The 57,671-nt window shown below is 56.8% G+C and carries 49 protein-coding genes and 6 pseudogenes (1 of these 55 running past the window's edge); 16 read left to right on the top strand and 39 right to left on the bottom strand.

Annotated features, from left to right (window positions below):
- Window positions 1-186 carry the 5' portion of a transcription initiation factor IIB gene (locus tag C454_RS20035; RefSeq protein WP_004977744.1) on the bottom strand. It extends 741 nt beyond the left edge of the window, so the window shows 186 of its 927 coding nt (coding positions 1-186); it begins with the start codon at window positions 184-186; the stop codon falls past the left edge of the window.
- 382 nt (window positions 187-568) lie between these two features.
- Here C454_RS20035 and C454_RS17850 point away from each other — a divergent pair, with 382 nt between their 5' ends.
- Complete coding sequence (locus tag C454_RS17850; protein WP_004977741.1) at window positions 569-754, top strand: hypothetical protein; 186 nt, start codon at window positions 569-571, stop codon at window positions 752-754.
- A 33-nt stretch (window positions 755-787) separates the two neighbouring features.
- Here the strand turns inward: C454_RS17850 and C454_RS20030 are convergent.
- The 3 genes and pseudogenes from C454_RS20030 to C454_RS17840 all read right to left on the bottom strand — a co-directional run bounded on the left by C454_RS20030 (window position 788) and on the right by C454_RS17840 (window position 2,496).
- Window positions 788-1,265, bottom strand: a pseudogene (locus C454_RS20030) (SWIM zinc finger family protein).
- Between the two features lie 308 nt (window positions 1,266-1,573).
- Complete coding sequence (locus C454_RS17845; protein WP_049905266.1) at window positions 1,574-2,005, bottom strand: low molecular weight phosphatase family protein; 432 nt, start codon at window positions 2,003-2,005, stop codon at window positions 1,574-1,576.
- A gap of 98 nt (window positions 2,006-2,103) precedes the next feature.
- Window positions 2,104-2,496, bottom strand: a complete 393-nt coding sequence (locus C454_RS17840) for an ArsR/SmtB family transcription factor (protein ID WP_004062153.1) — start codon at window positions 2,494-2,496, stop codon at window positions 2,104-2,106.
- A 314-nt stretch (window positions 2,497-2,810) separates the two neighbouring features.
- Between C454_RS17840 and arsD the strand changes: the two genes are divergently transcribed.
- From arsD to C454_RS17810, 6 genes and pseudogenes are all read left to right on the top strand, one after another.
- Entirely contained in the window at window positions 2,811-3,140 is a 330-nt protein-coding gene (gene arsD / locus C454_RS17835) for an arsenite efflux transporter metallochaperone ArsD (RefSeq protein WP_049905265.1), read from the top strand.
- Between the two features lie 3 nt (window positions 3,141-3,143).
- Window positions 3,144-5,063, top strand: a pseudogene (gene arsA, locus C454_RS17830) (arsenical pump-driving ATPase); the annotation flags it as partial.
- 107 nt (window positions 5,064-5,170) lie between these two features.
- On the top strand, window positions 5,171-5,539 hold the full coding sequence (gene hcsL, locus C454_RS17825; protein WP_049905264.1) for a halo-CC-star protein HcsL: 369 nt from the start codon (window positions 5,171-5,173) through the stop codon (window positions 5,537-5,539).
- Complete coding sequence (gene hcsS / locus C454_RS17820; protein ID WP_004977722.1) at window positions 5,530-5,718, top strand: halo-CC-star protein HcsS; 189 nt, start codon at window positions 5,530-5,532, stop codon at window positions 5,716-5,718. The genes hcsL and hcsS overlap by 10 nt, the downstream gene beginning before the upstream one ends.
- A gap of 184 nt (window positions 5,719-5,902) precedes the next feature.
- A complete protein-coding gene (locus C454_RS17815) occupies window positions 5,903-6,262 on the top strand; it encodes an ArsR/SmtB family transcription factor (RefSeq protein ID WP_004977720.1) in 360 nt (119 codons plus the stop codon).
- On the top strand, window positions 6,255-7,103 hold the full coding sequence (locus C454_RS17810) for an arsenite methyltransferase (RefSeq protein ID WP_004977717.1): 849 nt from the start codon (window positions 6,255-6,257) through the stop codon (window positions 7,101-7,103). The genes C454_RS17815 and C454_RS17810 overlap by 8 nt, the downstream gene beginning before the upstream one ends.
- 468 nt (window positions 7,104-7,571) lie before the next feature.
- On the opposite strand, the gene C454_RS17800 is transcribed toward C454_RS17810, so the two are convergent.
- From C454_RS17800 to C454_RS21070, 3 genes are all read right to left on the bottom strand, one after another.
- Window positions 7,572-8,180 (bottom strand): HD domain-containing protein, encoded by a 609-nt coding sequence (locus C454_RS17800; RefSeq protein WP_004977714.1) that lies wholly within the window; start codon window positions 8,178-8,180, stop codon window positions 7,572-7,574.
- A gap of 223 nt (window positions 8,181-8,403) precedes the next feature.
- The gene (locus C454_RS17795; protein ID WP_004977713.1) at window positions 8,404-9,423 is read right to left on the bottom strand and encodes a M78 family metallopeptidase domain-containing protein; all 1,020 of its coding nucleotides are present in this window, start codon (window positions 9,421-9,423) and stop codon (window positions 8,404-8,406) included.
- Between the two features lie 73 nt (window positions 9,424-9,496).
- Complete coding sequence (locus C454_RS21070) at window positions 9,497-9,835, bottom strand: hypothetical protein (RefSeq protein WP_004977710.1); 339 nt, start codon at window positions 9,833-9,835, stop codon at window positions 9,497-9,499.
- A 497-nt stretch (window positions 9,836-10,332) separates the two neighbouring features.
- Between C454_RS21070 and C454_RS17785 the strand changes: the two genes are divergently transcribed.
- Entirely contained in the window at window positions 10,333-11,523 is a 1,191-nt protein-coding gene (locus C454_RS17785) for an orc1/cdc6 family replication initiation protein (RefSeq protein ID WP_004977707.1), read from the top strand.
- A 238-nt stretch (window positions 11,524-11,761) separates the two neighbouring features.
- On the opposite strand, the gene C454_RS17780 is transcribed toward C454_RS17785, so the two are convergent.
- Window positions 11,762-12,253, bottom strand: a complete 492-nt coding sequence (locus C454_RS17780; RefSeq protein ID WP_049905263.1) for a hypothetical protein — start codon at window positions 12,251-12,253, stop codon at window positions 11,762-11,764.
- 409 nt (window positions 12,254-12,662) lie between these two features.
- On the opposite strand from C454_RS17780, the gene C454_RS17775 reads away from it, so the two are divergent.
- Window positions 12,663-14,057, top strand: a complete 1,395-nt coding sequence (locus C454_RS17775; protein WP_204365855.1) for an SLC13 family permease — start codon at window positions 12,663-12,665, stop codon at window positions 14,055-14,057.
- Here the strand turns inward: C454_RS17775 and C454_RS20025 are convergent.
- The 6 genes from C454_RS20025 to C454_RS20015 all read right to left on the bottom strand — a co-directional run bounded on the left by C454_RS20025 (window position 14,030) and on the right by C454_RS20015 (window position 20,522).
- Window positions 14,030-15,163: a 2-methylaconitate cis-trans isomerase PrpF family protein gene (locus C454_RS20025; RefSeq protein WP_004977699.1), complete on the bottom strand. Its 1,134-nt coding sequence runs from the start codon at window positions 15,161-15,163 to the stop codon at window positions 14,030-14,032. The genes C454_RS17775 and C454_RS20025 overlap by 28 nt on opposite strands.
- Window positions 15,164-16,672, bottom strand: coding sequence for a tripartite tricarboxylate transporter permease (locus C454_RS17760; RefSeq protein WP_004977695.1), 1,509 nt, complete (start codon window positions 16,670-16,672; stop codon window positions 15,164-15,166).
- On the bottom strand, window positions 16,673-17,203 hold the full coding sequence (locus C454_RS17755; RefSeq protein WP_004977694.1) for a tripartite tricarboxylate transporter TctB family protein: 531 nt from the start codon (window positions 17,201-17,203) through the stop codon (window positions 16,673-16,675).
- A complete protein-coding gene (gene tcuA, locus C454_RS20020; protein ID WP_004977692.1) occupies window positions 17,200-18,624 on the bottom strand; it encodes an FAD-dependent tricarballylate dehydrogenase TcuA in 1,425 nt (474 codons plus the stop codon). The genes C454_RS17755 and tcuA overlap by 4 nt, the downstream gene beginning before the upstream one ends.
- Before the next feature lie 28 nt (window positions 18,625-18,652).
- On the bottom strand, window positions 18,653-19,672 hold the full coding sequence (locus C454_RS17745; protein WP_239639952.1) for a Bug family tripartite tricarboxylate transporter substrate binding protein: 1,020 nt from the start codon (window positions 19,670-19,672) through the stop codon (window positions 18,653-18,655).
- 85 nt (window positions 19,673-19,757) lie between these two features.
- Window positions 19,758-20,522, bottom strand: coding sequence for an IclR family transcriptional regulator (locus C454_RS20015; protein WP_081605253.1), 765 nt, complete (start codon window positions 20,520-20,522; stop codon window positions 19,758-19,760).
- A 1,548-nt stretch (window positions 20,523-22,070) separates the two neighbouring features.
- Here C454_RS20015 and C454_RS17740 point away from each other — a divergent pair.
- Window positions 22,071-22,445 carry a PadR family transcriptional regulator gene (locus C454_RS17740; protein WP_004977687.1) on the top strand — a complete coding sequence of 125 codons (375 nt, stop codon included), beginning with the start codon at window positions 22,071-22,073 and terminating at the stop codon, window positions 22,443-22,445.
- 240 nt (window positions 22,446-22,685) lie between these two features.
- On the opposite strand, the gene C454_RS17735 is transcribed toward C454_RS17740, so the two are convergent.
- Together C454_RS17735 and C454_RS20575 are read right to left on the bottom strand one after the other, a co-directional pair.
- The gene (locus tag C454_RS17735) at window positions 22,686-23,582 is read right to left on the bottom strand and encodes a hypothetical protein (RefSeq protein ID WP_004977686.1); all 897 of its coding nucleotides are present in this window, start codon (window positions 23,580-23,582) and stop codon (window positions 22,686-22,688) included.
- A 672-nt stretch (window positions 23,583-24,254) separates the two neighbouring features.
- Complete coding sequence (locus tag C454_RS20575; protein WP_160163089.1) at window positions 24,255-24,410, bottom strand: hypothetical protein; 156 nt, start codon at window positions 24,408-24,410, stop codon at window positions 24,255-24,257.
- A gap of 278 nt (window positions 24,411-24,688) precedes the next feature.
- Here C454_RS20575 and C454_RS17730 point away from each other — a divergent pair, with 278 nt between their 5' ends.
- The 3 genes from C454_RS17730 (at window position 24,689) to C454_RS17720 (ending at window position 27,785) form a co-directional block, all read left to right on the top strand.
- Window positions 24,689-25,663, top strand: coding sequence for a hypothetical protein (locus C454_RS17730; RefSeq protein ID WP_204365854.1), 975 nt, complete (start codon window positions 24,689-24,691; stop codon window positions 25,661-25,663).
- Window positions 25,664-26,052: 389 nt separating this feature from the next.
- A complete protein-coding gene (locus tag C454_RS17725; protein ID WP_004977684.1) occupies window positions 26,053-26,976 on the top strand; it encodes a helix-turn-helix domain-containing protein in 924 nt (307 codons plus the stop codon).
- On the top strand, window positions 26,973-27,785 hold the full coding sequence (locus tag C454_RS17720) for a DUF6036 family nucleotidyltransferase (RefSeq protein WP_049905259.1): 813 nt from the start codon (window positions 26,973-26,975) through the stop codon (window positions 27,783-27,785). The genes C454_RS17725 and C454_RS17720 overlap by 4 nt, the downstream gene beginning before the upstream one ends.
- Before the next feature lie 117 nt (window positions 27,786-27,902).
- On the opposite strand, the pseudogene C454_RS17715 reads toward C454_RS17720, so the two are convergent.
- A pseudogene (locus C454_RS17715) lies at window positions 27,903-28,432 on the bottom strand (GNAT family N-acetyltransferase).
- Between the two features lie 485 nt (window positions 28,433-28,917).
- On the opposite strand from C454_RS17715, the gene C454_RS20445 reads away from it, so the two are divergent.
- Window positions 28,918-29,883 (top strand): hypothetical protein, encoded by a 966-nt coding sequence (locus C454_RS20445; protein ID WP_152421554.1) that lies wholly within the window; start codon window positions 28,918-28,920, stop codon window positions 29,881-29,883.
- Window positions 29,884-29,944: 61 nt separating this feature from the next.
- Here the strand turns inward: C454_RS20445 and C454_RS20440 are convergent, their stop codons facing one another.
- Window positions 29,945-30,736 (bottom strand): hypothetical protein, encoded by a 792-nt coding sequence (locus C454_RS20440; protein ID WP_152421553.1) that lies wholly within the window; start codon window positions 30,734-30,736, stop codon window positions 29,945-29,947.
- A gap of 145 nt (window positions 30,737-30,881) precedes the next feature.
- On the opposite strand from C454_RS20440, the gene C454_RS20435 reads away from it, so the two are divergent.
- Window positions 30,882-31,661, top strand: coding sequence for a transcriptional regulator FilR1 domain-containing protein (locus C454_RS20435; protein ID WP_455428729.1), 780 nt, complete (start codon window positions 30,882-30,884; stop codon window positions 31,659-31,661).
- Between the two features lie 7 nt (window positions 31,662-31,668).
- Here C454_RS20435 and C454_RS20000 read toward each other — a convergent pair whose 3' ends face one another.
- The 6 genes from C454_RS20000 to C454_RS17680 form a co-directional block, all read right to left on the bottom strand.
- Entirely contained in the window at window positions 31,669-32,241 is a 573-nt protein-coding gene (locus tag C454_RS20000) for a hypothetical protein (RefSeq protein WP_004977678.1), read from the bottom strand.
- Window positions 32,242-32,387: 146 nt separating this feature from the next.
- Window positions 32,388-32,810: an ArsR/SmtB family transcription factor gene (locus C454_RS17700; protein WP_152421551.1), complete on the bottom strand. Its 423-nt coding sequence runs from the start codon at window positions 32,808-32,810 to the stop codon at window positions 32,388-32,390.
- 193 nt (window positions 32,811-33,003) lie between these two features.
- Window positions 33,004-34,680, bottom strand: a complete 1,677-nt coding sequence (locus C454_RS17695; protein WP_049905258.1) for a transposase — start codon at window positions 34,678-34,680, stop codon at window positions 33,004-33,006.
- A gap of 79 nt (window positions 34,681-34,759) precedes the next feature.
- Window positions 34,760-36,400 carry a YegP family protein gene (locus tag C454_RS17690; protein WP_239639950.1) on the bottom strand — a complete coding sequence of 547 codons (1,641 nt, stop codon included), beginning with the start codon at window positions 36,398-36,400 and terminating at the stop codon, window positions 34,760-34,762.
- Window positions 36,397-37,563 carry a poly-gamma-glutamate biosynthesis protein PgsC/CapC gene (locus C454_RS17685; protein WP_004977674.1) on the bottom strand — a complete coding sequence of 389 codons (1,167 nt, stop codon included), beginning with the start codon at window positions 37,561-37,563 and terminating at the stop codon, window positions 36,397-36,399. The genes C454_RS17690 and C454_RS17685 overlap by 4 nt, the downstream gene beginning before the upstream one ends.
- A 53-nt stretch (window positions 37,564-37,616) precedes the next feature.
- Complete coding sequence (locus C454_RS17680) at window positions 37,617-38,030, bottom strand: response regulator transcription factor (RefSeq protein ID WP_004977673.1); 414 nt, start codon at window positions 38,028-38,030, stop codon at window positions 37,617-37,619.
- A gap of 109 nt (window positions 38,031-38,139) precedes the next feature.
- Between C454_RS17680 and C454_RS17675 the strand changes: the two genes are divergently transcribed.
- The gene (locus C454_RS17675) at window positions 38,140-39,762 is read left to right on the top strand and encodes a PAS domain-containing protein (protein ID WP_004977672.1); all 1,623 of its coding nucleotides are present in this window, start codon (window positions 38,140-38,142) and stop codon (window positions 39,760-39,762) included.
- 34 nt (window positions 39,763-39,796) lie between these two features.
- On the opposite strand, the gene C454_RS20570 is transcribed toward C454_RS17675, so the two are convergent.
- The 15 genes and pseudogenes from C454_RS20570 to C454_RS17615 all read right to left on the bottom strand — a co-directional run bounded on the left by C454_RS20570 (window position 39,797) and on the right by C454_RS17615 (window position 57,594).
- On the bottom strand, window positions 39,797-39,970 hold the full coding sequence (locus tag C454_RS20570) for a hypothetical protein (RefSeq protein ID WP_160163088.1): 174 nt from the start codon (window positions 39,968-39,970) through the stop codon (window positions 39,797-39,799).
- A 460-nt stretch (window positions 39,971-40,430) separates the two neighbouring features.
- Window positions 40,431-40,940 (bottom strand): hypothetical protein, encoded by a 510-nt coding sequence (locus C454_RS17670; protein ID WP_004977670.1) that lies wholly within the window; start codon window positions 40,938-40,940, stop codon window positions 40,431-40,433.
- Window positions 40,937-41,533 (bottom strand): DUF7437 domain-containing protein, encoded by a 597-nt coding sequence (locus C454_RS17665; RefSeq protein WP_004977669.1) that lies wholly within the window; start codon window positions 41,531-41,533, stop codon window positions 40,937-40,939. The genes C454_RS17670 and C454_RS17665 overlap by 4 nt, the downstream gene beginning before the upstream one ends.
- 49 nt (window positions 41,534-41,582) lie before the next feature.
- Entirely contained in the window at window positions 41,583-41,918 is a 336-nt protein-coding gene (locus tag C454_RS17660) for a DUF7558 family protein (protein WP_004977668.1), read from the bottom strand.
- A complete protein-coding gene (locus tag C454_RS20935) occupies window positions 41,918-42,208 on the bottom strand; it encodes a hypothetical protein (RefSeq protein WP_193363467.1) in 291 nt (96 codons plus the stop codon). The genes C454_RS17660 and C454_RS20935 overlap by 1 nt, the downstream gene beginning before the upstream one ends.
- A 217-nt stretch (window positions 42,209-42,425) precedes the next feature.
- Window positions 42,426-42,848: a hypothetical protein gene (locus C454_RS19995; protein WP_081605262.1), complete on the bottom strand. Its 423-nt coding sequence runs from the start codon at window positions 42,846-42,848 to the stop codon at window positions 42,426-42,428.
- Window positions 42,849-43,394: 546 nt separating this feature from the next.
- Window positions 43,395-44,906, bottom strand: a complete 1,512-nt coding sequence (locus tag C454_RS17650) for a primase-associated protein (protein WP_004977666.1) — start codon at window positions 44,904-44,906, stop codon at window positions 43,395-43,397.
- Window positions 44,903-45,787: a bifunctional DNA primase/polymerase gene (locus C454_RS17645; RefSeq protein WP_004977665.1), complete on the bottom strand. Its 885-nt coding sequence runs from the start codon at window positions 45,785-45,787 to the stop codon at window positions 44,903-44,905. The genes C454_RS17650 and C454_RS17645 overlap by 4 nt, the downstream gene beginning before the upstream one ends.
- Window positions 45,784-49,768: pseudogene (locus tag C454_RS17640) on the bottom strand (ATP-binding protein). Before C454_RS17640 ends, C454_RS17645 begins: the two are co-directional and overlap by 4 nt.
- Window positions 49,761-52,195, bottom strand: a pseudogene (locus tag C454_RS17635) (VirB4 family type IV secretion system protein). The pseudogenes C454_RS17640 and C454_RS17635 overlap by 8 nt, the downstream one beginning before the upstream one ends.
- Window positions 52,188-53,311: pseudogene (locus C454_RS17630) on the bottom strand (hypothetical protein). The pseudogenes C454_RS17635 and C454_RS17630 overlap by 8 nt, the downstream one beginning before the upstream one ends.
- 2 nt (window positions 53,312-53,313) lie before the next feature.
- On the bottom strand, window positions 53,314-54,375 hold the full coding sequence (locus C454_RS17625; RefSeq protein ID WP_004977664.1) for a hypothetical protein: 1,062 nt from the start codon (window positions 54,373-54,375) through the stop codon (window positions 53,314-53,316).
- A gap of 2 nt (window positions 54,376-54,377) precedes the next feature.
- On the bottom strand, window positions 54,378-55,244 hold the full coding sequence (locus tag C454_RS19990) for a hypothetical protein (RefSeq protein ID WP_081605252.1): 867 nt from the start codon (window positions 55,242-55,244) through the stop codon (window positions 54,378-54,380).
- Entirely contained in the window at window positions 55,241-57,151 is a 1,911-nt protein-coding gene (locus C454_RS17620) for a hypothetical protein (protein WP_004977663.1), read from the bottom strand. The genes C454_RS19990 and C454_RS17620 overlap by 4 nt, the downstream gene beginning before the upstream one ends.
- A 29-nt stretch (window positions 57,152-57,180) precedes the next feature.
- Window positions 57,181-57,594 carry a hypothetical protein gene (locus tag C454_RS17615; RefSeq protein ID WP_004977662.1) on the bottom strand — a complete coding sequence of 138 codons (414 nt, stop codon included), beginning with the start codon at window positions 57,592-57,594 and terminating at the stop codon, window positions 57,181-57,183.
- Window positions 57,595-57,671 lie beyond the last annotated feature (77 nt).

The raw sequence follows: 57,671 nt of genomic DNA, 5'->3' as shown, positions 1-57,671 counted from the left end.
TTCGAACGACCGCCACTCCGGGCCGTGGTCGATGCCGTGGTCGTCGATGATGAGCCCACAGGACTCACACCGTCGCTCGCCAGCGTCCGTAATGACTTGACCGCCACACTCCGGACAGGAGGCGTTTCCACAGGATCTCCCGCACGATTCGTCGAACTGTCGCTCGTAGACATCTCGTGTTGCCATCTCGAACACCGTGGGACGCATCTCGCTGCGCCCCGCCCCCTTCAAGGGCCCAAAAACATCGTCGCCGTCTCGAATAGGCTGGCTTCGGCTGGAGGGGCGATTAATGACTGAATCACAACACCAAACATGCTCACAGGTGGATTGCCGTTGCAGGCTCGTCGTGTCACACAAGACGCGCCCTGTTCTGCAACGGGTGCGGAATCGCGTACCAAGCCATCTGCATCCACCCCTTGATAACTCCCTCGTGGGCCTCGTACCCACCGAGTTTCGTACACCCGACAGTCGTATCAGTAGATCTCTGCAGGCCACAGTCCGTGGGTTGTGTTAGCAGGAATTTCTCACCAAGCGAACAGTTTACCTGACCAACAAATAATTGTCTTGTATGAGTAGCTCACCGTGGACTGCGAACTTTGCGACTGAAAAAAGCAAATGTGCAGCCGACATCCAACGCCTCCTTGAGAAGTACCCGCAGCCGGTCGTCTACGAAGTCATGAGTGAACTGCTCCGACGAGAGATGCGCGAGCAGTTTGCTGGTGCGTACGCTGCGTCCCAGCAGTCCGACGACTGATGGGTGATTGGTGACGTACGAAACCCCACACGACTACTCAGACAGCTTACGCCGCCCAGCGTCGACACAGTTCCAACAGGGAAGAGCTTCAGACAGCTGTTCACACTCGCAAGGCAGGTCTGGTGTGTCGTCATCGCCGCGTGATGTTGACCCACCATCTGCGACGACACGCATCTGGACGGCGAGTTCGAGTATTCGTGGGCGAATCGCGACTGCAACCCGATGTTTACACGGACCGTTACTACTTGCGTCAGCCGGACATGAACACGAGTCGGGCACACCATCCCGAATTCGAACGCGGTACTCGTGCGCGGTTGGGTCAGCATAGCTCTCGTTGCGTACACGGACATCGCCATCAAGGAGTTCGAACGCNCTCGTGCGCGGTTGGGTCAGCATAGCTCTCGTTGCGTACACGGACATCGCCATCAAGGAGTTCGAACGCGAACGCCTCGTACTGCGCTCGCTTGAGGACACGCGTAGGTGGATCGAACTTTGGTAGTACAGGAATCATGGTAGCCAGCGCGCAATGCGCGCACCCCTTCGGGCGCATGAAAAACTACACTGCCGAACGGAGTGACAGGTGACACAGAATCAGGTCGGATTCTTTTTGCTGCCCTGTCTTGATTGTCCTGCAGTCAATACAGGTGAGCTACTTGCTGTGAGGCATCGAAATGTCTCTGATATCTGTCACAACCTGCGTGGCCGATACAGAGAGTGAATGCAGCAATAGCCGCTCAGTTGTTCATCCGCAATCGTACAGCAGCTGATCGGGCCGATCAGCCCAAGATGCCGATACACTCGGCCGACTCGGTCAGTCTGTCAGTACTCGGTATCGTCGACGAACTCGTCAAACAAGTCTTGGACTCGTGTCTCGACCTCATCGCGAATCTCCCGGACACGTTCGATGTCTTGGCCGTGGGGGTCATCGAGGTTCCAATCACGAATCTCGACTCGTTCTGCGTCGAGTTCGAGCGTCGAACACCCCATCGTCGCAACGACGTCGCACGACTCCAGGGTTTCCGTCGATACCTCTCGTGGCGTCCGGTTGGACACGTCGATGCCGACCTCATCCATGACGGCAACGACTTCGTCGTGGACGCTGTCGGCGGGATGCGTACCCCCGGTAACGACCGCAACGTGATCGCCGAGAGTTCGTTCGTCGCGTTCGCGCTCGGCGAACGCTGCGGACATCTGACTCCGCCCCGCGTTCTGTACGCACACGAACCCGAGCTTTCTCGTGGGTTCTTCCATACCACTCTGACTTTCCATGGCTTACTTGACCGTTTGTATGTCGGCTTCCATAGACAATAGTCCACTCAATAGCTGATCGAGGCTCGACAGTGAGCGGTTCACAGTTGTCGGGAACCGTCGAGTGCGACGAGTGCCGCAGTGGCACGAGGAGTTGGACGATATTTCCGCCACTTGCCGTCCTTCCGTCGAGTGACGAGCCCGGCGTCGGTGAGCTTAGAGAGTGCGTGGCTGATGGCGCTGTCGCTGACGTCGAGGAGTGGGCTGAACTCGCAGACACAGAGTTCGTCATCGGCGACGTGGAGGATGCGGACGATTTTGTATCGGGTTTCGTTTGCGAGCGCTCCGAGCAGGTTGAGATCGTCGTCGAGCTCCGGGCCACCTGCGGCGACGTGCAGTTCCTCGAGTTCCGCGAGGCGTTCGTTGACCGCTTCGTCGCCACACCCGCCGCGTTCGTCGGCGAGATATCGCTGGAGCCGATCGGTGGAAGACATCGATTTGAATTGAGTGGATACTTGATTAAGACTTCTGGGTGCGCTGTGGATGAATACCGATTCAACTGTGTCGAAATACTTGAGCAATATCAAATACGTACTAACGCCACAATCATTCGAAATATGCTCGTGCATCTCGTATAGAACCGTGTATTGTGGCGATTTCGCTCACTCGTATGACTTGGCTGAAAGCCGAAGCTTTATCCAAATGTTTGAGTAACGGTTCAGATGAACAGGGCGGTTGTGATGCTGGTGAGCGCCACTCACCGGGCAGCCGTTCCAGACGACAATTGAAACACAACTCAATCCAACTCATGACTGAACTCACACTGTACGAAGAAGCGATGTGTTGCTCCACGGGCGTCTGTGGCCCGGACCCCGACGACGAACTCGTCGAAGTCAGCGCGGCCCTCGACCAGCTCGAGACCGAGATTGACGACCTCGATATCTCCCGAGCGAATATGCAACACGACATCGACCAGTTCCTCGAGACGCAGCGTATCTACGACCTCGTCGAAGAACACGGCCCGTCGATTCTCCCGATCACGATCGTCGACGACGAGATCGTCGCCAAATCCGAGTACCTCCCCTACAACGCCCTCAAAGCCGCGGTTACCGACCGTGAGTCCGCGCCGGAGGCCTGACTGATGAGCCAAAGCGATACTGCCGCACGTGCCGTCGTCGAGCCGACGAGCGAAGAGACCGAGTTCGTCTTCTTCAGCGGGAAAGGCGGCGTCGGCAAGAGCACTGTCAGCTGCGCGACCGCGACGTGGCTCGCCGACAACGACTACGAGACACTGCTCGTGACGACCGACCCTGCGCCGAACCTCTCCGACATCTTCAATCAGGACATCGGCCACGAGGTCACCGGCATCGACGATGTCCCGAACCTCTCGGCCATCGAAATCGACCCCGACGTCGCTGCCGAAGAGTACCGTCAGGAGACCATCGAACCGATGCGGGCACTCCTCGACGACGAGGAGATCGAGACTGTCGAAGAGCAGCTCAACAGTCCGTGCGTCGAGGAGATCGCGGCGTTCGACAACTTCGTCGACTTCATGGACAGCCCCGAGTACGACGTCGTCGTCTTCGATACCGCACCCACCGGACACACCATTCGGTTGATGGAACTGCCGTCCGACTGGAACGCGGAACTCGAGAAGGGCGGTTCGACGTGCATTGGACCCGCCGCGTCGATGGACGACAAGAAAGCGGACTACGAGCGGGCCATCGACACGCTCTCTGATGAGTCCCGGACGTCGTTCGCGTTCGTCGGGAAACCTGAGTCGTCGTCGATCGACGAGATAGAGCGGAGTGCGAGCGACCTCGCTGAACTCGGCATCGAATCGCAACTCCTCGTCGTCAACGGCTACCTGCCGGAGTCGGTGTGCGACGACCCGTTCTTCGAGGGAAAGCGCGCGGACGAACAGGCCGTCATCGACCGCGTGGAGTCGACATTCGAGCACCAGGCGCTCGCGACGTACCCACTCCAGCCCGGAGAAATCGCGGGTCTCGAACTGCTCTCGGACGTCGGTGGCGTCCTCTACGACGGTGACGAGGCGACCGTCGATGTCGACGCGGCGACGCGACGCGCGAGTGACGACGAAGCTGTCGACTTCGACTCGCTCACCGCCCCGGACGCGGTCGCCGAGGAACTCGCTCCCGTCGAAGACACACGGTACCTGTTCTTTACTGGCAAAGGTGGTGTCGGGAAGAGCACGATTGCGTCAACGACCGCGGTCTCGCTCGCGGAAGCGGGCTACGAGACGCTCGTCGTAACCACGGACCCGGCCGCGCACCTCGCGGACATCTTCGAGCAACCTGTCAGCCACGAACCGACGTCCGTCGGGCAGGCGAACCTCGATGCGGCCCGCATCGACCAGGAGCGCGCGCTCGAGGAGTACCGGACGCAAGTCCTCGATCACGTTCGTGAGATGTACGCCGAGAAAGACGACACGCAGATCGACGTGGAGGCGGCCATCGCGAACGTCGAGGAGGAACTGGAATCGCCGTGTGCTGAGGAGATGGCAGCCCTCGAGAAGTTCGTGAGCTACTTCGAGGAGGACGGCTACGACGTCGTCGTGTTCGACACGGCCCCGACCGGGCACACGTTGCGGTTGCTGGAGTTACCGTCGGACTGGAAGGGGTTCATGGACCTCGGGTCGCTCACGAAGGGTGCTGCACCCGCCAACGGTGGGAAGTACGACGAGGTCATCGAGACGATGCAGGACCCCAGTCGGAGTTCCTTCGCGTTCGTGATGTACCCCGAGTTCACCCCGATGATGGAGGCGTACCGTGCCGCGATGGACCTCAAGGACCAGGTCGGGATCGAGACGTCGCTCGTGGTGGCGAACTACCTGCTCCCCGAGGACGACGGCGACAACGCGTTCTTCGAGAACCGACGCGCACAGCAAGCGGAGTACCTCACGGAGATTAAAGAGCGGTTCGACGTACCGATGATGCTCGCACCGTTGCGTCAGGAGGAACCCGTCGGCCTCGACGACCTCCGCGAGTTCGGTGCGGAGGTCACGGGATTGGCTGGCATGCTCGAGGATGACCGCGAGGAGGNGCGTCAGGAGGAACCCGTCGGCCTCGACGACCTCCGCGAGTTCGGTGCGGAGGTCACGGGATTGGCTGGCATGCTCGAGGATGACCGCGAGGAGGTGACGGTATCGTGAGCGACCCCTTGGTCGAGACGGCGGACGTCGAGACGGAACTCGAAGCGTTCGTCGACGAACTCCTCACGTGTGAACGTTATCAGGAGTTGGTCGAAGCACGGGAGGCACTCGAAGCTGACGCCGAGGCTCAGGAACTATTGGATGCGTACCGGGAGACCGAGCGCGAACTCCAAAACGGCGAGTTCGACACGTCGCTCATGAGCGAACTCCGGAGCATCCAGAAGGACCTCTCGGAACTCGAGTCTGTCAGGCGACACCGCGAGGCTCGCGAGGCGTTCGAGAGCTTACTCGCCGAGACGGACGAGATCGTAAGCGAACGCATCGGGCAGGCGTTCGCGCAGTCGATTGGAGGTGGGTGCTGTTGAGCGACGCTGACGACGTGCTGACCGCGGCGGAATCCCTCGGTGCGGCGCTCGCCGACGCGAAAACGGAATGCAGTCGAGAGGACTTCGAAGCCCTCCTCGACGACTGTACGGAAACAATCACTGCGGCGACCGGCGTCGACTACGGCGACGCCTGCGACGCGGGCAGCGACTGCTGTTAGAACACGCATTCGCAGTCCGAACTCGGGTTCTTCGCCGCGAGACGGGCCCCGGGTTCGGAACTCTTCGGTTCGCTGGAACCCGTTGGACAGTACTCAACGTTCTCTCGGAGCGTCTCTGCGTGGAGCAGACGAGGAACTCGCCAGAGAAACATATTAGTAGTTCCTTGTATAAGCTATTGCTAATATGGTTCAGGATACTGTCGCCGACGGGGCCACAGGCGACGCCGATGCCTGCTGTACTCCACTTGGGGACGTCGATGCGGACGCGATGGCGATTGACCTCCAAGTTCTCTCCGCTATGGGGAATGACACGCGCTACGAGCTCCTCCGACGCATCGCGAACGCCGACGACGGCGTCTGCGTCTGCGATCTCGAAGCGGCGGTTGGCGTCAGCCAGAGCGCTGTCAGCCAGGCGCTCTCCCGGCTGTACGCTGCCGGTCTGGTCACGCGCCGAAAAGAAGGCTCCTGGCGGTACTACGAGCCGACCGAGACCACCGTGGCGCTGCTCGAAACGCTCGACGACCTGCGAGGCACCCATGAGTGACGACACCCAGACTGGCACGACAGCCGACGACCGCGATCCAGAGGCGACTCGCCAGTTGGTACGGGAACGCTACGCCGGAATCGCATCGAGCGACCAAGGCTGTTGTAGCGACGTCGGCCTCGATGTCGCGGGCGATAGTGGTTGCTGTGACGACGACAGTCAGTCCGAGAGCGAACGTCTCGGGTACGACGCCGATGACATCGCGTCGGTCGCCGACGGTGCGGACCTCGGCCTCGGTTGTGGGAACCCGAAGGCGTTCGCCGCGATGACACCCGGCGAAACCGTCCTCGACCTCGGCTCCGGCGCGGGGTTCGACTGCTTCCTCGCCGCTCAGGAGGTCGGCGCGGACGGCCACGTCATCGGTGTCGACATGACTCCGGAGATGATCTCGAAGGCCCGCGAGAACGTCGCAAAGAACGACTCTCGGAACGTCGAGTTCCGTCTCGGTGAGATTACTCACCTCCCGGTCGCCGACGAGACCGTCGACGTCGTCATTTCGAACTGCGTCGTCAACCTCGAACCCGAGAAACAACGTGTCTTCGACGACGCGTATCGCGTCCTCAAGCCCGGCGGCCGCGTCGCCATCTCCGACGTTGTCCAGACCGCACCGTTCCCCGACGACGTTGCAATGGACCCCGACTCGCTTACGGGGTGTGTCGCCGGGGCCTCGACCATCGGAAAGCTCGAGAAGATGCTTGACCGCGCTGGCTTCGAGGCGGTCGAGATTGCACCCAAGGACGAGAGTACTGAGTTCATCAGCGACTGGGAGGCCGACCGCGACCTCGGCGAGTACCTCGTGTCGGCCACCATCGAAGCCCGGAAACCGACCTTCGACGACTGACCGGGGCGGCCGCACGTCACTAGTCGCCACATTGGAGCGAAGTGGCCTGTTGTTGCTGTTCGTGTGTGCAATCGCCGTCGGCTTCGTCGCGGGGTCGTATTGGCCGGTGGTCGATGGACATCCGCAAGAAGGCGAGCACGAACTGTACTGGGTCCGAAGGCGGTTCACGAGTTGCTCTTTGTCGGTCTAGCGTGTTACGGCGTGTTCTCGCTCATGTTCGTCGTAACGGTTACAGACCTTCTGCAGAAGATGGGCAGTATTGGTGTGGAGGATCTCGTGTGTACCGCTCTGTATGCGTACTCTGTGGACCGACGCGACGCGAGGTAAGCAAACCGGGTAAGCACAGCTGAAGCACGCGTCAAACCGGCAACACAGGGAATAGAACGATTAGGACTCCCTCTTCTGAACTTCCGAATCGCTCAATGTAGGTGCTACACCGACCAAGCGAGTTGCAACTGAAAGACGTATTCAGAGTTGGCAGGGTCGCCCGAGTTCTTGTTCGTACTGCGATTTAATTTGCTCGAACAGGTCTTGGCCGAGTTCTGTCCGGAAGCGAGGCGCGGCGGTCGCAAAGAACTCGTCCAAGTTCTCGAACTCGGCAAAGTGGTCGTTCGCCTCGGCTTCGTCGTACCGACCTTGGCGCTCGTACTTGAGCGCCTGGAGACAGTTATCGATCAGATCCATGTCTTTGACGAACTGTGCCGTCGGGGTGTCACGTGCTTCGTACTCCTCCCAGAGCGTCAGCAGTTCGGTGTCGAAGGGTCCGACGAGATCGGTTACTGCGCTCCGTTCAGCTGCTTCCTTTTCAGACGTGGGGATGGTCTGGCGTCCGTCTTCCGCGCGGGTTGCGATATCGCCCGTTCGAGCTTCGCCGAGGTCGTGAATGAGTGCCATCGTCACTGCTTTCTGAGGGTCAACGTCTTCCTGCTCGGCATAGAGCAGACAAAGCGACGCTGTCCCCCACGTGTGGGCCGCGACCGATTCAGGCGAGTCGATATTCCGAAGCACCCATCCCGTCCGAAGTTCGTCCTTCAACTCGAACCATTCGAGCAAGGAGTCGAGTTCGTTGGTCATCATATCGTGGAGAAGGGAAGTGGCCAGTTCAACTCATCGAGACTATTCCACCGGGGCGCCGACATTCAATCAGTAAATCCGCAGGAGCAGTGTGCCGAGTAATTCACCGCTGACCTGCGAAAACAACACCTGTGAAGTATCCTATGAGACTCTCTGTTACAGACAGAACTACGTCTGACAAAGAGGAATCAACAAAGGCCGACAACTGAACCACAGATAAGAGATCTCAGACCGCTTCGAGTGTTGAGAGAATCTCTTCAGCCGTCCCGCTCATCCGACCCAGTCGCTCTTGCAGCACGTCTGTCTCCTCGCCCTGCCACGCCGCGAGATAGAACGCCGACCCACTCGTGTCTAAGCCGAGGTATCGACCGACAACGTACGCGACGGCCTCAGCTTCGACCTCGCGTTTCGCCCGCTCGGTCGCGTCAGTAATGTCGAAATGCAGAATCGCGTGGGCGTACTCGTGGATGATCGTCGACGCNGCTTCGACCTCGCGTTTCGCCCGCTCGGTCGCGTCAGTAATGTCGAAATGCAGAATCGCGTGGGCGTACTCGTGGATGATCGTCGACGCGAGGTCGGCACGGTTCGGACGGTCCTTCACTTCCACGAGCGGGGTGAGATCTTGGACGCTCCGTGACTGGCAGACACCCTTCGCCTCACCATGTCGCCAGTCATCGGGATCGACGATGCGGATGGTCACGCCGAGGTCCGACGCGATGTTAGTGAGGTCATCGACGAGCGTGTCACACTCGCCGGTCGCCGCCGTATCCAGCTTTGGGAGTGGTTCGCCCTCGGTCTGCGAAATGTCGAAGACTGGTGCAGGCTTGAAGCCCACGAGTCCCTCCGACCATTCCTCGGGTGGCGTCTCGTCGTACTCACACTCGCTGGTCTCGTGGTAGCTCGGTGCGTTCCCACACTTGGGGCATTGGGTCGTGATGATCGGCGCCCAAATCCAAATCGCCGACTCGCCTTCCTCGACGTATCGGTCGAACTCTGCTTGCCACGTCCGGTAGCCAGCGACCTTCGTAGCCTCGGGGCATTGGAGGGTGATGAGGAGTGTGTTGCGGTGAGAGTAGTCGTGGAACCGGCTCTGGACGTCCAGCCATTCTTGGAACTGCTCGCTCGCCCGAGCGTCGTCGACGTCGGCAGCGAGGTCTGCAAGCCATTGTTCGATCGTGCGGTGCATCTCATCGTGTCGCGTGTCGGTCTCGTCGAACGACACCGACGGGGAACTCGTTGTTGCCATTGGTTTCAGTTCTGATGCGTCCCTCCAGGACGCGCCGCACCCCTCTGGGGCGCACAAAAAACAGGCGAGACACCTACTGGTCGGTATCCTCGCACTCGAGGCTACGAAGGTACTGTCGACACTCGCCGAACAGGCCGCTCGCAGTCGCTTCGCCGGTCGTGAGGTGTCGAACCCACTCAATCGCCCAGCAGTACACGGGATCGGACTCACCTGTGCCGTGGGTGTACCACCAGCGAGCGGCTTTGAGCACGACGAGTGGGTTTGTCGGCGGCCGTTCGCTCAGGAGAGACCACGTAATCGACTCGATTTCATCGGGAACGTCGGCTCGGGTGAACTCCGAACAATGCACGAGTTCGAGATCGACTGGAATCTCGTCGATCGAGACGTCAGACTCTGTTTGTTGGCGACTCATGGAAATCACGTCACACGGACTGTGTCTTCAGCCCGCACCCATCACGGGCGCAAAAAATCTCGATCAACATCTGTTACTGCGCCTCCGCCCCTTTGGGCGGCGCAAAAACAACGCCGTAGTGNCTTCAGCCCGCACCCATCACGGGCGCAAAAAATCTCGATCAACATCTGTTACTGCGCCTCCGCCCCTTTGGGCGGCGCAAAAACAACGCCGTAGTGTAGACCTGCTGAACGCGCAATAGAACTGAATGAGACACATCAGAGAGGTTGCGAGCTCGTGAATACAATCGTGGAAGTGGGAGGATGAGAGTACGTTTCGTCTGTCTGCCACACTACGCTGGAAGGTACAAGAGGACGATAGAGAGAGTACATTTCGTCTGTCTTCCTCTAGTGAATGAGGAATAGCACTCCGATTTTAGCCCGGTTCGATACTCTATGAGAAGACAGACGAGACAAACGAAACAAGGTTTTATTACGTAAACACTCACACAACATGTTATGTCGGGCCCATTTAGTGACCTTGAGGACACCATTTTCTCCGATAAGAGTGTCCTCACCGAAGATTATCAACCAGAAGAAATTCTCGAACGAGACGAAGAGATCGAAGAATACCGATACGCCTTGCAGGATGTCCTATTCGGGAGGGCTCCCGAGAACATCATGCTCTACGGGAAAGCCGGCCTCGGAAAAACGGCTGTTACGACGTACATGATGAACGCTCTCAAAGCGGAAGCAGAGGAGCGAAAACAAGCAGACGACCTCTACATTCACGAGTTAAACTGCAACGGCAAGACGTTGTTCGTAGTCGTTAGGCAGCTTGTGAATAGTTTGCTCCCAGAAAACGCGAGTGAGTTTCCAAAGCGTGGTCTCGGGACTAGCGACGCGTTCGAAGAACTCTACCGGCAACTTGACCGGGTAGGTGGGACACACTTCTTGGTGTTCGACGAGATTGACCACCTCGACGACGTCAACACGCTCCTCTATGAGCTTCCACGGGCCTCATCTAACGGACATATCACGAACTCCCAGGTTGGTGTTATCGGGATTAGCAACAACTACACGTTTAGACAGTCACTTTCGTCGAAGGTCAAAGACACGCTGATGGAAAACGAGATCTCGTTCAGCCCGTACAATGCGGACGAGTTGCAAACAATTCTCCGTGACCGTGCTGACCGAGCGTTCGTTGACGGCGCGTGTGATCGGTCGGCCATCGCCATGGCGGCTGCAATCTCTGCAAAGGATATGGGGAACGCACGGCAGGCGATTGACCTCCTCCGAGTCGGTGCAAAAGTCGCCGAAAAGAATGAAGACCGAAAAGTAGAAGACGACCACATCGAGAGTGCGAAAGAGCTCGTTCAACGCGGGCGGTTGAGTAACCGAGTCCGTGATCAGACGGACCATGCACAGTACATTCTTGAAACAATCGCACATCTCGAGCAGCAGAAAAAGACTCCCGCACGCTCAAAGGACATTAAAGCATACTACGAGAAAGTTACGACAGAGTGGGGTTCGGAACCACTCACGACGCTAAAGAGTATTCAGGACCACCTCTCTGATCTTCATATGCTTGGCTTCTTACAGCGGTCTGAACAAAACGATGGTGAGAGAGGTGGCCGCCGCTACGAGTACGAACTTGACCTCGATCCACAGATAATCATCGACGCCCGCAAAGAGGTTGAATCCGAATGAGACGTCGCGTGCGGTGAGACAGACGAAATGTACTCTCACTCTCCGTCGTACGCGCAGCAGCGTGATACATCGTAGCCAACGCCCCACCGAACACAGTCCACTCGTCGGTTACCACATCGCCGGATAGCGGCGTGTACTCAACGCAATAGCTATCAGCCAGTCGTCGACGACGTTCCGAACAGCAATACCACGATCAGAAAGCGGCTCTCTCAGGAGTACCATTGGGCACAGCGTCGACTTAGTAATGGACATCAGCGGGAACGATCCACAGATGGTCGTTCGACCCGACGAGCTGCTCAAGTCGCTCGCGGTGCCGAACCCCGTCAGCGAACTCGTCGTAGAGGTACACCGCCGGCCCACGGTACGCCCCGAGATTGTGGCACGCATGTCTGACGAGGTCCTCATCGCGCATAATCGCCGCGGCGTCAAGGTCGTCAACGCCCTCTCGAACACGCTCAAGATTCCGCTCGAACTCGCGTGTCGTCGCCTGCCACCCGCGCTCGAGGAGTTCCTGGCCGTCTTCTGAGTCAACGGGCACTGCAACCGGGAGGTCACCCCACCGGGCGCTGCCGGCGACCGTTGTTGAGTCGTCATCGAACGTCACATAGTAGTCGAACACCGCTTCGGCCTGCGGGGCGGCCCCCACCAGTTGGTCGAACACGTCGGCGGCCCGTGAGAGGGCTTCGTCTGTTGTCGATGCAGTCACGAGTGCGTAGATTACCTGGTGCATTCGTCGTCACCTCACCGGCTCAAGAGTCGAAGTCTGTCCGACCCCCTGCGCCGGCGCCCATCGCCGGCGCACACAAACACAACTCACTGCGACACACCAGAGATCACGAGTACGGGTGCTCTCGAGACGGTGAAAGATACCTCACGCTGGTACTGTTGAACTCACCGACTGAAACCGGTCATTCTTCTCGAAGCCAAGTGTGGACGGACCATGATGGAACTCGTTGTTTGCCATCCACGCAGCAAACCCTCCTTAATTCGCTGTTGGGCCATATTCCCCTCAAGCTTGGAGAACACACAAGCAGTTGGAATAACGCGTCTGATGGGGTCATCATCGGAACTTCCTCAGGATATATCAAATCGATTGCCGGAAACATCTGATTTTAGTTCAAATAAATAGGAAGATAACTGTGACAAGCAACTTCTTAGATCGCAGTTCCATCTTTGGTCTTGTCGGTGCGGTCGTGATCGTTTCTGGCGGACTCATAGCTACTCCGCCAACGGGAATGACAGAGACTGGTCTGACCGCGACAGCAGTCTTCCTTGCGACACTTCTTCTGTGGTTGATTCGCGCTGTTCCATATGTGATCTCAAGCGTCACTGCAGTCATGCTCCTCTATGCACTTGGCGTCTCAAATTCCGTCCAAGATGCTGCATCTGGGTTCTCTTCTTCGCTCGTTTTCTTTCTACTTCTACTCTTTCTGTTGGGGAACACGATTTCCGAAGTGAATCTGGATACCCGACTCGCAGACCGCCTCCTTGGGACCAAAAATTCCCCAACGCATGCACTTCAATCGCTAACAGCGGCACTACTCTCTCTTGCTGTCTTTATGCCCTCTGCTGCGGCTCGGACCGTGACACTAATTCCTGTAGTTCGTCGTCTTCGGACCTCTTTTGATCTTTCCTTCAGTTCTGACTTCTCGCAAACTGCTTTCTTGATCCTTGGCCAAGTAAACCCACTTGCATCCATTGGACTCATGACTGGCGGTGGTATGGCTGTAGTCACTGCTGGACTCATTCACTCGCTCGTCGGTCCCCTCACGTGGGTGGAATGGGCCCTATACATGGTTCCTCCTGCAGTAGTCCTATATCTGCTTGGTGCTGTTTCCGTTTTCGCGCTCTATCCGCTCAGTTATCCAGATATTCAGAAACCGATGACAAAAGATACTGCTACTGGCTTCAACCGTGACCAACAGATCGTTGCCACTGTGATGTCCGGAACCGTCCTTGCGTGGATTATCGGATCTTTCCTTGGGATCCCTACCATTCTTCCAGCTGCTGCGGCAGTCCTTATCCTTGCACTCCCCAAGATCCGAATTATCCGTGCAGATGCTGTCGAGGACGTGAGCTGGAACGTGCTCTTTCTCATCGGTGCAATGTTTTCTTTACTTGAGGCACTCACGAATACGGGCGTTGTGGAACTGCTTATCAACCAGACCTTAGAGACAATCCCGCTTCACGCTCTCCCCACGTTCGCAAGCATTGGTATTCTTCTTCTGGTCGCAGTCGCCATTCGTACTGTGTTCTCTACTGGGTCTGCGGCGCTGCTCGTTGTTGTCCCTTTCGCGCTTCGGATTGGGGAACAACTGGGTGTGAACCAACTTTATCTCTCATTTGCACTGCTCATCGTTATTGGTGGAACGACGTTTCTTCCGTTCAACACAACCTCCGCCCTGCTTGCGTACGAAGAGGGGCCACTAAAACAGAGAGAGGTTGCTAAGTTCGGCGTCGTAACACTCCTTCTCTCGTTAGGAGTTAGCACTACCGCATGGCTATTCTACTGGCCGTTTGTCTCAAGCGTATAGAACGCCTGACCCTCCATCAGGCGTCGGTGTGTACGCGAGACCGTTACGCTCTCTACCGTGTTGTTACCGTTGACGCTGGCCTCGATCGACATTTTTCCTTTCGGATGTCCCAACTCAACCGTACCACTATCGGGGGCATCTGCGACCTGATTTGGAATCGTCCCCTCAAGTAGTGTCGCGGCTGCAGTACACGATGCACCTGTCACAGCATATACTGGGTGAAGGTACTGCATGCTCATGATTCGAGCTGTAATATCGATTTCCGATTCAGTAACGTGGCCTACGGTCGCTTCGTAATCGGTTGGCGGCGCGACGAACGCTATCTTTGGGAAGCCAGGCGATTCGACGGTTGCATCCTCAGGAGAATTGACGATGCCGAGCTCCGTGCACACGGTCGCTCGAATCTGCTCAATCCGGTCAAGGAACTCAGGATTGTTATCGATGTCTTCGGGCAGCTCCGTGCCAGTGACACCGAGGTCAGATGCTCGGACGAAAACAACGGGAGTTGTAACATCTAAGACCGTCATCTCGACAGACCTTCCATCGACATCAAGTGTCGTTACCCGTTCATTGAACGGAAAGAGTCCTTTTTCAATTGTGCTGGCCGGATCGTAGAACGTCGTGTCAACCCGAGCGCCAGTACCAGGAACACCGTGGATCTTGTGATCGCCCACAGTAGCTGTACGACCGCCGACGACTTCGAAGGATTGGTCGATACGTGTCTCTGTGTTCTTATTATAGAGCGTAACTGTTGTTTCACCGTAGTCGGGGACATCGATCATATTTTGATCGACAGCGAACGGTCCAACGACAGTCGTCATGTTTCCGCAGTTCCCTCCATAATCGATGGTCGGATCACGGACACTGACCTGACCAAATTCGTAGTCTATGTCAATGCCATCTCGATTACTCTCTTCGACGATCATCAGTTTGGATGTCGTCGATGTTCCGCCACCAAGTCCATCGATTTGACGCTCATCAGGACTGCCGAACAGCGAGAGGAGCGCTGTATTGGTGTTCTCTTCTGGGAGTTCATCGCGAGCGACAGCAACTCCCTTGCTGGTGCCTCCGCGAACGAGGGCGCACTGCAGTGAATTCTGATCCATTTAAGCGTTTGAGGTTGAGCCGAGTTGTTGTTTCAGCACCGGACCGAGGTACGGCCCGACGATGATCACTACCGTCGCGACGATCAGCAGTAGTCGAAGGGGGGTTGCGAAGAAAATATCCAAACTTCCGTTGCTAAGGGAGAGCGATCTGGAGAGATTTTCCTCCGCAATGGGACCAAGAATGAGTCCCAGAAGGAACGCGACGATGGAGTAGTCGTACGACTCCATGAAGTACCCGACAATCCCCAATGCGAGCACGACGAATACGTCGATGTAGTTCGAATTGAGCGAGAACGCGCCCAAAACGGACAGCACGATAATGATGGGAATAATCACAGAGGTATTCACCGTCGTCAAGTAGCCTGCCCACCGAACTACGAGGAGGCCGAGGGCAAAGATGATGAGACTACATACGACGAGTGAGACGAAAATCGAGTATGTGAGGTTGATCTGTGCGCCAAAGAGTGCTGGTCCAGGGCGGATCCCGTGAAGCATGAGCGCACCGATGAGAACGGCGGTTGTGGTGCTTCCCGGGATACCGAACGTCAGTGTCGGAATTAGCGATCCGCTTACAGTCGCGTTGTTTGAGGACTCTGTGGCAATAATACCCTCCTCGGAACCGTTTCCGAACTTTTCAGGATTGTTAGATGCACGTTTTGCTTCCCCGTACGCGATAAACGTTGAGACAGACCCTCCGGATCCCGGAACTGCACCAATAAGCAAGCCGATGATGGATGACTTGATGAGCGTGAGGGGTTTTGAAAGGACTGTCCGAATACCCGATCGGACACTCCCTCCGATGTCAACATCGCCACCACGCGAAATCGTCCCGCCCTGCTTACTTAGACGGAGCATCTCCGAAACTGCGAAAATCCCAATGAGGGCTGCGACAAAACTGATTCCGTTGTGAAGGCCGAGCTGGCCAAACGTGTATCGCTGTGTTGGGAGCATTGGTGCGATCCCAACAGTTGCAAGCATCACGCCGAACCCGCCCGCCATTGCATCTTTTAGGAACGATCCTTCAGAGACGACCATGATGAGCGAGAGTCCAAGGACTGCGACTAAGAAGTACTCAGGTGTCCCGAACAGGAGGACGATTGACACGAGTACAGGAAGGATCGCGAGAACGGCCACTCCACCGAGGAAGTCGCCGATGGCTGAGGAAACAGCTGAGATAGTAAGTGCGTCAACAGCACGTCCTACTCTTGCCATCGGATAGCCTTCAAGCGTCGTCGCTGCTGCAGACGCAGAGCCAGGAACATTGAATAGAATTGCAGAGATGCTACCCCCGTACATGACCCCATTGTATATCCCGATGAGGAAGATGATCGCGGTGATGTCTCCCATCTGGAGTGTGAATGGTGTCGCAATCGCCAGGGTGAGTGCCCCTCCGACACCGGGCAGACCACCGCCGATGATGCCAATAAAGACACCGAGCGCCAGGAGCGCAATCCCCGGCCATGAGACCACCGTTTCGATTGCATGGAAGAGTACGCTAAGGTCTACCATTTAGAGTCCTCCAGTAACGATGTCAAGGTTCATGAGCGCAACGAAGACATAGGCAACCCCGGTGAGCCCGATGGTGATGATCGCTGTTACCCACCACTTCTGACCCGTGTAGATGAGGTGGGCGAGTGCAAAGATCGGAGTTACCCAGAACAGTCCAATGGCGTACCCAAGGAAGATATACCCTGTAATGAGCGTACCAAGGACTATCATGCGGATTAGGTCTCCACTCTCCGCACTGTCTTCACTCATCTCCGTCTCTGACGTCGACGACCCATCGGCATCAGAGCCACTGAGTACAACAGCGTCATCTTTGGTGAATTCGTAAGGAATGACGTTGTTTAGGACGCGAAGCGCGGCTGCGACCAAGACAAGTCCAGACGCGGCCTGTGGAAAGAGACGCGCTGCCGGTGGGAAGTCGTAGGCTGTGACGAACATATACACGGCAAGTGTGACTAGTAGCGCGGCGAACACATGCTCACCGCGGACTATATCCGTGAGTCGATCCGTCACCGAGGATTTGGATGTGCTCATTTTTGGATAAACTCATTAGCGGACTCAGCCGCCGTTTTTCCGTACACGGCCGCGTTCATTTGGCCAGTTCCACCAGGGTAGTTGTCGAAGAACAGCCCGCCGGTGCTGTTCCCAGCAGCGTAGAGTCCCGGAATCGTCTCGCCGCGACTATCGATGACTTCTGCGTCGGTGTTAGTGCGGACACCACCGAAGCTGAACGTGATACCACCAGTGACGGCATACGCGTAGTAGGGGGGCTCATCAATGGGGAGTGCCCAATTCGTCTTCGGGGGTGTAACGCTAGTTGCTTCGTTCCCGTCGAGAACCTCTGGTTCAAACTCACCTGGATCGCAGGCAGCGTTGTACTCTTCAATGTTTGCAACAGCTGTCTTGGGGTCGCCACATCCGACTTCGTCCAGAAGATCGGGGAGATTATCCGCGATGGTGGGATCCGACGGTCCAGTTGCGCGGAGGAGATCGTGAACCTTCGAGTCGACGACAATGTACGCGACGTGATTTGGTTCCTCAAAGATGAGACGGCCAAACTTCGCGTAAGTATGTGCACGAGCGTCCTGACCTTCGTCAACAAACCGTTCTCCTTCGTCGTTCACGATGACGCCGTACTGGTAGCCATCGACACGATTTGCACCACCAGCGACGTCCGGGCTAGCAGCGTCAATAAGTGCCATATGGGCACCACCCCACTGACCGACGAGATCAGCACCGATATCGCTGGCTGCTTCGAGTGCTTCGCCAGTGTTGTATCGACTGCCACGTACCTTCATCGCGTCATAATCACGTCCATAGTACCGAACGCGCTTTTCGTCACTCGAACTGTATGCGCCGGCTGCAAGGACAACGGCATCAGCCTCAAATCGAACAGGGCCATCGTCAGTTATCGCATCCACACCGACGACGCTACCATCACTATCTCGGTAGAACCCACGAGCTTCAGTCTTGAAGTGGAAGTCTGCACCTTCGTTTTCAGCAGCTTCAGTGACAGTGTCAACATATTCTTCGCCATCGAACCACGTGCGCGCCACGGTATACCCAACGGCAAGCGGTTCCATCTGCCAGTCAACGCCAGCGGAACCGGTGAGCCACTCAAGGGTATCGCCGGCGTTTTCGGCGAGATAGCGAGCGAGGTCCGGATCTGCCCGGTCACTAGTCTGATCAAGAATATCTTCGTAGAACTCGTCGGCAGTGTAGTCTTTGATGTCGAACTCGAAGCCATACTGCTCAAGGTCAGTCCCAACGGAGGGAACACGGAACGATTCGCTGAATCGAGTGTGTCCGCCCTGATGTTCACGAGGAGCTTTCTCAAGGACGGCAACAGTACGGTCAAGTTCCGCAGCGCGGAGCGCGGTCGCGAGGCCAGCGGTACCACTGCCGACGACAACAATATCGTAATTGTACGTATTAGTGTACCCAGATGCGTTCATTGTAGGATTTTGTTGATGCTTTCGAGTGTTATTCGCCGCGAAGTTTTGACATGTTGACTTTATCCGGGATTGTGTTGATGGAGTTCACTAAGGCCTTCTTAGCGCGTTCGTGAGAGCCATATTCGACAATATTTCCAGTCTGCTCTGACCAGGTCTGCACTTCATCGGTTTGGAGTGCAGCCTTAACACCCTCTGCGAGGGTATCGCGGATATCCGTAGGTGTTTCAGGCGGTAGGAACATGCACCGAGTGAGCTGGCCGATGTAGTCGATGCTTTTGAAACCGGTGTCCGACGGGGATGGTGCCTTAGGGAAGACAGAACTCCCCTCACTCGAGAGAATCGAGACAACCTCGAGATCGCCCGATTCAACGGCACTCTGCGCCGCAGTGTCAGTAGTTGCGACGACGGGGACTTCACCGGAAACAGCCGCTTTGATCGCAGGTCCAGCGCCGTCGTAAGCGACATATTGGTTGTAGTTCAGACCGTAGTCATTCTTCATCACGATAGCAGCGAGGTTGACGATGCCACCGCGTCCAAGCCCTGCGAATTGCTTGAGATCTCCAGACTGGTAACGGTTGACGAGGTCTTTGAGGCCCCCAATGTTATGCTCTGGATTCGCAAAGATTCCGTAGGGCGTCCGGGCGTACGTACAGACGGGCATGAGCTTCGTCATATCCCAATCCGGCTGGTGTACCAAGTAGGAGATCGGCGTTGACGGTGGGTTGAATCCACCAAACGTGTATCCATCGGGCTCGGACCGAAGGATCTCAGCAGCCCCTTTCAGCGAGGCAGCTCCTGGTACGTTTTCGATTGCGATCCCAGAACCCAGTTCGTTGGAAACTTGGGGCATAATCTTCCGAGCGTAAGTGTCGGTACCGCCGCCCTGACTGAAAGGGACGATATAGGAGATATCTTCACTAGGGTATTCGCCACCGCCACCCTGGAGCTCACTCTGGACCGCACTACAACCTGAGAGTGCTACGGTTCCGGCACCAGCTGCGGCCATAAAGCCACGGCGTGTCATACTGGCATTGGTGTCATGTGCCATGCACCGGACGATTGGGGTTTAACTAATAAGGTTAACGATGATGAGGATAATGAAGCACTACTGATTGTATTCACGAGAAGTGACGCTACTGGTACTCTAATCGCAGCTGGAGTTCATTTGTCACGCCCAAGAGGAAGTTCGGAAGCTCAGAGCGGAATCTCTCTCCTTTGATTCGATGTGCAGGTCCCGAGATACTCACGCCACCGATGACGGTGTCATTACTCAAAACCGGCGCACCAACAGCTCTCAGTCCCCCGATAGACTCCTCGTCACTGACTGCGTATCCGCGGTCGCGTATCTTCTGTAATTCGTCAAAGAGAGCCTCTCGGTCTGTGACCGTGTTTTCAGTTAATGCCGGGAGGCCGTGCTGGTCAATAATTTCTATAACACGACTACGCGGAAGATGAGCGAGAATAGATTTACCTGCCGAGCTGGCGTGCAAGTTTATTCGCTTCCCAATCCGAGAATCAGCCCGTACAGCATTGTTCCCAATCGCTGTATGGATGTATGTCCCAACACCATGTTCTTCGACAATAAATTGAGCTCGCTCACCGGTTTCTTCGGCTATTTCTTCGATTTTCGGAATCGTTGTTCGAAACTGCTGGTCTCGGATCCGGACGTCCCCACCCTTGTCGAGAAACGCCATCCCTAGCTTATAACTTCCGTTCTGTTTGGTGAGGTAGTCTTCGTTTTCAAGCGTCTTGACATACCCATGAACAGTACTCCGCGCGAATCCGACTTCATCAGTGATTTCGCCAATAGTAAGCGCATCTCGTTCCTGAATTATATCAATGATTTCTAAGGCATTTTCAAGCGTCTTGAGAGAGCGACCAGATTCATTCCCGGGCATATTAGACCATTTCATCAGGGGAGTCAAAAGTGTTCACGATTTGTGAATCCTAAATGAGGCTTATTTCACACTCAGAGAAGCCGAATTGGGAGTGAGTAAGGCAAAGAGTCGTTTACAGGGAGGTTCAGATATTGTGAATTATTTTGGAGAGAATGGTGTGGTTTAGTCTCGATAGAGACAATCCTTGAACCATTAATACGGTGATTAGCGATGGTATTGGTCCATATGCACCCATATTTGAGGTTTTACGATATTCAGCCCTGTAAGTTGTACTATGTATGATAAAAAGAATATAATTTTCACCCATTTATCTAAGGAATTTTCTCCAAGAGAAATATTCCATAGTGATTAAAATCGAATCTAACTTGCGCGCGGTATCCGATCATGGCCGAGCATAGAGATCGGAGCACATCTGAGTGGCAAGAATTTCGTGATGAATAGCATCTTGCGAGCACTGATGGGAACTCTCATTTTCAGAAGAACAAACTATAGTACTGTAATGGCAGATACAAACTCAGTCTGAACCAGATGGTTTCGGTTAGATTCCTAGAATCCTAGTGGAATCTGGCCATAGTTCCAGCGTCAGGCGTTCAGCTCAGGTCCGTACTGCGGTGTTCGGCACACGGAACACCGCCAGACAGGCTCTCCAGCCCACGCTGCGGGTGGGCTGTCGTCGCGTGAGTCGAACCGATGCGGTGTCTGCTCGCCACACGACTGACAGCGGAGCAGTTGCCGCGTTGGTGAGGTAGATGTCGGCTGTGACGGCGAGGCATCGACAGACATTCGTCGAAGCGCAATCGCTGGGACAACCCACGTCTCCGAGTCCGAGAGCAACTGCTCACGACGAGAGTTCTCAGTAATCTGCGTCCCAGCAGCGTCGTACCACCGGGAAGCAGAACCCTCCGTCGAAGGAGAAGCGGACCACAACGAGACTGACCGTGCTTTCGCCACGAAGCCATCAGCACGTGACCCAGTCGCTGGAACGACGTCCGGGAGGTGACCCCACCGTGTTCGGAGTGGCGCCGCGAGCGACTGTTCGAGCGCCGCAATGAGTGTACACTCGTCGATACGAGATGAGTGGGAACGCTGCAGTAATCGGGCTGCTGCAGTCCCTTTTGCGAGTGCACCCCGCGGTGACTGTGACGGAACGAGCAGACAGATGATGCCGTGGAGTGATTGCTCGCGGGGCGCTGAGGTGCTGTCTGGAGCCGAGACATCTTGCTCGAGGCAGAATCGACACTGGCACTGAGTGGGGGGAATGGCCCGCTCACAGGTCTGACAGGTGTCCGTGTCCAGATCGTCACCAGCAGGGTAGTCATGCTCTGGAATTGCGTCGCTGTGCTCGGCGTGATCGGGTTCCAGCTGTACGTCGGGAATCTGCGTCGCTTCGCCATACGATCGAAATTCCGCGGTCGGATCACGCTCTGGCGGCATACCGCGTCGTGGCTGTATCTTCCGATATAAACGTTCGTCCAGCGAGGCCGCTCTGAAACCCGGCCGATGGCCAACAAACGTATATGTATTCTTAAACTAGCTGCGGGCAGCAAAATGTACGATTTGACCGGGTTCCAACGCGACCTGCTGTATGTCACCGCCGGCTTGGACGAGCCACACGGGCTCGCAATCAAAGACCAACTCGAGGACTACTACGAAACCGAGATTCACCACGGCCGCCTGTATNCCGCCGGCTTGGACGAGCCACACGGGCTCGCAATCAAAGACCAACTCGAGGACTACTACGAAACCGAGATTCACCACGGCCGCCTGTATCCCAACCTCGACACGCTCGTCGAGAAGGGACTGCTCGACAAAGGCGAAAAGGACCGCCGAACGAACGTCTACGCGATCACCGCTCGCGGTCGCCGAGAAATCGAAGCACGCGATGACTGGGAACAGCAGTATACCAGCGAACTCACAGGATAACCTGGGAAAGTCAGACCAGAGTGAGACTCACGAACGAGATGAGCAACTGGCACTCAGACGTCTCACAACGTGTTTTTCTCTCCTTCCTCGTTTCAATTTGCCATCGGAGACGGGACCACGTTCTCTCCAGTAACAGAGGTCGTGGCTGCGCGCGCAGCGAAGCGAGCACGGAGCGGAGGGTGGGGAGGTGGGGCCTGGGTCGGTCCGGCACGTAGCAAAAAAGAAGGCCGCGACGACCGGCTATTCCCACCACCGACCGCGCTCTGGGAATATCACGGTGCTCCACCCGGTCAGAGCTACGGAGATGCGCCCGTTGTACCAGTTCTTCGCTGCCCCGTGAATTCGAACGCGCTCGCCCTCTTCGATCCAGGGTTGGTCACTCGAAATCCACGACGTCAGCTTCGTCTTCCCACTCTCGTCTTCGATGAGGCCGACTTGGGAAATCGCTGAACTCGACGGCTCCCAAAGCTGCGTCACACGACCTTCGATGCTCACCTCTTTGCGATTGACGTCCTCGAGCTTCCCAATGGGAACCACCGTCCCAGGAGCCGTCTGCAACTCCTCGAACACCCCGACGACCGCGCTCATCAGGTCTTTCCCACCGACGACGGCTTCACCCAGCCGCCGACCAATCGCCGCTCGCGACCAGCCATCCAGCTTCTTCGCCAGCCGCATCGACTGCTTGTTCACCACCGCTAACTGCTCCTGCGTGAGTTCTGCACGAGGATCGCCTCGTTCCGGGTCAGCCATCGGGTTCACGCTCGCCGCCCGCTTCTGGAACTCTGCACGCCGCTCAGCGCTCCTCCTCGCCGCGATGTCTCGCGTCCGCTTCTCCCGACCTTCCTGCGTCCCCAGCTCTGCCTGGGCACTGATGCGCTCCAGTTCAGCTTCCCGCGCCCGAATGCGCTCTTCCTGTTCGAGGGTCGCACCGTAAATCCGCTCGTCGCTGGTGTCGACCATCCCGTCCGGGTGGTTCGCATCGACCTTTGCCTGCACCTCCATCTGCACCGTCGCCTGAAACTTCGGCGTCTCATCGACGACCTCGAAGCCGTCTTCGTCGACCGCCGTTTCGTCTGCTTTTTCGAATGCCTGTTCATCGACCGAAACCTCATTACCAAAGACGTTCTTACTTGACATTGGATCTCACTGATCCGAAGGCGCTCAGCGCCCGACACCGCGATGCTCCTACATCGCGGTTTTCCGACGACACCTACCGACAGAATCATCTGCGCGCTCTCGCTCGCGCCTTCGCGAGCGCCCCCTGGGGCGCGAGCGAGAGCGCGCCATAGGGAGGCCACCCAACCAGCACCGCGCGCCGACCCGCCCGGAGCAAGCGTCCAGCTTTAAGCCGTTTCTCGTGTCCGGCCCGCGAGGGGCGCAACCGAAAACGCGCTTAATGCTGGCGTCGAGACCAGATTCACTTTAGCCCGGAACGGGCGCGGGCGGTGCGGAGAGCGCCCGCATGCCCGGAATGGTCGGTCGCGAGCGACGCGGAGGGCGGCAGCGGCGAGCGGGGCGGGCCGTAGAGAAACACCGTTCAACCACTCTCGACGCTCAGTAACCCAGCCACCATCCTGGCGGACTCAGAAAGGGCGAGGCCGTCTCGGTCGTCCCCCGGCCCCGCAAGCACCGCAGGCACGAGGAGCGCAGCGGTGGTCGCGGGATGCCGAGCGGCCGAGGGCTTTCAAGGAGAATGTTCGTATGCCCGCAGCGACACCCCGCGTTCCGATCAAAATGTGTCTGAAATATCAACCACGAGAGCTTCTCGTTCGGCTTCTGGTGGATAGTGGCACTATCACGAGTGCACTTTCAGGCGGAGTTATTCTTTTTCGCGGAGTCAACTGCGGTCTCTAAATCCTGTAGCAGCTCCTCGGCATCTTCGACTGACACCGACCGGTGGATTGGCCCGCGGCGGCCGTTGACTGTGATTAGAATTGCGCCGTTCTTTTCTTTGATATTCACCATGATTCTAGCAGTGTGTCAAAGAGTGAATAGGCTTCGGGTGATCGAACTCTAGCCAGCGCATCCTCATGACATTACACTTGAGGAGACGGTATCGGATTGCTTCTCCTAGAAGGTCCTCTCAATACATANGATCGAACTCTAGCCAGCGCATCCTCATGACATTACACTTGAGGAGACGGTATCGGATTGCTTCTCCTAGAAGGTCCTCTCAATACATATTTTCACTTTCACTACGGTTGGACTACTTATAAGACACATCTTGAGAATATTCAACGCTAGTGCTTGGTATTGGGGAACTGATCGCGTCGAAAGCTATTGGACAGACCGTAAAAACGGTCGTGCAAAACATTCTGTCTAAGCTAGGACTTGATCTTGGGGAGGATGATGACGACCGAGAAGAGCGGAAGGAATTAATCCATGCTCTCGCGCGAGCACAAAAAGAACAGGCCGAGGCTCGCCAAATGGCAAATGCCGAAAAAAGGGACAAGGAGGCTGCTGAAGAACGACTTGAACAGCAAAAACGTGTCCTCGACCTTATGGAGCGAAAGGGATACGACCGGGAAATGCTGGTCGAACGATATCAGGAAGAGAACTCTCTGTCAATAATTCTTGTTGCTGCCGCCGATAAGGGTGAAGACAGCGAGAATACGTATCTCAAAGATAAGCTCAATAACGAATACAATGCGGAAGCTATTGCAGGGGCTTTGAAAATAATCCCTCCAAGTCAAGTACCTGAATCGGTCGATAGCGATAGTGATGTTGAGCAGTGGGCAAAAGATCTGGTCGACGAGCAGCCCAACAATGGCCTCCCATCTGGAATCTATTTTGCCACACGAAAGAATATTGACGAAGTCTACTCGGCTATTAACACTGAAGAGTTCGATAACGGGTGGAAGACAGCGTCAGAGGTAGTTGACGATATGTTGGGCGTAGACGACCTCCAAGGTCTGATAAATTCTGCCCCGGTTAGCCCGATTTCTCTTGTTCGAGATGGGGACATCCATTTTCTTGCTCACGGTGTTCTCTCCCCATCGCAAATCGATTCAATCGACCGTCAACAAAAGCAGATTGCATCTGAGCTTGGCGACCCTGATCTACGCGTTCTAGCAGAAGATATCTCTCAGGAAACGATGGAATCAGCGTTGGACGGTGTCGTCAACACCCCGGATAAGGCTGCAGACGCACTCTTAACTGAAGCCAAGAGAATACATCAACAGTTGCGGGAGTCGAAGGGAATCACATCTGTCCAGTAGTAACTCGGCTGCTTCCCCGTTAGTTGACACAGCCGACATCCTTTCGGACTCAGTGAGGAGGAGACCGTCTCGGTTCCCGAGAGACTGCGTCTCCCGAGACCACGGCGCGAGTCGCCCTGAACGTCCCCTGAACCCGTAAAGTTCGCAGGCATGAGGACCGCAGCGGGGTTCCAGTGAGCGAAGCGAACAGGAGCAGGTGAGACGCAGTCTCACGTAGCCGCGGCATGCTGAGCGCTGGGAGAGCAAAACTCTCCCGAGCTAACGGGCGGCGTCGTCGCCCGTGAACGGCCGAGGGCTTTCATCTGTTGTGCCTACGTCCTTGATAGAGTCAGCTCTGCGTTGCAAAATACCGAACTGATTTATATATTGGTTCGCTAGTATGCAACAGGATGCTCACAGAAGGCGAGGTTCGCGCCCTCACTGCCCTCCACGGTGAGCAGACGGTCTCTGAACTTGCGACGAATCTCGATCGGAGTCTCAGTTACACCTCAGAACTCATCGAACGCCTCGAAACGACTGGCCTCGTCGAGACACGTCGACAGGGGAAAACAAAGCGGACTCGACTGTCGGACGCAAAGGCCCTCGAGTTACTCACGGACCTCACGCAACAGTATTCACACATCGACTGGCCGGAGCTGTTGTCAGGGGCAGCCATCCGTGTGTGCTACTACCTCGACACCCCACGGACAGCGACCGAACTCGCACGTCGCGCCGACGTCCACCGAAGTACCGTCCACCGTACGCTTGCCCCGCTTCAGCATCGCGGAATCGTCTACCAAACTGACGACGGCGCGTACGCACTGAATGACGGCTTCGAACAGCTGAGCGTATTCGCTCGTGAGCTTGCCCATCACGTCCACCGTCAGACTGTCGAAGAACAGACCGACACCTACACGATTCTGTGGGAGTCTCTGGGCGAGTTCCTTGTGCAGACGACGATAGAAATCGCTGACGAACACTTCATCCCGACAGGCCCAGACCAGTTCCAGCGGTACGGCCTCCCGTTGTTGGCACGTGACCGCCGGTACTACCTCTATTCGGAGGCGACGAGCGAGCTCTCGCCGGAGATGTTGTGCTCCCACATGCTCGTGGTCGATTCGGGCGCACGAACGCAGTCATACTGTCTACTCTTGCTCAGTCACGTCGACATCGACCGCGACGAACTCCGAGCCCAAGCCACCAAGTACGGCGTCGACGACGTCGTCGACGACCTCTACACGTATCTCGACACCAGCGGTGCCCAGCGGACGTCGCGACTCCCCGAGTGGGAGGACTTCCAGGAACTGGCTGAGGAGTACGAGGTGGCGCTATGAGGGCACGGTTTGATAGCTCATACATTCGCTCAGAACTCGAGCGCATCGGCCAGCAGCTGGACAACCCACTCACCGTCTTCTTGATTGGCGGTGGGTCGATGGCGTTTCGCGGACTCAAAGAGACGACCAAAGATATCGACCTCATCGTCTCTTCCGGCGACGATCTGAGTCAGCTACAGGCGGTGCTCCTCGAACTGGGATACGATATCGTCCGGGAACCGGACGAAGAGTACGAAGAACTCGGTGCCCAGCGCATCCTCGAGAACGATGACGGGTGTCGTATCGACGTTTTCAACCAGCAGGTGATCGGCAAGCTGATTCTGTCTCCAGGCATTCGTGAGCGGAGCGAACGCTATCTCGACCCGGGAAATCTCGTGGTCGAGCTCGTGAGTCCAGAAGACATCTTCCTGTTCAAAGCGGTTGCCGGTCGGGTGGACGATATCGAGGATATGTTCTCGCTGATGCAGACCGGCCTCGAGTTCGATGTCGTCGAAGCGGAACTCGAGACGCAGATCGAACTCTTGGACCAAGAACTGTTCGTGACGTACGTCAATGAAGCGTTGACCGATCTCACCGAACAACACAACGTGACGACGCCGTTGCACGACCCCGTGGCGGAGCTCACCGAGCGCGTCTACGAGGAGCTCGAAGTGCTGCACGCGCTTGACGAACCGAAGTCGGTGGCTGCCCTGCAACAGGAACTCGACTGGCCTGCAGCGGCCGTCCAGGAGATTGTGCGACGACTGGAAGAGAAAGACGCCGTCGCAGTCACCGATGGGCGTGTCGAACGTCGCGCAACGACGATCTGATCACGGGGGAGCGCAAGTGCGGCCGTGAGGCTCTGCTGAACCCCTCAGCCGTGACAGGAAGTGCGTGACACAGACAGCGGGTGTATCTCGTACGAACGGGAGCATTTCGTCCGGAGGTTAGCTCTCCTCTACGCTGGCAACCATGGTGTGACGAGAGGGCTCAAAGCCGAGTTTTTCATAGAACGCGAGAGCATGTTCATTCTCCACGTCGACTTCGAGTTTGAGTTCGGCGCACCCACTTTCATAGCCCGTCTTTTAGCATATTCGACCAAGTCGCGTGATAAGCCGGTGCCGCGGTACGGCTCTTTGATATAGATATCGCAAATGACGAGCCGGTCGGGACGGTCGAAGACAGTCGGCGACTCGTCGATATCGGTTGTAATGAACCCGACAAAGTCTCCGCTGGTATCGGCGAGGTCACTTTCGTCGTGTGAGCCGTCGACGGCGATCCACGCTTGGTAGCTCTCTGTTTCGTGGCGGCTGAGTCGATGTTCGAGTTCCTTCGCCACGATGTCGACATCGGTAGCGAGCGAAAAGGAATCCACAATCCCTTCGAGTTCACGGTTGTACGGAACCCAGAGGTCTTCGATGTAGCGACGGACGGCTGCTCGCTCGGCTGTCGTCGGCGGGTGTGGGCAATCACTCAGAGAAGGTACACCGACCACCGTGTCTGTGGTCGGAATTGGTGGCCAGAGGTGGATAGAATCTCGGCTTAGGAGCGGGATAATTGACTTCCTTTTGTCTTTCAAATTAGCTGATCTCAGTATGGGAATGTGCCATAGAATAATTCCACAATCCAAATACATACCGCCCGCATACCTGAGTGAACTGCGGTTCAGATTCTGGCCCACAATCAAGCCCCACTTGAAATCTCACCCTATGACAAAGTGAGCGTTCTTTGAAAATAATATTACAAGCGATAGTCACTCAACCGGTGTCAAAGATGTCACCATCAGAAGATAACCAAACGAACCGCAGTTCTAGAATCGATTCAGTGTCTCGGCGAGATGCTCTCCGTACCCTTGGGGCAACGACAATCGCTGGAGGCAGTCTCTTCACGTCAACCGCCAGCGCAGCCCCTTCCACGACGGAAGTGCCTGCTTTGCTCCGAAGGGATGAAGTCGTCGAATATATGGAAGTTCCAAAGGACTGGCTTCAACATAGAGAACACGCACGCGAGGCAAAGGCGAAACTGCTCAAGCAGCTCGGAGACGACGACAACGTCTTTTCTATCGGTCTTGTGGGACAAGAGACGAAGTTCGGCAAAAAGAAGGGGCTGAAGATTCGAGTACAAGTCCAGGACAAGCTAAGTACAGCAAGTGTCCCCACGGCGACGGATGACATTCCTGTCACCACTGAAGCAGCACCAACCAATCACGGTCCAGCTGGGTGTCATAACAGCAGTGACGAATCCAGTGCGGGCGGTGGCGAACTCGTTGGGTGGACTAACGGTGGCTGGGGTACCGCGACCTGTGCTGTCGTCCATGATCCTGGTGGATCCGAAGAGGACCGTCTCCTTCACTGCGCCCATGTCTTCTGGGATGACTGTAACGATGCGAAAAACGGAGATATTACTGGGCGAGGCGCCCATCGGGGACGGAATAATGGAGGGACAAAGATCGGTGAAGTGTCCACCTATGATCGGAAGGGTGACTATGTTCTCATTGAAGAACGCAACGGTGGATCCTTCATGTCCTACATTGACGACAACAACGACTACCCATCGGTCGGTGGCCGAGTCTCAGAGACCAAAATCGACTCAATGGCAACGTCGTCTGGTGAGGATGTGTACAACATGGGTGTGACGACTGGCCTGACTACTGGGCAGATCGTGTCTTCCGACAAGAGCTTCACCTTCACGTGCATGAACTTCCATGACGAAGGTGTCGAATCGACTACGAACTTCGCCAACGGTGACTCTGGCAGTCCGTGTTATGTCCTCCGAGACGGCGACGCCTACATTACTCATGTCGGATCTTACCGGTACTATGACCGAGACGGGATCAAGACGTGCAGTGGAGACACGGCACAGCAAGGGAATGCTGTAGGGACAGCTGGATACTATATCCAGAATAACGAGAATATCTCGTTCGACTAATCACTACTCCCTGCCACATTTTTAGGTATCCAGACAGCTAGGAGAGTAGACACTTTGCTGACTACGGGGGGTCTTGCATCTCAAAGAGTTGAGCCCCACAGTCGCTGCAGTTCAGCACGAGGGTTTCTCGAATGTCACAACAGGATTCTATCGTTTCAATCTTTTCAGTGATCCCCCCACCACAAGGACATATTGGGGTGAACAATCGGAGGGAGCCAACCAGCTGGTACTGTTCTTCGAGTGTATACTGATCCTCTGTTTGGAGGTGGCTTGGGAGAACTTCCATTCCAGCAAAGTGGGCAATGCATGCTTCTTTCGACTCCCATACTGCTAACTGTTCTCCCAAGTGCCTTGCGCAGAATTTTCCACCAGTATTCCGGAACGTCAGTTCTGTTTTAATATTGGGGAAGCTTTCCAATCCATACGCTGCATCTTCGAAGCTCATTGATGTGATTTTGTTGCTCCAGTCATTCCGGAATGCAGGATCTAATTGGAGGTCTTCCTCTTCCAGTGATGCAATATTATTCTGTACGATCACTTGTTCAACATCAAAAACGCCCTCAAACCCCTGTTGGGACTCATTTCCCCGAGTGTGATGAAACACGGAATAGAGGGATGCTGGGAAGTATTGTTTAGTGATTCGAGGTGTCCCAGGGATGAGGTACCCCCAGAAGTAGATCACACACAAGGCAACGACGAATGCGAGACCAGCGTGCAGTAGAGTCCCATAGAATGCGATTATCCCACCTCCAACAGATGCGATGGCGACGTTTACGTAGGTACACTTCAGACATCGGTTGGTACCAGTGTATTTGGGGTTCTTGAGCCGATCCACAATAGTCTGAATGCTCATGGGTGGTAATTTCACCCGTTTCTGATATTGATATCCTCTGCACAGATTCGCAGACCGTGACCAGTCGCGCAATCATGAATGCTGCAAGATCAGACAGCACTTTTACAGTAGTATCATCAGTGAATAATGTTTTAGAGCATACATAATGGTGCAAAGACCAATCCGGCAACTCCAACTGCTCCTCCAACGGAAAGAAATAATGAAGCACGTTGTCAGTGGCGTCACTGATCGAACACAACTTGTTAACTACGTCGGTGATTCTCGATCAACCGTGTACCGCGCACTTGATGACCTAGCTGAAGAAGGACTCCTCGTCGAGAAGCGGGGGAACTATTCACCGACACCCCTTGCTGAAATTCTCTTCGAGGAAGTGATTGATCTCCATGAAATGAGTACTACAGTAAACAAAGCAGAGGCAATTATCCAATCAATGGATGGGGAGGACCTCGTCCCTCACCTCTTTCAAGATGCTTCTGTTACTCTCCCCACCCGTTATGCACCTAACAAACCCTTTAGCGCAGTTTCAGAGTTCGCTTCAGGAAAAAGCACTCTCCGTGTACTTATTCCTGGGTTCATCCCTCAAGTCATCACTGCGCTCTCGGATCACATGGCCGAAGCTGAGGTAGAAGTGGTTGTAGAGGAAGACTCACTTGCAACGCTTGAACGGAAGTCGGCGGTTAGAGCGGAGCTAGGGCCTCTCATAGAAAGAAAAGGAATACGGACCACTTCCAGCGAAATTCCGTTTATTCTGTTAGTCACTGACCGTTCCTCACCCAGTACGTGCTTAGTGGGGTACGATAACGGTCGTATCCTTGGAACCATTGAGACCACGGCACCAAAGGCCTACCAGTGGGCCACCGATTTGTACATGTCACATCATAGTTCGAGTACACTTGTGGGTCCCGAAGCAGTCAAAATGACGTAACCACAGTTCACGCGCTCTTAGTAGTGTGTGTTGTGAAAAGGAGGCCTGCAACTCCGGGGCCGAAGGTTGCGATGAGACCTTCGAGGGCCGTGACTGCAAGCAATCCAATGGCGATTCCACAGTGGCCAGCGAGACATGTTTGTGGTCCCTCGATATCGAAGAGATGACCAGCAGTGAGTCCCCCTGGGGCGATGAAGATTCCGAACACCAGAAGCATCGCAGGCGGCCATCCAGTGACCACCGCTTTCAAAGCAGTGTCTGAGGGCACGTCCCGTACGTGTTCCACTAACCACTGTCCGACCAAAAGTGGGACAGCTAGGAGGAAGATGAGACAAAAGACTCCGACAACGGCCAGTGCTGCGACAAGTCCCCAGAGCGAACCGCCGCCTGCAATTGACCAAATGACGTAGATCCCGACCGTATAAAGAAGCGCCGCTTCGATAACTGCGACACGGAGAGCGTCTCTCATCGCACCCTCTTGGGAGCGATTGTAAAGGTGTGCTGAGAGTGCAACCGTCACAGGAATACCGACTGTCATGACGAACGCGAACGTTGGGATGAGGCCGACCGGAAGGGCCATTTTACGTCTCCACCTCGTTGTGCTGCATACTCTTCCGTTGGCCCGGTCGGGACTTAATAGAACTCTTAGCTCAAAATCCATTTTGAACGAGGTGCGAAAGCGTTCACCCACAGCTGGCTCTTACACAGTCTCCTTGTGCTGCAGACTCACGTGTTCCATCTCCACCAACTTGTGACCAGCAGCAACATGAAGAGACCACCGAGTAGAAACTCGAAGCCGGGCGTAGCAAGTAGGTCTTTGAGTGGCGACGTGTCCCCACCGGTCGCAACTCCGAAGCCGCGATATATGTAGAGCAGGACTGAACCAAGGAACACGAGGCCTGTCGCACCGAGCAATCTCTTGATGACGTCTCTGAGCCCGTGTTTTCGGTTCTCTGTACCGACAAAGAGTACAACAGGGTTGTCAGCTGGAGCGTAAATCTTCATCTCCTTGCCTTTCTCTGAATACATCGTATCGGCTACTTGAATGATGCCTGCCTCTGAGAGGTTCTCGAGATGGTAGGAAACACTCTGAACGGACATATTCAGACGCTCAGCAATTTCCGACGGGGCAGCAGGATCGTCGTAAATTTCTGGAAGTTGAGACTACAGTGGGTTTAACGAGGCTGTGATGCGTGAATTTGACCGATGCGATCGTAGAAACTACCTCAGATCACTCTCCAAGCGGCCATTCTTGTCACACTTCCGATCGTATGGGTGAATATTCGAGACTTCCAATAGTGTAGCCACTCAGACGGCGCGCTAACCCAGACAGAGTGCCTATCTACCCGATTCCAGTCTCCTTCTTCAGCAGCGTCAGCGTATTGTCGGCCGTCACGATCGGCGAATGTTCATATTCACCGGTCAACTCAACCTGCACCAACAAATCGACTGCTCGCCAAATCGAGTACAGGAGACACGCAAACGCGAAATAAAAGAATCGAAGGCCGAAATTCTTCGACGTAGTGGCGGCCATGAATCGCTTTATCGATCTGTAGCCACTCTCAATTTCCCACCTGTAGCCGTACTCGGTGAGGTGGCCACTGGCCCCATTCGTCATGAACACCGAGTACTGCCGATAATCGTCGTGCTCAGAATCTTTTTTCCGGCGGTAGATCAGCGTCGTCTCGTGCCACTCGTTCTTCCCAAGATGGAGTTTGCGGTCGGTCTCGTACCGGTCTTGATCGCGCTGGAGCAATCGTTTTGCCTGAGACTTCTCGCTGGTCTGCATCCGCTTGGGAACGACGTAGGAGAGCCCGCGCTGGCTGATCATCTCCAGAACGTGCTGGCTATCGAACTCCCGGTCCATCAGGACGTTATCGACATGGGCGAGGTCCTCAGCCGAATCTAGCAAATCCTCGACGATTTCCAGTCGTGTCTCCCCCTTTCGGACGGGGCGCGCGTCCAGCACAATCGGGACGGCGTTGCCGACTAACTGGACGGTCGCCCACTGATAGGCGTACTCGTCGGTCTGTTCTTTCGTCCCGATGATCTCGTCCTCGTGGCCGGTCCGGTCGCCGGTGAAGGGAGCAGCCTCGGTGATGTCGATAGCGACGATCCCTGCCCGGAAGAACGTCTCCGTCTCTGCGACCTCATCAATGAGTCGTCGAATCGCCTGCCGGTACATCGCTCGAATCTGCTCGATAGAGAGATCGCGAATGTGGTCGCGGTGGGCGTGTCCGAGTGGTGTCCGCTCCCGCGTTGACTCGTAGACGAAACTGCGAGCACCCTCGTTTGCAGCCAGCCGCTCGCGCAGTCCGAGATACGTCTGTAGGTCCCAGAAAGCGTGCTCGTGGACCTCACAGCCCTCGCCACGATTGAGCGAGAACGCAGGGAACACGACACGGCTGACGTGCTCGGTGACTCTATCGGTGTTGTCCAGAATGGCTCGGTCGTCTGGAACCGATTCGTCCACGTCATCGCAACGAGCCGGGAGGATCTGCTCCGGTTCGCGGGGGACGGTGACATCGGCGTTCTGCGCTTTGATGAGAATCGTTCGAGCCGCTTTCTGGACCGTCTCGCGAAGCTCATCGCTGAAGCGCGTGTGCCAACTGCGCCAGAGTGTCGATTGGTCAGGCACTGTCTCCAGCCCAAGCCGCTCGCAAAGTTCCGGATGACTTTCGAGGTACTCGTAGAGTGCTGTTTCGTGCTCCCATCCGTGAAGTTCTTTCAGAACGAACACGCGAAACAGGGTGTCCATCTCGTAGTGTGTCGGGTCCTCGTAGCAGTCGTGGGCCTCGAATTGGAAGTAGGCCAGCGGAAGTTCGGAGACGAACTGCTCAACAGAGATGTGCTCATGGTGCGTGAACCAAGCTCCTGAGACGATCCGGACATCCGACTCTAATCCGGTAAGTGAGGTGCGGTCGTACAACGGTGTCGAATCGTACGCTGGCCACTCAACGTACGACAGTCGTGCAATTTGTCGAAAGACGGTTCTCCGAGATTCAGTAGTAATGGCCACTACCGGACAATCGTTCTGGCCCCCTCAAGAACACGTCTACATCTAACGAAAAGGCCCGCTTCTTACAGAAGCTGACGTTTTATTCGTAATCTTTTGGTTTAGTCGCTTCCGCGCTCCCCTGTTCAGAAATGTCAACAGCTTCGCTTGCCGAGGCAGCCTGTCTTTTCTCTTTCACTCGTTGTTCAATCGACGCCTGCATCTCACGCATAAACTCGTCCACCGTGTTACCCATGAGGATGACCGGTCGGCCATCGGTGAACAGTTCAGTTAGAACCTGCTCCGGGTCCGCATTTTGACTGTGGCACTTGGTTGGAACATCGACGTTTTCGGCGAATGCGCGTGTGTTAGCCCCACCGATGTGAGCTTCATCGATTAACTCTCGCTCGAATAGCAACTCGATATATTGAGCAAATGACGCTGTACGCCCCCGCCGGTCTCTTCGGAGGTACACGAACGGGGTGATACATTCGTCATCGACGAGCACCCGTCGAACCATCTCAGTACTTTCGACATCGTTCACCTCGGCAGCGTTGAAGATGAGTCCGTCTTCAAGTTCTATCCACGTTGGTTGGATCGCACTGAGGAACGATTCGATCTCCTCGGCTGGAAGTGGCGGTTCGCCAACAACATCTAACACCGCATTAACTGCGTGGATCGTTTCAGAACCGATTAGCCCTTCGTGTTCGTCGGGAATATCAACCTGCTCGATAGTCCCTCCGCGGCGTTCGATCTCTTTTTGCATATATTCGTGCAACACCGGGTGTTGCTCGCCGCTCACAACGTGTGTTCCCGCTGGGACCGACCGCGCAAACGAACGTGCAAGGTCTGTCCTGGTCTTTCCAAGGGTATCTGTGTGGTCCTGACGGACGTTTGTTAACACGATGATGTCCGGATCGGTCAGACGCTGGTTGAACAGCCGGGTCGTGTATTCTGTGATACCTTGATTCTCGAAGATAGCGACGTCGTCCGGCTCGTACGCATCGAGTTCGGGGACGAACTCAGCGATGAGACTGATATTCTCGTAGAGCGTCGTTCGAGGCCCCCGTCGTTCGATAGGATGGACCTCGCCGTTGTGGATCAGTAGTGGATGGTTGCCGGTGATCTTCGTGAGCGTGTCGTACCCTCGGCGGTTGAAGACGTCGTCGAGCCGTTGGGTGGTTGAGGATTTACCGCGAGTCCCCGAGACGACAATCTGGGTATCGATCTGATCGAGGACCTTACGATGTCGAATACCCCTCGTTGCTTCACTAACCAGCCCTGTTAAACTCGACGAGCCGACTTCGATTGGCTTCGGGCCAGTCTTCCACTCGTACTCTGCCCCAACCAAGAACATCGGCAGCGCCCCCGCCGCATAGTCGAGGAACTGGTCCGCCGCGGACTGTGCTGCCATTTCCGTCGGGAAGCGATCGGCACTATGTCCCAGTACCCCGTTTGCAGTTTGGAGCCGCCAGACCCAGTTGTTTCGTTCCTCCGGAAGCTCTCCTGACGGTGTGGCCTCTTGTTCGACGATTATGTCGGGCGCGTCGACGTCGGTGTCTGGGAAGGACTCTTCGTTCCCCGATAGTTCTGTAACAGCGGCGCGAACGAGATCAATTGCTTCGCGTGCTGCTCGGGATGTGTCGTAGTGGCGGCTGCCGGTTGCTAGTACCTCCGCTGGGCCCCTAAGACGCCACGACCAGCCGAACCCACGGCCGTAGATCTCGAAGGCAGTCCGACTCATGTTTCACCCCCTTCAGAGAGAACCGACGCAGAGAGAACCTCATCTTCACCCGGGGGTGACACAGTATACCAGTACGCGACACCCAGGGCAGCCACCCAGAGAACCGCTGCAATCCCCAGGACAGGCAACGTCAGCTCTTGTGGAAACCCACGAGGTTGGGGAGCACTGAACAGTCGAGCGACGATCAAAGCGGGGACAAAGACCACGATCTGAAGCGGGACGACGAGGCGGCGCTCGAATGGTGCCGACGCATGCGCGTTGTACGCCCCAACACCTGCCAAAATCGCAGTAAAGAACGCCGACAGCCCTCGCTCAATTGGTACGACAAACGTCAGCGATACTGCGGCGAAGATCGCGACTGCGACAGTCACTCCGAGAAGCACTCGTCCGTACCGGAGTGTGAGGTAGTTCGACAACTGGATGAAACCGAACGATAGCGCAAGCAAAAGGACGTACAGGATTACGAGCCAATAGCTCGCTAGCGCGTAAATCGCGAGGAGGACCGCACCAATGATTCCGACCCGAACACCGAACCGGCCCCGGAGCCGTTCAGATAGAACCAGCCCACCAGCGAACAGTCCGGCCACAATCTTTCGAGGGAGGATGACAGATTCGGGGTCGATGGGCACTGCAACACCTTTGTAGATAGCGACGTCTGCCGTCGAAGAGAAGAGGACTGGGGGCGTCAGCGCACCAAATTCACGCGCATATCCATTGGAAACCAGTACCCAACCGAGCGCAGTGAGGGTAACGAACAACCCGATACTCGCCAAGAGGTCGTTTCGGCGATACTCCGGCTTGATTCGATGGTAATTGTACGCTGCGAGTCCAGGGAGAATACTTCCCAGAAACGCAACCACTCCCACCTCAAGTCCTAATTGCAGGATGAAAAAGAGCGTGACTACTGGAACGGCTGTGCCGATGACCATCGCTGCGATGAGCTCGTCACGACCAAATATCAATGTTCGACGACGGAGGATCCACAGGCCGACGTACGCGGCTGCCGCGCTCAACACAAAAACGGGGAGCATGACGAAGTTCTTCAAAGAGTACACGGCAAGAACGGGAATGGTGATTGACCCTCCCATACGATACCCGGTGAACTGAGTGATGGCCCCAACGCTCAAGAGACCGATAACGGCGACTAGTGTGGCCACCCACATTGTAACTGTCTATCAGCCAATGCACCTTTATACTTTCAATTCTGTACGGTCGCTTACTGGAGAGTTTGCTGTACACGTCCGTACAGTTCGGATTTATTGAAGGGCTTCGCCAGGAAATCGTCCGCGCCTGCCTCGAGCGCTCGAACGATGTCCTCCTCCCGACTCCGAGATGTCAGCATAATAACCTGAATGTCCTGCATCCCGTCGTTCTCTCGGATATGGTCTAGAACCGAAAACCCGTCCATCTCTGGCATCATAACGTCGAGAATGACCGCCTTCGGTAATGAATCCGGGGACTCTTCTAAGTACTCCCATGCCTCCCGACCATCTTTTACAGTCTCCACATCGAACTCCTCACTGAGACTAACATCGATCATCTCTCTGATGTCTTCGTCGTCGTCGGCAGCCAGAATTTCCGCAGGCATACTAGCAGCGTATCCGTCCCGTTTCCTTATATTGACCGACATACCACAACTCCCTCGATTATTGCGCTTTTCAGTGTCAGCGACCTCGATAGCCCACGAGAGTGTCTCGCAAGAAATATTTAACCAGTTAGACAGTCGAATCTCTGTAACTGTGCTTGGTACTACTGACGAACTGGACGATCCAATCCGCGTCCTCTACGTGAACTCCGATCCCGCATTCGCGGAGTTGGTTCAAACCAAACTCCAACAGACGAGTACCGAGATCGACTGTATACCTGCCGACGGTATCGACGAAGCACTGCACCATCTTGCTACGAAACGAATCGACTGTATCGTAACGGCGTACTCGCTCGAAGATTCCGACGGTATCGGGCTTACGGAGTCGATTCGCCAGCAGAACGACGATATCCCGATACTCCTCTTTACTGGACAAGGGAGTGAAGAAATCGCGAGCAAAGCGACTCGTGCCGGCGTCTCGGACTACATCCCAGTCCGATCGGAGCGTGATAACTTCACACTACTCGCGGCCCGCATTCGAACGCTCACGAAGGCTGCTCGTAAACAAACGGAGGCCGAGCAGACCAAACGGCGCTTCCGACGAACGCTCGAGCGCGCAACTGACGCGATTTACGCCGTCGATAGCGACTGGCGCATCGAGTATATGAACGAGAAAATGGCCGAACGAATCGGCCGTGACTCGGACGCGCTCGTCGGAGAAGCCATCTGGGAAGAGTTCCCGTCGATCGTCGGGACGGAACTCGAAGACAAGTATCGAACGGCGATGGAGACTGGTGAACCAGTATCGTTCGAACAGCATCTGGAAGAGCCATTCAACTACTGGGTCGAAGTGCGAGCGTTTCCAGATGACGACGGGCTGACCGTCTTTTCACGTGAAATTACTACCGAGCGAGAGCGGGAACTGAAGCTAGAGCGCAGTGATGCGATTCTGGAGAACATCCACGACGTCGTGTTCGTCCTCGACGAGCAAGGTGATATCGAGTTCGCGAATACGGCTGCAAAGCGGTTGCTCGCAGGGGATCAGTCGGCCCAGCTCACAGGACAACAGCTCGAAACGGACGTCGACCTGTTCCGGATTCTCGGTGCGACTGTCGAGGCAGCACTCGCACGAGCGAGCAGGGAGGAAGAACTACACCGACAGAACGAACGACTCGACCAGTTCGCGAGCGTCGTTGCCCACGACCTTCGAAACCCGCTCTCTGTCGCAATGGGGTTCCTCGAAATCGCGGAGGAGACCGGGAAGGCGGAGCATTTTGAAAAAGTAGAATCCGCACACGACCGAATTGAACGACTCATCGAGGACCTCCTGACGCTGGCACGTGGGGAGACGACGATCGAGGATGCAGAAGAGATCGACCTCGAGAGTATTACGACGGAAGCGTGGGGATACGTCGACACGGAGGAGGCAACGCTTACAGTCGCAGATGGAATTCCGACAGTCACCGGGGATGCAGGGCGGCTGACCCAACTCTTCGAGAATCTCTTCCGAAATGCAATCGAGCACGGTGGTGCCGACGTCACGGTGACCGTGGGTGGACTAGACGGAGACGATGGATTCTACGTTGAGGATACCGGCAGCGGGATTCCCCAGGAGAAGCAAGACGACGTGTTCAAACACGGCGTCACGTCCAGCGAGGGGGGAACCGGGTTCGGCCTCTCGATTGTGGCCGACATCGCGAAGGCGCACGGTTGGACGGTTTCGGTGACAGACGGAAGCAATGGCGGGGCACGGTTTGAGTTCAAGCGGTCGAAATAGTACCCGTTGTCAGTGAGCAAACCGTGCCTGCGGTCTATGCATTGAGAGAACCAGTCTCAACTATTGAAATTTCGGTTAACACCTCCCGTGCTGTTCCAGACGATAATGCTTCAAAAACGTCACCAGTGCCTTCTTCGTCAATACCGAGAACCTTCAGTTCTCCCTGTTGGCTGGCGGAGACATCCTTATTGGATGACAATAATGACATATACACTTCTCCTGTCCGAACTGGTATAAAGGACGCTGTTACATACCTATCACTTGCTCCTAAGTGTGTGCTGTCTTGTATACGGTAATCCCGTGTACACTAGAACCAGGCCCAAGTGTTGGCTTAGCGGACGGGCGACCCGACAACAGTCTAACCGAGCGGCAAGAGCAAGCGTACGACTCGTCAGCGTTAGGTTCCGTCGACCCGAGGAGTTGGGTGTAATTGGGGGTCGACGGAAACACTTGAGTGTGGATGGAGCGTACAAGGGCTGTGGTGGCCAAATCGGCCATAGTTACAGACGAACCCTTGTGGGGTTGAAGCGCTGAAATCTCCGAGAGCATGGCCGCGGAACTGGGTGTTACAGACGAACCCTTGTGGGGTTTTGAAGCTGGGAATCGAATACGGAGGATGCTGAGCGACCACAAATCCTCGGAGATGCGTCTCCTTCTCTCCCGACCCCTCAGCTACGACTCGAAACCAGGTCTTCGATGAACCGGAAGCCGTTCATGAACGTCACCGAGTCCCCGTAGCCCTCGCTCGCGAGCACGGTTTCAGCCCCCTCCCCAGCCGCGATATCCGCCGTGTAGATGTAGACCTCAGTCACCATTCCCGCACTTAGATGCTGGGCAGCGAGGGCCGCGAGTGCGGCGTCCGCTCGCTCGACTTCGTCGGCGGGCCGGTCGTCGGCGTTCGCGATGTACCGCTGGACGCCGTCCATGGCTCGCGAGACGATCGGCTCGGAGAACTCGAGCGGCGCCGCAACCGTCGCCCACCCCTCGTCGATTGCGTCGTCGACAGGCGGGGCTTCGATGTCGGGGTCGTCGACGGTCAGCTCCTCGTACACCCGTTCCGGCAGGACGAAGGTGATGTCGTTCCGACGAGCGAAGCGCCGCACTGCCTGGTAGCGACTGTTCGAGGGCTGTCCCATCGCGACGAACAGGCCGGTGTCGGCGATGTGGAGCCGGCTCACACGTCGTCAGTACCGTCGCCGTCCATGGCCAACTCGTCGAGTCCCGCCCCAGCCTCCTCGATGTCGTAGTGCTCGTGGACGACGGGCCGGAGTGCCTGGAGGATCATCTCCGCGGCCAGCGGCGAGATGTCGAGATCTTCCGCCATCAGGCGGTGGGTCACCTCGCCGCGCTCGCGGGCGACGGCGTAGGTGAGCGCGGTCGCGAGGCCGGCGACGCCGTGGCGGTCGATGTAGGTATCGATGTCGGCATCCGTTTCGCGGCGGCCGACGGCGTCGATGAGCGCCGGCGTGATCGTGTACTCGCGGTCGCCCGCAGCCGTCGTCACGGTCAGGTCGATCTCCCGGGCGGCGTACCGGCGTGGCTGTTCGTCGTCGGTGACGTCGACGACGCCGGCGTCGACGAGCCGATTGACGTAGCTGTAAGCGGTTCCCTGTGCGAGCTCGAGGTCGTCCATTACGTCCTGGACGGTCGCCTCCCCCTCCCGAGCGAGGTACGCGTACAGCTGGGCGAGCTGTGGCTCCTCGAGGAGATCGGCGACCGAGAGGAAGTCCTGGACGATGTCGCCGTCCGCGCGGTTTGAGGTGCGTGACACGATTCGTTCTTGATTACAGTTTACAGCGAATCAGTAAAGAGTGTTTGGGTTACTCTGCCGGCGTCGCGACGAGATGCTCCTCGAGATCGCGCGTCCAGTACGTCGCGAGTCCGCCCGGACTACAGCGGGCGCACAACTGTATCGGGCCTTCCAGATGCCCCAGTTCGACCCGGAACCGCGTGAGCGCCGCGAGCGTGTCGACGACAAGACCACAGCCGTCACAGGCGACGTGATCGCGCTCGTCGGGATCCGGCTCCGTCTGGATCGCGCAGTCGACGCAGATCGGGTGGGTGACCCGTTCGTCCTGTCCCCAGGTGTGCGCCTCGCCGACCTCGGCGCCGGGCGAGGCGTCGCAGAAGGCACAGCCAGAGAGCGTCTGTTGCATCACTGCCCTCCTTCGCCGGCGTCGCGAGCGGCGGTCCAGCCTCGATGGAAGACCGCCAGTTGGAGAATCGAGTCGAATGCCTCGTCGCTTGGCTCGTGGACGAGAACGCGTTCGTCGGGGATGGGAGTGACGACGTCGTCGTCGACGAGGTCATTGACCAGAGAATGGGCTCTCCTGTCGTCGATATCCGCTACTGCGACGCGGGCAGCATCTTGATCCTGTGCGACGAGTTCCGCTTCAAACCATTCGTGGTCGGCTGATGCATCGTCGAGTACGTCTGTACCGGGCATGGGAATCACGTCGGCGCGTATTGACGCGCCTCGGCCTCTCAGGCGCGGAGAAACTACTCCGCTGCCACGCCGTTAACCAACATCGCGGAAGTCTGCGGTTCTGTGTTGGTTAACNCGCGCCTCGGCCTCTCAGGCGCGGAGAAACTACTCCGCTGCCACGCCGTTAACCAACATCGCGGAAGTCTGCGGTTCTGTGTTGGTTAACGATATAGTGGGCTCAGAACTGATGAATAGGCACCACGCGGAACGTATCTGGATCAGTGTTCGGCGTCTCGTCAATTCGGTCAAGCGATAACTGCGAGAGTCGACTGACCAGTTCGTTACGAACTGCTCCACGGCTGACTATTGTTTCGTGCCAGCCGAGACGGTCGTCGAAATACCGCTTCTGGAACCGCTGCCCGACGTCGTCGACGGCGATGAACTGTGTCCGCTTCACGCCCGCTACGCTCGTCGAGACGAACTCGGCTCCGACGTCTTCGTAGGTAAGTTCGACAAGTACGCACTCAACAAATGAGACGATGCCAGTCGGACTTCTGTTGTGAGGGAGCGCCAGTTCGAGATCTGTCCACGGTTCGTCGCTCGGTTGTTCAGTGTACTCGCTATGAAGTCGTGATCGCTGTTGCTCGTAGTCGGAAGACATGGTTGTTGAGTGGGGGCCTACGACAGCCCCCCTCGCCCCTCTCGGGGTGACAAACTCCACCGCAGATCGCACCCTCATCTAATGAGTGTATTCTGATATATCGGCTAGAGACTGTCGTCGTTTGATGGCCCTTCGGCCGGAGAGAGCCAGCGGCGTTTGCACCCGTGTACCCTAGCCTTCCTTTGGATGATTTTGGAGGTTCAGAGAGAGTTGAAACGGCCTTAGATTTAGCAAGAGTCCCGTCGGGCAGTTCTCAGGCGTTACTAATGTCCTCGACGGGTTCCGAAAGATGGTGATCCAGCGAGATTGTGCTTGACGAGGTGTTGAAAGCCCCGTATTCGAGAGGATTGGAGTCAAATTAGAATCAAGCCCTAGCAGAACTGACCGACCCCAACTGATGAGTTGCGAGACTATCTTTCCAGCACGGTACCCATTCTTGTCCAAATTGGTCGACTGAAAGCCTGAAAAGTGCATGACGAGTTTTCAACCTCCGTCACATCGCTGTCCGCTGAGAATAGTAATCTAACTGATGGTTGGCTATCTGCGTCAGAACTCGTTTCCGTTACCCTCCGTTCCACTTAGTTGGTCATACATCTCGTCTGGGAATGGGAGACTTCCCCAGATCGAGTAGGGGCACTGCTCCTGGCCGATGCAGTACCGCTGCATATCGTCGTTGTCACAGTTCATCGGAAGCGGGGTGTCGCCTCCAATGGTGTTCGAGAACTCGTAGCGTATCTGGTAATCGGTGACCTGTTCGTCGTACCAAGGCCATCTCGAGAAGACGCCCTTGAGGTCTGCAACAATCGTCTCAAGGTCGCTGTCCTGATACTGTGGCAGCCACATCACCATCCGGGCGAAGTTGTACAGGTCCTTTCGGACTGGCTTCTTCTCGTGGAGGCGCTCGGCCATATTGGCCATACAGGGGAGTTCGAACAGGTCCTCGATTGTCTCGACGTCGATGGACTGGACGCCACGCGAAGACCCCTGAACCCGATAGTGGTTCGTATTTCCGTGCTCTCGAATGGTCAGGCACCGGTGGTCGCGCTGGGATGCGAGAAGGTTTCCGAGACTTCGAGGACTCGAGATGCGATTACACACGTCTCGCTTCCAGCCCGCTTCCGGGTCGTGCGCCTCCACTGCCTCAAACAGCTCCTTCGCCGAGTGGAACTCCCCCAGTGAGACGACCTCGTCTGGAGCGTCTCGAATCGCGTCTCTAAGCACACGGATGGTCCGTTCACCAGGGTTCCAATCTCGCCAGATTCGTTCGTGGTGTCCCGTCTCGATGAAGCGGTCGATACGCTCTGTGATGGCTGACTCATTCGTCGTTAGCCACGTCTGCTGGTCTTCAGAGAGATTCTCCTCCTGGACTCGCAGGAGCTTCTTGAACGCACGTCTGGCGTACTCGCGATACTTTGTGTCGAAATCACCGACGGGCACATAGAGGCAGTTGTTTTCGACGCGAGTGAGCAACTCCCCGGCTTCTCCGGTCTCAGTTTCGGCATGAACGAGGCACTTCCTCGATGCTGCGGCCATCGGGATTTCGAGATACAACCCGTCACCGAACTTGGGCATCTCTTTGATCCCCGTACAAACGCGACCGGGGTGTGGTCCGTCCTCTCCGGGGTCTTTTGCGTATAGCACCTCTGCGATATCCTGTTGGAGACTCCCATCACCGAATTCTCGAAGGAGAGAGGCGAGATTGTTGACGTAGAGTTCGCGAATATCGTAGAGGACCTGTATCTTCCGTGGCGGGGCGTGCTCGAACTTCGGGTGCGCCTTAACGCAGATAGCACTCAACGTCGCGAGGACAGCGAGTATTCCAGGTTCATCGACGAAGGGTTTCTCTGCGGCGTTGGCTCTGACATCTTCTTTGAATGCCGCCGTCCCAAACCGTTCGAGGTCGGTCAGTAGATCACCTGGTTGCTCTTCGCCGTCGACGATATAGCGATTGTAGCCCCGGGTGAACAGTTGGTTGATTCGTGTCGTACCATATTCGGGCGGAAGCGTCGCAACGCGATAGGCAGCCCGCTCGTCCTCAACAGGCGTTGACTGAGTCATTCTCTGAGCACCTCCGGTCTCGCAGACCGAACGTCGAAGTTCGGGCTCTCGATGGGTGTGACGATACGACAGACGTCAGCGTGCAACGAGTAGGGGAGCCGAGCAACCCGGCGACGGTCGGCGGTAACTACTGGGTCGATGGGAATCTCGTAGGTGTCTTGCAGAAGGTCGTTCAGCACTTCCCGGCTCTTGGCGTCATATCGATGGGAAAGGTCGGTATCGAGAAGGTAGACATGAACGCCCTGACCGCTGTACACTACCATCGTCTCCTCAGCGTTGAAGTCGTCCTCGAAGATGTCTCGCACCTCGAAACCGTATTCGATGGCCTGATCGATATCATCGAAGGCATACGGGTAGCCTGCCGGGTCTGCGTCGAGAATACCCGCGGCATCGAGTAATTCCTCGCTGTCTCCCGAACCATCCTCATCCGACACTACCCGTGTTGCTCGCTCCCGAGCGATCGTTTTCGCGTCGATATCGATGAGGAGCACCCACGGTCGTTCCCAGTGGTCGAGGGCGTAGTAGACCGCATTAGGACGCGGGTCTGGTTTGTCGAGTAGATCAGGATCGACGAGTGCGAAGTCGCTCCGCCCAAGTGGATCGTTCCGTGCTGGATGGCGGATGAACTCGAGGACGTCGTCGAAGTCGTGGAACGCTGCTGAGGTCCGGTCACCTGAGGCGTTCGTCTGCCACGTATCTCGCCGGATGAAGTCCTTGTCTGGGACTCCGTCTTTCCGTACCGGATGTGGTTCTCGAAACGCGAGTGCGTACTGTTTCGGCCCCTTCGCGGTGATAAACGACGGGAGTTCGTCGACATACGAGGGAAACTCCTCCGTGTAGTACCTGTAGATCTCCTCGTGGGTTGCGTGGCGCCAACTCATGAATTGAACTCCTCGTCAAGCTTGTTGAAGCTCCGAATCGTCGTCATCCCTTCTGCGGTTAGCGATTCAACGGCTTCCCGAATATCCGAGAACCGACGCGCGGCGCGCCCACCTACGCTATGCTCTATCCGGTCGACTTCTGCGAGACAGTCCAACACCTCAACGGCTGTCTCGCGCCTGTTGAACGCCCAGACAGCGTTCGCATCCACCGCACTCTGCTTGTCATAGTCGTCAACCGGTGCGTGTTTGTTGTTACTCGCGAGTTCGGCTTCACCGACCCACACGAGTTCCCCGTCAGCGTCGAAGCCGGCGACGTCGAACACCGTCTCCTCATCGTATTCGTAGTACGGCTTGACCTGCGCGACGTCGTCGCGGGAGTCTAACCACAGTTCGAGCAACTTCACACCGACCTTGTGCGGTGTCTTCTCACCGATGTCCCCCTGACCAGTACCGGCCTTGAGCTTCTGACCAAGGAGTTCACGCCCTGCCGGGAGGGCAGTATAATATTTCCGACTGCAGGCTCGCCCTTCTTCCAGCAGGTTTTGCTCAGCGAGGCGTTGTACGTCCAGATTCTCAAAATCGCTCTTGAACGCACTCATATGATTTAGGAGCGTGTGATTTGGTGCATCTCTGTTCATCACGTCCAAGACGCGAGCCAAGAACCGAACATCATCATGAGTAAGCCCACGGCGCTGGAGCTCGTCATCCGGGACGGGTACACCACCAGACTGGACTGGTGACGACCCATTTTCGTCGACAGCAGCCATCTCTTCTTCATCGGCTGGTTTGTCCGACTCAGCCATTCCGGCATTCGCAAACAGGGAGGTGGTGGTGTCAGCGCCGTTCTCTTTCTTCTCTTCGTCGCTTGCTGAACCACTGGTTGCTTGTCCGATGAACGACGACTGCGGCGAGTCCACCGAGTTAGCCGAATCAGCTGGTGCCGGCTGTTTATTGTTTGGTCTACTCCCCCAGCCCTTGTCTTCGGCTGTCTCCGGTTCGCTGGTAGTCTCTGCAAGCCCATACCGGGCCTGTGTTCGCTCCGAAAGCCGTGGCAGGGCCACAGTCTCGAAGTGGTCCGCCTGTTCGACAGACAACGACTCGTCGCTCTCTGGATGACCGGCCGCTATCGGGAGCGGCTTCACCGAAAACGGGGCCGGGCCTGTCTCCCCGAATGACGGACTCGGGAGTTGGGCGATCCACTCTCCGCTGGGGAGCGTATTAATCCGATTTCGGAGGTCAGTCGGGCTCAGATCTTCGTGGGCCAGCGATTCAGCGAGGTCATGCTCAATCGAGATGTTCCCAATGAGCTTCGTCTTGATGTTGTTGAGAACCTCGTCGTAGGCGCGTTCGTTACGGTTTCGAACCTGCCCGGGGAACTGCATTACCAGTCCCATACTCAGACCGAACGACCGTCCCTGTGGAAGCAACTGCTCGGAGACGAGTTTCGTTGCTGCAACAGGAGCGGCCTCTTCGATGATGAGATTGGTAAGGTTCTCGTAGTCCGTATTCCCGTCACGTCGACGCACCTGTACTGCATCCCAGAGGTTACTCAACAGGAGAAGTGTGATCGCTCGCTGTGCCTCCGGACGGAGGTCGCCTAAGTCGAACAGAATCGTGGCGTCTTCGTCGAGGAACTCACGGAAGTCGAATCTGTTATCGACGTATTCGCCGTTGTCGTCCCGTTCCGGAGCGTGGCTGAAGATCCGTCGCAGGTGGGCGTCTTCTCTGAGTTTATCGAGGCGGTTCCCGACAGCGTCCATCGACACTTGGAACTGGTGGTCATCCTTCGCGAAGTGCCGCGTGAGCGACTCCTCAACGCTCCGATTGTCCGCCGAAACCGGCGGCACAGTTCGCTCCCGCTGCATCTCGAGGGCGGCCGCAAAGAGGTCATCCAACCCGAAGATGTTGCTCCCGTACTCCTCGTCGAACAGCGCCTTGATGAGGTAGCTGAGAATCTCGTTTGCGACGAACGCTTGTCCGTACTGCTCGCGGCCCATGATCATCCGCATGATATCGTGGAAGTGGTCGACCTTGTCCTGAATCGCGTCCGCCCGATTCCGTCCAGCGTCGAGTGCCGGCCGAATATCGAAAAAGGAAAACGCGGGAATCGTCTCGGGGACGCGGAACTGGTAGACATCGTCGAGCCCGTTGAAGCGTTCGTAATGACTCCGAAGGTAGTTGACGCACATCCCGTCGCCCTTCGGGTCAACGATGACGACGGGACCACCAGTCGTCTCACGGAGCGACAGCGCATCGTTGATGATTGCTTTCGACTTCCCACTTCCAGTTGAGGCGAACCGACCGTAGTGTGTCGTCAGGAGCTTCGGCGGAATCCGAATCGGACGCTGTTGCGGCGAGCCGTTTTCATCGAGTGCATACCCGATGGCCATCCCTTCCCGGAACTGCTGGACTAAGTCGGGATTGGGCCACGGAAGCGGATCACGACTTTGCTGTTCAGCACGCGTCCCTCTCGTCCCTTCAACCGTCAGTTGGTCCGACGATGGTACTAAGATGAAGTTCGCAAGCTCAGCGCCACAGAGAACCAACTCCGGCCGGGTCTTACCACGTCCAGTCGTTACCTCTCGCGAGAGGAGTCGCTGGAGCGCTGCTCGCGCGTTTTGTTCTTTCTTCGATTGTCGGAAGCCACGATCTCGAAGTCGCGTCGCTTCNGAGCGCTGCTCGCGCGTTTTGTTCTTTCTTCGATTGTCGGAAGCCACGATCTCGAAGTCGCGTCGCTTCGATCTCGTAGAACGGGCCGTCGAGTGGGTCGAACACCGGCGCGAGTGACGACAGGCGGTCATCAAGGGCGTCGCGGCCAGCCTCGCTCGTTGGCACGCCAATTGCCCGAATATTCGTCGTGTACGAGCGCTTGGGATTGACCGCATCAATCGCATCAAGCCGCTTGACGACGATGTCACTCAACTCATCACGAGTCCGCCGCTCATACTCTAGTTCGGGGTCAAGCAGGTCGCCAAGGATCTTCTGCGACAGCGTATCCCGTCCATCATTCAAGTCCTCTTTGCGGAGTTCCGCATCCGCTTGCCAGCTCTCCCGGCGCTGAAACACGACTTGGAACGCGAGCGGTTCGCGTGCATCATTCAGGTGGTCGATCAGCGACGCAAGCACAGCTCCCGGTTCGTCGACCGCCGGCAGCGTGCTCTCGTCAGGCGTCGCCGTCAGCGGAGTCAACGACGACATCCAGTCTTGCTTCCGAACTGCCGACCCACACCACCGCACGCCCCGTGGTGAGACGGCGTCGGCCGCGGCGCGGGCGAGAATCGTCCCATCTGCGGCTACTGTCGGCTTCTCGACCGACGTGGGTGGAACCTCGTCAGCGAGCGAGTCAGTCGTTTCAAGTTCGACAACTGTCTCTCCAATCGACACCAGTCCGTCCGCCGTTCTGCCACCCATCTCGTCGGCAGCGTCCGTCGGTGAACCCTCAGACTCACGTGTTGTGGTTGTGCCGCCGTCTGGCGCTGTGCCGGCGTCGACGTCTGCAGCCGAATACTGTTCGTCGTCGGTGAACTCGTACTGTAGGTCACCCTGCTGGTAGCGCTCAACGAACTCCTCATGAGACAAGGCAACTGGGTGAATCAACTTCGACGCGACGTCCACCTCGACACGCTCGATGTCGAACGTCTTCGGATAGATCGACCGAAGTCGCTCTTCGAGTGTGCCGAGATAGTCGTCGGCTCCATAGTAGAACTCAACCGGCGCGTCTTGTCCGGTACTGAGTGCGAGGAACTCGAAGCACGGTGGGGTCGCGGATGTAAACGGGGTGAGTTTCGACCACAGCCCCGAGCTGTCAGGGGTCAGTTTGTGGAGACTCTCGAGCGTTTTCGGGATGCCACGAGGAGTAAGTTCCTCTNGCCCCGAGCTGTCAGGGGTCAGTTTGTGGAGACTCTCGAGCGTTTTCGGGATGCCACGAGGAGTAAGTTCCTCTGAAGTGGGTGTCACGCGAAGATACTCACGCTCACGCATCGCCGGTACCTCCAAGCTGGCCGTTGTCAGTTGCTGTTGAATCAGTCTGCATGTCTTGTGACTCTCCGTTTGCTTGCTGCGCTAACTCCGTCCGAAAGGTCTCAATCTCGGGTGAGACCGCCGTCTCACCAGCACCGGGCAGCGACGCCCGGCGCTGCTCGGTCGGGTCGAAGTCGATGACTTCCTTCTCTTTGGACATCGCTTCGACTCTGATACCACGCCATTCGCCGTCGACGCCAACGAGTGCCTCAGAGAAGCCAGCGTCTTCGTTCCCGGGAACCGCGTCCTGTACGTACCGCATCTGGGCGTGATTCAGGCCGAACTCGTCGGCCCACTCCGCGTCCATCCCATCCAAGCGATGGAACTGCTTGACGGCACACTGGTCGAGGATGGCTTCGGACTCGGCGTGTTCGAAGAACTCGTCGACGGTCTGGGTGACCAGCCGAATCGAGAGGTCGTGGTGGCGGTGGTGTCGGAACACCGTTTCGAGGAACGCCAGACTCGCGGCGTCCTGCATGATATACCGCGCTTCGTCGATGACAAACACGACCTCTTTGTCCGTCTCTTTCGCTCGCTCGTAGACGAGCGAGATGAGCAACTGCATCGTCAGCGCNACCTCTTTGTCCGTCTCTTTCGCTCGCTCGTAGACGAGCGAGATGAGCAACTGCATCGTCAGCGCCGTACTGCTGTCGACGCTCCCCTCTTGCTGGGCGAGGTCGAGATAGATGACTTTCTCGTCACGGATGTCGAACTCCGATTCCTTCCCGAGGTTCGCGTAGCGGCCTGCTTCTTCGAAAGGTCGCAGTTGATCGATCAACCACGTCGCATCGTCGCTAAGTTTCTCAGCTTCCGCATCCGACCGGACGACGAACGACTCGGGGTCGTCGACCATCTCTTCGAAGACGTCCAGCATCTCTCGAATCGTCGGGCTAGGGTTGCCGTGTGTCGTGATATCATCGGTGATGCCATGACGCTCGTAGGCCTGTCTGAGACCGAGTTCGAGCGTCGTTCGGCGGTCACCGAGTGAGATGCCGCGGAGAGCGAAGAAATTCGTCAGGAAGCTCATCGCGTCGTCGAGTTTCTCGTTGAACGGACTCGCGTCCTCACCCATCGCCCGTTGGACGTGTTCGGGCGTCTGGCGGATTTCGAGTGGATTCAACCCGAGCGTCCCACCGACGGTAATGCGCTTGGCGTCGAGCGCTTCGGAGACGCCCGCCCAGTTGTTGAGCGGTTCGAGAATGATCCCGATGCGGTCCTTGCTCTGTTCGATCGACCGGATGAAGTTCTCCTTCGCACCGAACGATTTGCCAGACCCGGTATCTCCCACCGTAAACATCGCATAGCCGTTATCGCGGGCAAACGGGTCGATGACGACCGGACTCTGGTTGTCCTTGTGGATCCCGAACTCGACGCCTCCTTCTTCGAGAATCGTCGCGTTGTGTGGCGACGCTAAGAGGGAACCAACAGCACCGCCGAGGGCAATCGACTCCCGACCAAAGACGTTGTCGCCNGCCTCCTTCTTCGAGAATCGTCGCGTTGTGTGGCGACGCTAAGAGGGAACCAACAGCACCGCCGAGGGCAATCGACTCCCGACCAAAGACGTTGTCGCCGATTGGGGCGACGGACTGGAGCGCGAGATCCTGCCGGCAGATAGCCGTCTTCGGCGTGAGGTTCGCCGGTTCGTCACGGAGCGCGCTTTTGACTGCTCTGACGGTATCTCGGAGGTCGTCCGTGTCGTCGGCGCGGACGGTGACGAACAGGCCTTGGTCGAACACACTCGCGCCGCTCTCGACGGCCTTGTACGTCGCCGCTGCCTCGTTGGCTCGCTCTTGGAGGTACTCACTCCGGACGCTCTGTTCTAAATCCGCGTCGACCTGCAGGTCGTCCGCAATATCCTGCAGTTCGTTTCGCGCGCGCTGTTGCTTCTTCGGCGTGATGTGCGCCGTCAGGTCGAACTCAACGTCGGTCAACTCGAAGAGGTCACTCAAGTAGCCGTCATTCGGGTAGTCGGCGTAATCAGCGATGTACAGCGTCGTCGTCCATTGCTCACCGACACGGGCAGCTCGCGTCTCCCATTCGATTGCCGCNGTACAGCGTCGTCGTCCATTGCTCACCGACACGGGCAGCTCGCGTCTCCCATTCGATTGCCGCCGGTGCTGTCGCCGTCTTGTGTGACTCCGAGATGTCGTCGAGGAGTTGACCTTCCGCGTCACCCGCTTCGAGGGTTTCCTCGTCGAGGACATCCGAAAAGTCGACTTCCGGCTCGTCGTCGGTGTGGTACCGCTGCCAGAGAGCTGTTCCGCCGACGCCGAGGAGCATGATGGTCCCCAGATAGAATGCTGCACCTTCGGGGGATGTCGGCTGTTGAGCCCACTGGGTGAGTTGCGTGAGAATATCACGACTCGACTGCAACGGGAGGTTACGCATCGAACGCCTCCTCCCGGCGTGAGCGACCGAGAATCGGCTGTTCGCGAATTACGTCTGCTTCGGTCTCGAAATCGTGTTCCTCGCCGTTCCAGAAGTCCATGTTCAGAACGAACAACTCGACCGTGCTAAGTCGGTGGGCAGACCAGCCGGAGGCCTGCTGGATGAACTCGGAACGGACGTCTGCGATCCGGTCGTCCAGCTTCTCGAACATCTGGGCGCGGCGTTCGACGTCAGAGAGGTCCTCTCGTCGTGTGACGAACGGGTTGAACAGGATGCCAATCACGGGGAACTGCGTCAGCTTTTCAGCCGGCGTTCCCTCGTCGCGGTATCGGTCGTAGACTTCGAGTGGCGAGACTTCTACACCGATGTAGTACCGAACTTGCTGGATGCCGCGGTCACGCATCTCTTTAGGCCGCGTCTCCCGATACTCCTCGAGGAGTTCCCGGAAGATTGGGTTCTGTGTGACGTCTTCGTCGGTGAGTCGCTCCTCGATCGTCTCGGTGATCTGTTCGACCGGGAATGACCGGGTTGTTGCGTGGAATTTGAGCTTCGAGTCGAGTTCTTTGTTGGCGAACTCGGTGCCTGCGTCCTGGAGNGTTGGGCCCAGTCGTCGGCCATCGCGAAGTCCATGTTCCCCGGGTCGATTTCGATGAACGCCTCCATCGCGCCGTCAGTCCGCTGAATCGCGCCGGCGCCAGGCCACGCTCGCTCGATATTCGTGAGGTCTTGGGTTCGCTCGTCGGGAGTAAACGGCGTGTAGTTCGCGAGCCCGCCCTCGTTGCGCACGGTCTCGTTCGTTTGGCTGTCCGAGTGTTCCGGCGCACTCAACGTAATCCGTGGCCGTTTGGCGTAGCGATAGACGTCTTTCGTCCAGGTCCACGCGTTCAGATGGTCGGGGGTGACGTAGACGATGGCCGCGCCCATCCCGAGGCCGCTTGCAATAAGTGGGACGGCAAGTGATTCAATGCCCGTGAGGCCGGCGAGGAGCAACCCACAGATGGGGAGAGCGATGAGGATGCCGACGTCACCTTCTTCGATGTTGAGGTAGGGGATGCGACTCGCTTCGCCGAACTGGTCCATGATACGCCGGGCGGCTGTGTCTTGATCTGTCGACATTGTTAGCGGGTTCGGGGTTCGTTTTCGGTCCGCCGGTACGACGGCAGTCCGTCGCTGTCATCAGTCGAGTCACGCTGTGCGGCTGCTCTCTGGGCGAGGGCTTGGCCGGCGGCGGCTTTCGGTCCCCACCGGGCGGCCGTCGTTGCGACGCCAGCGCCGCCAAGGTACGCGCCGGCTGCAACGCCGCCGACCAGGGCTGCGCCTCGCGTTGCACCGCCGATCACCTTCGCGGTGAGGGGTGTCGCGTACGTGAACGTCTTCCAGGTGAGATAGAGCGCGATTAGCGGAAGTGATGTCGCGACAAGATACTTCAGAAATGGGCTGTTAGGCGTGAGAACGCCTTCAGAATAGAGTAAATCGTATCCCTTGAACACGACTGCCGCAGGAAGAGGGAGAACTGCAAGAGGGACAAACCGCTTACAGAACCCCATAGCGATGTCAGAAAGAACAGGAAGGTTACCATAGGCGATGGCAAATGCGATGGGCATTCCGTACACATAGACGTAAACCAAGACCTCTCGAATGTAGTAGAGAGCTTCAAGCACCCACATCGAAAGACCGCCCATGACAGCGAAGAGTAAGCTGAGACCGGGGTTGGTTACTGCTTCTCGGAGGAAATTCAGCATGACATCGCCTAGCGAACTCAAACTCGGCAGAAGGGCGATTGTAAACCCATCAACGATATACAGACCAAGGACGCTTACCCAGTACCAACTGACAATAAGACACGCCCCAATCCAGGCAGTCTTCTTCGTGCGTCTGGCTTTGTACTCACTCCCGACATTGAAAATCCGCATCGTGTGTCGCCCCTGAACGCACATCACCAACAAGAGTAGCGAGATCAGCATGATCTCACCGCCGACGAGAGCATCTCGAATGGCCGGCCATGCACCATTCGTTGGTGTCCCGAAAACGAACACACCATCAGTTTCGGGAGTCGGGGTTCCGAACATCTCAGTAGAAAGCGTCTCGTATCCCTGATTTACACCCTGCATGAACAGAGACGTCACCCAAGCAACGATCTTCTTGAATCCCTCTAAGACGATATCAATCAGATCAACCATCGCTATACCTCGCTAATCGTAATCTCACAGTTGTTGAACTCGTCTGAAGCAGAGTACTGGACTTGGTATGTTTCAGAGACTTTCTTTGCGTCAACTCGCGTTTCTAAAACGACATCAAGTTCTCCCGATTGGGGTTCATCTTTACACGAGACTCCCTCAGCTCGAATGAACGCAAATGGAGACCGATAGCTGTATAGCGTGATTTTTTGACCAGGAGGAACAGTTACTGCAGCTGTTTCAGCATCTGCATCTGGGTCGTAGATACCACTCACACCATCGGCATCAGCGTAATTAGTCCCTTCTTCATCAGAGGGATACGGAACATCACCGAGGAAGAGTAATTTTGTGACTGCGTTTGGCCCTGTTCCACCGTTCTCAACAGTTACAAACGCCTCATCAGTAACTTCGTCACCCGAAGAGTTCCACATCTCCTCTGGCTGATTTCTCCCAATCCCCATCTCGACGATGCTGAGGTCCGGTTGAATGGAAAGTGAGCCCTCAGCAACAGTTTCGTCACCATCCAGCGCGACGATACGGTACCCACCGGGCTCGTAGGCAGTCCCGATTTCGAACGAAACCTGTCGTGCGCCGGCGGCAAGCCCGCGCTTCCCGAAGAGCTCCCCATTCGGCTGAATGAGGTTTACCTGTTCGACGGGTGCGTCAGCATCAACCTCCACAACGATGGCTTGCCCCTCAACAGCGATGCGTGAAAGCGGGCCAGCACGCTCGGTCGTCGTCGACGTCTGGTCGGGCGTCGTCGTGTCCGAGTTACGACTACTATCAAGGCAGCCGGCAACGCTGGCGAGGGCGGCCCCGCCAACGGTTCGGAGGACGGTACGTCTATCAATCCGTGAATCGGTTGGAATCATTGGTTTCGGTAGTAGCTATCTGTCGGTCCAAACATACGGAGGAGTCGGCGACCGGCGTAGAACGTCACGACGAACGGAATCGCCTGCCAGCCGACTTCGAACACGAATGCAACCCAACCCTCGAGAGTCCCGAGTGGGTGCCAGCGAACGGAGGCCGTATCACCCACATACGCCGGGTCGTGGCCAAGCCACGTGCCCGGGTGGTAGCGAGCGGTGTAGATCCCCGGTTCGTCAAGGATGACGACTGCGACGCCACTCTCGTTGGTCTCAACACGCTGGTCACCCACCGTGATGTAGCCGCTGTGTGACGACCCGCCAATCGGGTACTGTCGGTCACTCCCATTCGACGCGATCGGCGCACCCGTCTGATTATCGCGCAACTCGACTCGGAGCGTCGCGTTCGACGTCGTCTGCGAAACGAGCTCAACAGAGAGGTTACTCTCNCCCGTCTGATTATCGCGCAACTCGACTCGGAGCGTCGCGTTCGACGTCGTCTGCGAAACGAGCTCAACAGAGAGGTTACTCTCGCGAAGTTGTCGCGCCGACCCGACTTGGGGGTCGACAACCGTGGCATTCACCCCGCGAACGATCCCCCCTACCCGAAGGGCTTCGGGGTCGACAGTCTCTGCGCGGACGGCCAATCCGTACGTGGGCGTGTACGACTCGTTGACGACCTCGATAGTCACGTTCTCGCCGATCGTCTCACGGGGTGACGCCCGGTCAACCCCCCACGTGTCGATGATATCCGGCCCATCGCGAACCGGCTCTGCTCGCGGTCCGATCTGTGAGGGGTACGCGTGAACTCGGACGGGAATCGCATCCGACTGTGCCGTGGTTGTCGTTGACGCGGTCGATGTGACGAGGGTGTCCCAGTTCGTGTTCCGAGCGGTGTAGAATCGCCACACACCACGGACTCTGGAGTTCTCATCGGTGGTGAGCGTATAGCCCTGCCACGGGCGGGACTGGAAAATCGCGACGCCAGTATCCCCGTTCGGGTACTGCGCGTAGTAGGGGTACGCCGCGAGGTCGTAAATCTCGGCATCGAGTGTATCTGAGACAGTTCGTGTCTCGGTCCGGTAGTTGACTGTCGTCTCAGATTCGCCACCAACCGTTGTCTCGACGGTCTTCTTGAGGCGAACGGAGATGTTCGCTTCGAGCGTGAGATTCGCGCTCCACGAGTGAGTAGTCTGATACTGTAATTCTGGCGTGTGAGTGCCGCTCGCAGTTGCNGAGATGTTCGCTTCGAGCGTGAGATTCGCGCTCCACGAGTGAGTAGTCTGATACTGTAATTCTGGCGTGTGAGTGCCGCTCGCAGTTGCGACTGGAATGCCGTCGATTTTCAGACGGATGTTCTCAATCTCATGGGAGACGAGTGCCCAGTCGGTAGTCCGGTTGCCCGTTTCGTTCCTGGTTGGAACGCGAACGCGGTAATCGACGAGTCCACGAACCGTCCCGTTGGGAGCGATATAGAGCGGTGTCTCACCTGCGTCGAGATGCCCGCGCGTCGATGGCGTGACCGCGAAAATCGTCGCGTGCGCATCATCGATGAACGTCCCATCTTCGAGTGACGCATGAGACGGGTACGTCGACGTGTCGGGTCCGCCGGCGTCGAGATCAGCGAAGTCGTTGCGCGTCCACGTCGCGGCTGTTGCCGGCGGGCGCGTGAACGTGATGTCAGTCCCGTTGGCGAGTTGGTGGAGTGCCGTTCGGTCGTCGCCGTACTGCTGCTGGTAGTCTTGTTGGCTGACGTAGCGGTCGCTATCGCGAGACCAGAGCGTCGCCGCCTCGCTTTCCGTGAGGCCGTTTGTCTCAGTCCCTGGTCTCGGGGGCTGTGCCGTGGCGAGGCCGATAATGGAACTCGACACGAGCAACGCGGCTACCAGTACGGAGGGCACTCGATGCTCCATGGGAGGGTAAAGGTGGATTGGTGGGGCGCTTACCAGGGGGCGAGGTTCACGCAGTCGCCGAGTGGGAGGCCCATAATCGACGCCACGACGGTGTAAAGCGGGCCAAGCACCGCCAAGATGAGGGCGGATTTGAGTGCCGCGCGCTTGTGGACTTTGAGTCGCTTTTTCTGTTCGGGGCTGGCGGTGAAGATCTCAGCGAGGGAGTCGGCCTGCCAGATGACTGCTAACCCAATGAAGCCGAGCGTCGTCGTGATCTGGAAGAAGCCCTCGACCATCCCCGGCAATTTCTCAGCGCTGCAGACCACGCTGTCTTGTGCGGCAACTGGCTGGACAGCAGCGATCGTGAACAGGATGCTCCCGATTGCGACGTGTCGGAGGACAGTTCGGGAGGGCCGTTGCTGGTCGGCGGAGCGAGCGTCAGTCGGGGAGTGTGAGTCAGACATGAGGTCACTCGGTGTGGTCGTACACGAGCGCTTGGAGGTCGGCGTAGCGACTCGTCATGGTTGCAATCTCATCGAGC

The organism is Haloferax gibbonsii ATCC 33959 (assembly GCF_000336775.1).
GTDB classification, from domain to species: domain Archaea; phylum Halobacteriota; class Halobacteria; order Halobacteriales; family Haloferacaceae; genus Haloferax; species Haloferax gibbonsii.
The sequence above is the reverse complement of the archived record's forward strand: the minus strand, read 5'-3'. Positions and strand labels throughout refer to the sequence as shown.

Coding starts and splice junctions, on each gene's coding strand:
- C454_RS20440 (WP_152421553.1), bottom strand. CDS start 30,736: ATGAGCATTCAGACTATTGTGGATCGGCTCAAGAACCCCAAATACACT.
- C454_RS17660 (WP_004977668.1), bottom strand. CDS start 41,918: ATGCAACAGACGCTCTCTGGCTGTGCCTTCTGCGACGCCTCGCCCGGC.
- C454_RS17755 (WP_004977694.1), bottom strand. CDS start 17,203: ATGAGCACATCCAAATCCTCGGTGACGGATCGACTCACGGATATAGTC.
- C454_RS17745 (WP_239639952.1), bottom strand. CDS start 19,672: ATGGCACATGACACCAATGCCAGTATGACACGCCGTGGCTTTATGGCC.
- C454_RS17615 (WP_004977662.1), bottom strand. CDS start 57,594: ATGTCTGACTCACACTCCCCGACTGACGCTCGCTCCGCCGACCAGCAA.
- C454_RS17680 (WP_004977673.1), bottom strand. CDS start 38,030: ATGTCGGTCAATATAAGGAAACGGGACGGATACGCTGCTAGTATGCCT.
- C454_RS17760 (WP_004977695.1), bottom strand. CDS start 16,672: ATGGTAGACCTTAGCGTACTCTTCCATGCAATCGAAACGGTGGTCTCA.
- arsD (WP_049905265.1), top strand. CDS start 2,811: ATGACTGAACTCACACTGTACGAAGAAGCGATGTGTTGCTCCACGGGC.
- C454_RS20935 (WP_193363467.1), bottom strand. CDS start 42,208: ATGCCCGGTACAGACGTACTCGACGATGCATCAGCCGACCACGAATGG.
- C454_RS17625 (WP_004977664.1), bottom strand. CDS start 54,375: ATGGTTGATCTGATTGATATCGTCTTAGAGGGATTCAAGAAGATCGTT.
- C454_RS19995 (WP_081605262.1), bottom strand. CDS start 42,848: ATGTCTTCCGACTACGAGCAACAGCGATCACGACTTCATAGCGAGTAC.
- C454_RS17720 (WP_049905259.1), top strand. CDS start 26,973: ATGAGGGCACGGTTTGATAGCTCATACATTCGCTCAGAACTCGAGCGC.
- C454_RS17690 (WP_239639950.1), bottom strand. CDS start 36,400: ATGAGTCGGACTGCCTTCGAGATCTACGGCCGTGGGTTCGGCTGGTCG.
- C454_RS17725 (WP_004977684.1), top strand. CDS start 26,053: ATGCTCACAGAAGGCGAGGTTCGCGCCCTCACTGCCCTCCACGGTGAG.
- C454_RS17685 (WP_004977674.1), bottom strand. CDS start 37,563: ATGTGGGTGGCCACACTAGTCGCCGTTATCGGTCTCTTGAGCGTTGGG.
- C454_RS17850 (WP_004977741.1), top strand. CDS start 569: ATGAGTAGCTCACCGTGGACTGCGAACTTTGCGACTGAAAAAAGCAAA.
- C454_RS17810 (WP_004977717.1), top strand. CDS start 6,255: ATGAGTGACGACACCCAGACTGGCACGACAGCCGACGACCGCGATCCA.
- C454_RS20445 (WP_152421554.1), top strand. CDS start 28,918: ATGGAAGTTCCAAAGGACTGGCTTCAACATAGAGAACACGCACGCGAG.
- C454_RS21070 (WP_004977710.1), bottom strand. CDS start 9,835: ATGAGTCGCCAACAAACAGAGTCTGACGTCTCGATCGACGAGATTCCA.
- C454_RS20570 (WP_160163088.1), bottom strand. CDS start 39,970: ATGTCATTATTGTCATCCAATAAGGATGTCTCCGCCAGCCAACAGGGA.
- C454_RS20575 (WP_160163089.1), bottom strand. CDS start 24,410: ATGGTGAATATCAAAGAAAAGAACGGCGCAATTCTAATCACAGTCAAC.
- C454_RS17800 (WP_004977714.1), bottom strand. CDS start 8,180: ATGATGACCAACGAACTCGACTCCTTGCTCGAATGGTTCGAGTTGAAG.
- C454_RS17645 (WP_004977665.1), bottom strand. CDS start 45,787: ATGAGTTGGCGCCACGCAACCCACGAGGAGATCTACAGGTACTACACG.
- C454_RS20000 (WP_004977678.1), bottom strand. CDS start 32,241: ATGGCCCTTCCGGTCGGCCTCATCCCAACGTTCGCGTTCGTCATGACA.
- C454_RS17845 (WP_049905266.1), bottom strand. CDS start 2,005: ATGGAAGAACCCACGAGAAAGCTCGGGTTCGTGTGCGTACAGAACGCG.
- C454_RS20015 (WP_081605253.1), bottom strand. CDS start 20,522: ATGCCCGGGAATGAATCTGGTCGCTCTCTCAAGACGCTTGAAAATGCC.
- tcuA (WP_004977692.1), bottom strand. CDS start 18,624: ATGAACGCATCTGGGTACACTAATACGTACAATTACGATATTGTTGTC.
- C454_RS17735 (WP_004977686.1), bottom strand. CDS start 23,582: ATGTCAAGTAAGAACGTCTTTGGTAATGAGGTTTCGGTCGATGAACAG.
- C454_RS17815 (WP_004977720.1), top strand. CDS start 5,903: ATGGTTCAGGATACTGTCGCCGACGGGGCCACAGGCGACGCCGATGCC.
- C454_RS20435 (WP_455428729.1), top strand. CDS start 30,882: ATGGTGCAAAGACCAATCCGGCAACTCCAACTGCTCCTCCAACGGAAA.
- C454_RS17785 (WP_004977707.1), top strand. CDS start 10,333: ATGTCGGGCCCATTTAGTGACCTTGAGGACACCATTTTCTCCGATAAG.
- C454_RS19990 (WP_081605252.1), bottom strand. CDS start 55,244: ATGATTCCAACCGATTCACGGATTGATAGACGTACCGTCCTCCGAACC.
- C454_RS17650 (WP_004977666.1), bottom strand. CDS start 44,906: ATGACTCAGTCAACGCCTGTTGAGGACGAGCGGGCTGCCTATCGCGTT.
- C454_RS17840 (WP_004062153.1), bottom strand. CDS start 2,496: ATGTCTTCCACCGATCGGCTCCAGCGATATCTCGCCGACGAACGCGGC.
- C454_RS17780 (WP_049905263.1), bottom strand. CDS start 12,253: ATGCACCAGGTAATCTACGCACTCGTGACTGCATCGACAACAGACGAA.
- C454_RS20025 (WP_004977699.1), bottom strand. CDS start 15,163: ATGGATCAGAATTCACTGCAGTGCGCCCTCGTTCGCGGAGGCACCAGC.